The organism is Streptomyces sp. NPDC055189 (assembly GCF_053606765.1).
The window spans coordinates 57,672-114,454 of record NZ_JBSGSG010000020.1 but is presented as its reverse complement, the minus strand read 5'-3'; the positions used below and the strand labels follow the sequence as shown (position 1 = coordinate 114,454).

At 70.2% G+C, this 56,783-nt stretch carries 50 protein-coding genes (1 of these 50 only partly in view); 22 read left to right on the top strand and 28 right to left on the bottom strand.

From position 1 onward, the window contains the following. Positions 1–28 precede the first annotated feature (28 nt). Positions 29–895: an MHYT domain-containing protein gene (locus ACWFR3_RS17825; protein ID WP_453735510.1), complete on the bottom strand. Its 867-nt coding sequence runs from the start codon at positions 893–895 to the stop codon at positions 29–31. A 249-nt stretch (positions 896–1,144) separates the two neighbouring features. Here ACWFR3_RS17825 and ACWFR3_RS17820 point away from each other — a divergent pair, with 249 nt between their 5' ends. The 3 genes from ACWFR3_RS17820 to ACWFR3_RS17810 all read left to right on the top strand — a co-directional run bounded on the left by ACWFR3_RS17820 (position 1,145) and on the right by ACWFR3_RS17810 (position 4,079). Continuing rightward, positions 1,145–2,056, top strand: a complete 912-nt coding sequence (locus tag ACWFR3_RS17820; RefSeq protein ID WP_453735509.1) for a glycerophosphodiester phosphodiesterase — start codon at positions 1,145–1,147, stop codon at positions 2,054–2,056. Between the two features lie 128 nt (positions 2,057–2,184). Further along, entirely contained in the window at positions 2,185–2,754 is a 570-nt protein-coding gene (locus ACWFR3_RS17815; RefSeq protein WP_453735519.1) for a methylated-DNA--[protein]-cysteine S-methyltransferase, read from the top strand. Positions 2,755–2,816: 62 nt separating this feature from the next. Then, entirely contained in the window at positions 2,817–4,079 is a 1,263-nt protein-coding gene (locus tag ACWFR3_RS17810; protein ID WP_453735508.1) for an MFS transporter, read from the top strand. Between the two features lie 42 nt (positions 4,080–4,121). On the opposite strand, the gene ACWFR3_RS17805 is transcribed toward ACWFR3_RS17810, so the two are convergent. Then, the gene (locus ACWFR3_RS17805) at positions 4,122–4,490 is read right to left on the bottom strand and encodes a cupin domain-containing protein (protein WP_453735507.1); all 369 of its coding nucleotides are present in this window, start codon (positions 4,488–4,490) and stop codon (positions 4,122–4,124) included. A 107-nt stretch (positions 4,491–4,597) separates the two neighbouring features. Beyond that, entirely contained in the window at positions 4,598–5,032 is a 435-nt protein-coding gene (locus ACWFR3_RS17800) for a VOC family protein (RefSeq protein WP_453735506.1), read from the bottom strand. 108 nt (positions 5,033–5,140) lie between these two features. Here ACWFR3_RS17800 and ACWFR3_RS17795 point away from each other — a divergent pair, with 108 nt between their 5' ends. Together ACWFR3_RS17795 and ACWFR3_RS17790 are read left to right on the top strand one after the other, a co-directional pair. Further along, on the top strand, positions 5,141–6,052 hold the full coding sequence (locus ACWFR3_RS17795) for a pseudouridine-5'-phosphate glycosidase (protein WP_453735518.1): 912 nt from the start codon (positions 5,141–5,143) through the stop codon (positions 6,050–6,052). Continuing rightward, the gene (locus tag ACWFR3_RS17790; protein WP_453735505.1) at positions 6,049–6,987 is read left to right on the top strand and encodes a carbohydrate kinase family protein; all 939 of its coding nucleotides are present in this window, start codon (positions 6,049–6,051) and stop codon (positions 6,985–6,987) included. The genes ACWFR3_RS17795 and ACWFR3_RS17790 overlap by 4 nt, the downstream gene beginning before the upstream one ends. 207 nt (positions 6,988–7,194) lie before the next feature. On the opposite strand, the gene ACWFR3_RS17785 is transcribed toward ACWFR3_RS17790, so the two are convergent. Then, a complete protein-coding gene (locus tag ACWFR3_RS17785; protein WP_453735504.1) occupies positions 7,195–7,995 on the bottom strand; it encodes a methyltransferase domain-containing protein in 801 nt (266 codons plus the stop codon). Positions 7,996–8,142: 147 nt separating this feature from the next. Here ACWFR3_RS17785 and corA point away from each other — a divergent pair, with 147 nt between their 5' ends. Beyond that, positions 8,143–9,279, top strand: coding sequence for a magnesium/cobalt transporter CorA (gene corA, locus ACWFR3_RS17780; protein WP_453735503.1), 1,137 nt, complete (start codon positions 8,143–8,145; stop codon positions 9,277–9,279). A 48-nt stretch (positions 9,280–9,327) separates the two neighbouring features. Continuing rightward, entirely contained in the window at positions 9,328–11,583 is a 2,256-nt protein-coding gene (locus ACWFR3_RS17775) for a serine/threonine-protein kinase (protein ID WP_453735502.1), read from the top strand. Between the two features lie 27 nt (positions 11,584–11,610). Here the strand turns inward: ACWFR3_RS17775 and ACWFR3_RS17770 are convergent, their stop codons facing one another. From ACWFR3_RS17770 to ACWFR3_RS17760, 3 genes are all read right to left on the bottom strand, one after another. Next, positions 11,611–12,030, bottom strand: coding sequence for a CBS domain-containing protein (locus ACWFR3_RS17770; protein ID WP_453735501.1), 420 nt, complete (start codon positions 12,028–12,030; stop codon positions 11,611–11,613). 195 nt (positions 12,031–12,225) lie between these two features. Beyond that, a complete protein-coding gene (locus tag ACWFR3_RS17765; protein ID WP_453735500.1) occupies positions 12,226–12,630 on the bottom strand; it encodes a PPOX class F420-dependent oxidoreductase in 405 nt (134 codons plus the stop codon). Positions 12,631–12,674: 44 nt separating this feature from the next. After that, complete coding sequence (locus tag ACWFR3_RS17760) at positions 12,675–13,316, bottom strand: uridine kinase (RefSeq protein WP_453735499.1); 642 nt, start codon at positions 13,314–13,316, stop codon at positions 12,675–12,677. A 188-nt stretch (positions 13,317–13,504) separates the two neighbouring features. Here ACWFR3_RS17760 and ACWFR3_RS17755 point away from each other — a divergent pair, with 188 nt between their 5' ends. The 6 genes from ACWFR3_RS17755 to ACWFR3_RS17730 all read left to right on the top strand — a co-directional run bounded on the left by ACWFR3_RS17755 (position 13,505) and on the right by ACWFR3_RS17730 (position 20,597). Then, positions 13,505–14,200, top strand: coding sequence for a DUF2293 domain-containing protein (locus ACWFR3_RS17755; RefSeq protein WP_453735498.1), 696 nt, complete (start codon positions 13,505–13,507; stop codon positions 14,198–14,200). Between the two features lie 248 nt (positions 14,201–14,448). After that, on the top strand, positions 14,449–14,928 hold the full coding sequence (locus tag ACWFR3_RS17750) for an anthrone oxygenase family protein (protein ID WP_453735497.1): 480 nt from the start codon (positions 14,449–14,451) through the stop codon (positions 14,926–14,928). 117 nt (positions 14,929–15,045) lie between these two features. Further along, positions 15,046–16,536 (top strand): glutamate synthase subunit beta, encoded by a 1,491-nt coding sequence (locus ACWFR3_RS17745; RefSeq protein ID WP_453735496.1) that lies wholly within the window; start codon positions 15,046–15,048, stop codon positions 16,534–16,536. 88 nt (positions 16,537–16,624) lie between these two features. Further along, positions 16,625–18,751, top strand: a complete 2,127-nt coding sequence (locus tag ACWFR3_RS17740; RefSeq protein ID WP_453735495.1) for a PEP/pyruvate-binding domain-containing protein — start codon at positions 16,625–16,627, stop codon at positions 18,749–18,751. Next, positions 18,748–19,692: a hypothetical protein gene (locus ACWFR3_RS17735; protein ID WP_453735494.1), complete on the top strand. Its 945-nt coding sequence runs from the start codon at positions 18,748–18,750 to the stop codon at positions 19,690–19,692. The genes ACWFR3_RS17740 and ACWFR3_RS17735 overlap by 4 nt, the downstream gene beginning before the upstream one ends. Positions 19,693–19,859: 167 nt before the next feature. After that, positions 19,860–20,597 carry a protein-tyrosine phosphatase family protein gene (locus ACWFR3_RS17730; protein WP_453735493.1) on the top strand — a complete coding sequence of 246 codons (738 nt, stop codon included), beginning with the start codon at positions 19,860–19,862 and terminating at the stop codon, positions 20,595–20,597. A 70-nt stretch (positions 20,598–20,667) separates the two neighbouring features. Here ACWFR3_RS17730 and ACWFR3_RS17725 read toward each other — a convergent pair whose 3' ends face one another. Beyond that, a complete protein-coding gene (locus ACWFR3_RS17725) occupies positions 20,668–20,883 on the bottom strand; it encodes a DUF397 domain-containing protein (RefSeq protein ID WP_190083403.1) in 216 nt (71 codons plus the stop codon). Between the two features lie 93 nt (positions 20,884–20,976). Next, positions 20,977–21,837: a helix-turn-helix domain-containing protein gene (locus ACWFR3_RS17720; protein ID WP_453735492.1), complete on the bottom strand. Its 861-nt coding sequence runs from the start codon at positions 21,835–21,837 to the stop codon at positions 20,977–20,979. A 218-nt stretch (positions 21,838–22,055) separates the two neighbouring features. On the opposite strand from ACWFR3_RS17720, the gene ACWFR3_RS17715 reads away from it, so the two are divergent. Together ACWFR3_RS17715 and ACWFR3_RS17710 are read left to right on the top strand one after the other, a co-directional pair. Further along, entirely contained in the window at positions 22,056–22,469 is a 414-nt protein-coding gene (locus tag ACWFR3_RS17715) for an ATP-binding protein (protein WP_453735491.1), read from the top strand. An 85-nt stretch (positions 22,470–22,554) separates the two neighbouring features. Next, entirely contained in the window at positions 22,555–23,007 is a 453-nt protein-coding gene (locus tag ACWFR3_RS17710) for a hypothetical protein (RefSeq protein ID WP_453735490.1), read from the top strand. Positions 23,008–23,106: 99 nt separating this feature from the next. On the opposite strand, the gene ACWFR3_RS17705 is transcribed toward ACWFR3_RS17710, so the two are convergent. From ACWFR3_RS17705 to ACWFR3_RS17695, 3 genes are read right to left on the bottom strand one after another with little or no spacing between them, the layout of a single operon-like run. After that, on the bottom strand, positions 23,107–24,234 hold the full coding sequence (locus tag ACWFR3_RS17705) for an acetoin dehydrogenase dihydrolipoyllysine-residue acetyltransferase subunit (protein ID WP_453735489.1): 1,128 nt from the start codon (positions 24,232–24,234) through the stop codon (positions 23,107–23,109). Positions 24,235–24,241: 7 nt separating this feature from the next. After that, positions 24,242–25,255: an alpha-ketoacid dehydrogenase subunit beta gene (locus ACWFR3_RS17700; protein WP_453735488.1), complete on the bottom strand. Its 1,014-nt coding sequence runs from the start codon at positions 25,253–25,255 to the stop codon at positions 24,242–24,244. A gap of 38 nt (positions 25,256–25,293) precedes the next feature. After that, positions 25,294–26,298, bottom strand: coding sequence for a thiamine pyrophosphate-dependent dehydrogenase E1 component subunit alpha (locus ACWFR3_RS17695; RefSeq protein ID WP_453735487.1), 1,005 nt, complete (start codon positions 26,296–26,298; stop codon positions 25,294–25,296). Between the two features lie 228 nt (positions 26,299–26,526). Between ACWFR3_RS17695 and ACWFR3_RS17690 the strand changes: the two genes are divergently transcribed. Beyond that, positions 26,527–28,428 carry an ABC transporter ATP-binding protein gene (locus ACWFR3_RS17690; RefSeq protein WP_453735517.1) on the top strand — a complete coding sequence of 634 codons (1,902 nt, stop codon included), beginning with the start codon at positions 26,527–26,529 and terminating at the stop codon, positions 28,426–28,428. A 19-nt stretch (positions 28,429–28,447) separates the two neighbouring features. On the opposite strand, the gene ACWFR3_RS17685 is transcribed toward ACWFR3_RS17690, so the two are convergent. The 4 genes from ACWFR3_RS17685 to ACWFR3_RS17670 all read right to left on the bottom strand — a co-directional run bounded on the left by ACWFR3_RS17685 (position 28,448) and on the right by ACWFR3_RS17670 (position 32,251). Next, positions 28,448–28,657: a hypothetical protein gene (locus ACWFR3_RS17685; protein WP_453735486.1), complete on the bottom strand. Its 210-nt coding sequence runs from the start codon at positions 28,655–28,657 to the stop codon at positions 28,448–28,450. Between the two features lie 114 nt (positions 28,658–28,771). After that, a complete protein-coding gene (locus tag ACWFR3_RS17680; RefSeq protein WP_453735485.1) occupies positions 28,772–29,461 on the bottom strand; it encodes a DUF899 domain-containing protein in 690 nt (229 codons plus the stop codon). A 140-nt stretch (positions 29,462–29,601) separates the two neighbouring features. Then, positions 29,602–30,852 (bottom strand): cytochrome P450 family protein, encoded by a 1,251-nt coding sequence (locus ACWFR3_RS17675; protein WP_453735484.1) that lies wholly within the window; start codon positions 30,850–30,852, stop codon positions 29,602–29,604. Positions 30,853–30,889: 37 nt separating this feature from the next. Continuing rightward, complete coding sequence (locus ACWFR3_RS17670) at positions 30,890–32,251, bottom strand: amidohydrolase (protein WP_453735483.1); 1,362 nt, start codon at positions 32,249–32,251, stop codon at positions 30,890–30,892. Positions 32,252–32,357: 106 nt separating this feature from the next. Between ACWFR3_RS17670 and ACWFR3_RS17665 the strand changes: the two genes are divergently transcribed. After that, the gene (locus ACWFR3_RS17665; RefSeq protein ID WP_453735516.1) at positions 32,358–33,314 is read left to right on the top strand and encodes an endonuclease/exonuclease/phosphatase family protein; all 957 of its coding nucleotides are present in this window, start codon (positions 32,358–32,360) and stop codon (positions 33,312–33,314) included. Here the strand turns inward: ACWFR3_RS17665 and ACWFR3_RS17660 are convergent. Continuing rightward, a complete protein-coding gene (locus ACWFR3_RS17660) occupies positions 33,311–33,754 on the bottom strand; it encodes a nuclear transport factor 2 family protein (protein ID WP_453735482.1) in 444 nt (147 codons plus the stop codon). The genes ACWFR3_RS17665 and ACWFR3_RS17660 overlap by 4 nt on opposite strands. A gap of 100 nt (positions 33,755–33,854) precedes the next feature. On the opposite strand from ACWFR3_RS17660, the gene ACWFR3_RS17655 reads away from it, so the two are divergent. Further along, positions 33,855–34,352 (top strand): winged helix-turn-helix transcriptional regulator, encoded by a 498-nt coding sequence (locus ACWFR3_RS17655; RefSeq protein ID WP_453735481.1) that lies wholly within the window; start codon positions 33,855–33,857, stop codon positions 34,350–34,352. A gap of 3 nt (positions 34,353–34,355) precedes the next feature. Here the strand turns inward: ACWFR3_RS17655 and ACWFR3_RS17650 are convergent, their stop codons facing one another. Beyond that, positions 34,356–35,426, bottom strand: coding sequence for a phosphatidylinositol-specific phospholipase C domain-containing protein (locus ACWFR3_RS17650; RefSeq protein ID WP_453735480.1), 1,071 nt, complete (start codon positions 35,424–35,426; stop codon positions 34,356–34,358). Positions 35,427–35,671: 245 nt separating this feature from the next. Between ACWFR3_RS17650 and ACWFR3_RS17645 the strand changes: the two genes are divergently transcribed. Then, on the top strand, positions 35,672–36,157 hold the full coding sequence (locus ACWFR3_RS17645) for a DUF3574 domain-containing protein (protein WP_453735479.1): 486 nt from the start codon (positions 35,672–35,674) through the stop codon (positions 36,155–36,157). Between the two features lie 28 nt (positions 36,158–36,185). Here the strand turns inward: ACWFR3_RS17645 and ACWFR3_RS17640 are convergent, their stop codons facing one another. Continuing rightward, positions 36,186–38,042, bottom strand: a complete 1,857-nt coding sequence (locus ACWFR3_RS17640; protein ID WP_453735478.1) for an FUSC family protein — start codon at positions 38,040–38,042, stop codon at positions 36,186–36,188. A gap of 367 nt (positions 38,043–38,409) precedes the next feature. Beyond that, positions 38,410–38,568, bottom strand: a complete 159-nt coding sequence (locus ACWFR3_RS17635) for a hypothetical protein (protein ID WP_453735477.1) — start codon at positions 38,566–38,568, stop codon at positions 38,410–38,412. Between the two features lie 298 nt (positions 38,569–38,866). Here ACWFR3_RS17635 and ACWFR3_RS17630 point away from each other — a divergent pair, with 298 nt between their 5' ends. Next, a complete protein-coding gene (locus tag ACWFR3_RS17630; protein ID WP_453735476.1) occupies positions 38,867–39,595 on the top strand; it encodes a hypothetical protein in 729 nt (242 codons plus the stop codon). 126 nt (positions 39,596–39,721) lie between these two features. Beyond that, the gene (locus ACWFR3_RS17625; RefSeq protein WP_453735475.1) at positions 39,722–40,348 is read left to right on the top strand and encodes a DUF4291 domain-containing protein; all 627 of its coding nucleotides are present in this window, start codon (positions 39,722–39,724) and stop codon (positions 40,346–40,348) included. Positions 40,349–40,445: 97 nt separating this feature from the next. Here ACWFR3_RS17625 and ACWFR3_RS17620 read toward each other — a convergent pair whose 3' ends face one another. The 6 genes from ACWFR3_RS17620 to ACWFR3_RS17595 all read right to left on the bottom strand — a co-directional run bounded on the left by ACWFR3_RS17620 (position 40,446) and on the right by ACWFR3_RS17595 (position 52,739). After that, positions 40,446–42,575, bottom strand: coding sequence for a DEAD/DEAH box helicase (locus ACWFR3_RS17620; protein ID WP_453735474.1), 2,130 nt, complete (start codon positions 42,573–42,575; stop codon positions 40,446–40,448). Next, the gene (gene brxD / locus ACWFR3_RS17615) at positions 42,572–43,903 is read right to left on the bottom strand and encodes a BREX system ATP-binding protein BrxD (RefSeq protein WP_453735473.1); all 1,332 of its coding nucleotides are present in this window, start codon (positions 43,901–43,903) and stop codon (positions 42,572–42,574) included. Before brxD ends, ACWFR3_RS17620 begins: the two co-directional genes overlap by 4 nt. Further along, a complete protein-coding gene (pglZ, locus tag ACWFR3_RS17610) occupies positions 43,900–46,632 on the bottom strand; it encodes a BREX-2 system phosphatase PglZ (RefSeq protein ID WP_453735472.1) in 2,733 nt (910 codons plus the stop codon). Before pglZ ends, brxD begins: the two co-directional genes overlap by 4 nt. Next, complete coding sequence (locus ACWFR3_RS17605) at positions 46,632–50,462, bottom strand: PglY protein (RefSeq protein WP_453735471.1); 3,831 nt, start codon at positions 50,460–50,462, stop codon at positions 46,632–46,634. Before ACWFR3_RS17605 ends, pglZ begins: the two co-directional genes overlap by 1 nt. A gap of 126 nt (positions 50,463–50,588) precedes the next feature. Beyond that, on the bottom strand, positions 50,589–51,011 hold the full coding sequence (locus ACWFR3_RS17600) for a hypothetical protein (protein ID WP_453735470.1): 423 nt from the start codon (positions 51,009–51,011) through the stop codon (positions 50,589–50,591). A gap of 303 nt (positions 51,012–51,314) precedes the next feature. Next, on the bottom strand, positions 51,315–52,739 hold the full coding sequence (locus ACWFR3_RS17595) for a PIN-like domain-containing protein (RefSeq protein ID WP_453735469.1): 1,425 nt from the start codon (positions 52,737–52,739) through the stop codon (positions 51,315–51,317). A 313-nt stretch (positions 52,740–53,052) separates the two neighbouring features. Between ACWFR3_RS17595 and ACWFR3_RS17590 the strand changes: the two genes are divergently transcribed. Beyond that, positions 53,053–54,549, top strand: a complete 1,497-nt coding sequence (locus tag ACWFR3_RS17590; protein WP_453735468.1) for a hypothetical protein — start codon at positions 53,053–53,055, stop codon at positions 54,547–54,549. Positions 54,550–54,570: 21 nt separating this feature from the next. Here the strand turns inward: ACWFR3_RS17590 and ACWFR3_RS17585 are convergent, their stop codons facing one another. Further along, positions 54,571–56,487 carry an ATP-dependent nuclease gene (locus ACWFR3_RS17585; RefSeq protein ID WP_453735467.1) on the bottom strand — a complete coding sequence of 639 codons (1,917 nt, stop codon included), beginning with the start codon at positions 56,485–56,487 and terminating at the stop codon, positions 54,571–54,573. 149 nt (positions 56,488–56,636) lie between these two features. Further along, positions 56,637–56,783: the 3' portion of an ATP-binding protein gene (locus ACWFR3_RS17580; RefSeq protein ID WP_453735466.1), read on the bottom strand. It continues 273 nt past the right edge of the window; the window shows 147 of its 420 coding nt (coding positions 274–420); the start codon falls outside the window, past its right edge; its stop codon occupies positions 56,637–56,639.

Genomic DNA, 56,783 nt, shown 5'->3' with positions numbered 1-56,783 from the left:
ACGACCCCGCACTGACAACGGGGTCGGATCACCAGCTCTGCGGGGTCCTGGAGCCGGGGTGCTGCGGGGGCCTGCGGCCCGCCCGGGGGTCGTGCCGGTCGCCGGAGCGCGGGACGGGGTAGGGGGCGCGCTGTCCCTGTGCGGCGCTCTGGAGGTCCGCCTTGCCCATCACCATCAGCGGGTCGAACATCACGATGACACCCGCGAGGAGCAGGAAGGCGAGCGGGCCGATCATCATGGGCGCGAGCAGCTCGGCGGGCGAGTCCCCGCCGACCGGCGCGGCGGACGAGCCGTGCAGATGGACCCGGAGGGCGGCCATTCCTGTGTAGTGCATGCCGCTGACGGCGAGGCCCATGACGAGGCTCGCGCCCAGGCTCCACAGGAAACCTCTGACCTGCGCGGCCGCCCACAGGGCGGCACAGGCGGCGACGACAGCGATCACCACGGACGCCGAGACGGTGAAGGTGTTGTACTCCAGCGTCCCGCGAAGACGCATACCGGCCATTCCCAGATAGTGCATCGACGCGACGCCGAGGCCGGTGATCGTTCCCCCGGTGAACAGCGCCGTCCCGGTGGCGCCGCGGTATCCCACGATGAAGATCCCGATGCCGACCATGACGATGGCCACGGCGAGACTCGCGAAGGTCAGCGCCTTGTCGTAGTGGATCGGGGCCTCCTCCACGGAGAAGCCCATCATCGCGATGAAGTGCATCGTCCAGATGCCGGAGCCGATCGCCGCCGACCCCAGAGCGAGCCAGCCGGGCCGCCAGGAGTGCGCGACCAGGAGCGACCTGGTGGTGCAGCGCAGGCCGAGCGCTCCGCCGAGACACGCCATGAGGTACGCCGCCACCGGCGTGACAAGTCCATAGCTGAAACCGTCGACCGTGCCCTGCATCCGCGGTAGCCCTTCCGCCTATTGAGTCTAAATGTCCGGGATTGCACCCAAGTGGCCCCGGCCGGCTATCCGCTGACAGGCCGTGGGCTGACGCAGAGAGTAAAGCTCACTCCGGAACTTGCGAACTATTTTCCGCGAAATCAACCCGGCTGTCTCCGTTCAACCTGTGGCCATCCTGCACCTGTCTCGCGTTGGCCGTGAACTGTCACTCTCAACCGGTCCGTGCCCGCACATCGCGAGGAGTCACCGTTGTACGCACGCGTTGCCGCTGCCACCACTGCCGCTCTTCTGGGAGCCGGTGCACTCACCCTCCCCTCCGCCACCGCTCACGCCGCCGACCGGCCGTCGGCGCAGACGTCCGCCTCGCACGAGCGGCCCCTGGTCGTCGCGCACCGGGGTGCTTCGGCCTACGCCCCCGAGAACACCTTCGCAGCCATCGACAAGGCGGCTGACATGGGGTTCCGCTGGGTGGAGAACGACGTCCAGCGCACCAAGGACGGCGAGCTCGTGATCATGCACGACGACACCCTGAAGCGGACGACGAACGTCGAGGAGCGCTTCCCCGACCGCGCGCCGTGGAAGGTCGCGGACTTCACCGCGAAGGAGATCGCCACGCTGGACGCGGGCAGCTGGTTCAGCGCGAAGTACGCGGGGCAGCGGGTGCCGACGCTGAAGCAGTACATGAACCGGGTCTCGCGCAACCACCAGAGCCTCGTGTTCGAGTTCAAGAAGCCCGAGCTGTACCCGGGCATCGAGAAGCAGGGCCTCGCCGTCCTGCGCAAGACGGGCTGGCTGGACCGGCACCACGTCAAGAGCAAGCTCGTCATCCAGAGCTTCAGCGCGGACAGCGTCAAGACGGTGCACAAGCTGCGGCCCGACATCAAGACCGGCTTCCTCGGCACGCCCGCGGTCGCCGATCTGCCCGAGTACGCCAAGTTCTCCGACCAGATCAACTCGACGCACACCTCGATCTCCCGTGAGTACGTCGCCGCGATACACGCGCTCAAGGGGCCGCACCGCAAGCGCCTGGAGATCTTCACCTGGACCGTGAACGACGCGGCCGCCGCGCAGCGGGTGGCGGGCTTCGGGGTGAACGGCATCATCACGAACACGCCTGACGTCGTGCGCAAGGCTGTCTCCGGCAAGGCTGTCTCCGGCTGACGGAGCACTGCCGCGGGGCCTGCTCCGGAACTCCTCGGGGCGGGCCCCGGGCTTGCTCGGAGCAGGCTGCGGGCTTGCTCGGGGCGGCGTTGTCAGTGGCCGGTCGTACGGTGGTCCACATGAACGCCATGGGGCAGCACGGGCAGGGCGGGCCGGAGCAGGACGGCCCGCGGCAGGTGGTGTGGGCCGTCGTCGCCAGCGACATCGGCCCGTTGATGCTCGCCGCGACGGACGACGGTCTGGTCACCGTCGTCTTCCACGCCACGGAAGCGGTGCGCGACGCCGCGGTCGAGCGGCTCGGCTCCCGCCTCGGCGCCGAGCCGGTCGAGGCGGCCGACTCCCCTCTCCTCGCCGAACCCATACGCCAGCTCGCCGCCTATTTCGCGGGCGAGCGGCACGACTTCGCGCTGCCGCTCGACTGGTCGCTGATCTCCGGGTTCAACCGCCAGGTCCTGCGCGAACTGACGACCGTTCCGTACGGCGCCGTGGTGGGCTACGGCGATCTGGCCCGCCGCGTCGGGCAGCCCGGTGCGGCCCAGGCCGTCGGCATGGCGATGGGCGCCAATCCGCTGCCGGTCGTGGTGCCGTGCCACCGGGTCGTCGAGAGCGACGGCGGCATCGGCGGCTTCGGGGGCGGCGTGGAGACCAAGCGACAGCTCCTCGCCCTGGAAGGGGTGCTGCCGCAGCCGCTGTTCTGACGGCCCGAGCACACCCTGAAAACTGTGTTTCCCGCTTACGGAAGCGCTGGCACACTGCGTCAGTGACCTCGACCCTCGACGCTCCTGACATACCCGCGCCCGAGGCACTGCCCGCCCTGCGCCGCCGCACCACCGCGGTGCTGGTCTCCAGTCAGATACTGGGCGGGCTCGGGGTACCGATCGGCATCGCCCTGGCCCCGATGCTGGCGACCGAGGTGAGCGGCACGGAGGCGCTGTCCGGCCTCGCGCCCACCGCGTCCGTGGCCGGTACGGCCCTGCTCTCGCTGCCGCTCGCCGCCCTGATCACCTCACGCGGAAGGCGGCCCGGCCTCGTCCTCGCGTATCTGATCGGCGCGCTGGGAGCCGGGCTCGTGGTGCTCGCCGCCGTCATCGAGAGCTTTCCCCTGCTGCTGGTCGGCATGGCGGGGTTCGGGGCGGGCTCATCGGCCAACCTCCAGGCCCGCTTCGCCGCGGCCGACCTCGCCGAGCCCGAACGGCGCGGCCGTGCCATCTCGCTCGTCATCTGGGCCACCACCATCGGCTCGGTACTCGGCCCCAACATCGCCGCGCCCACGAGTCGCGCCTTCTCCGGCACCTCCATACCCGTGGCCGCAGGGCCCTTCCTCTTCGCCGCCGGGATCTTCGCCGTCGCCGGTCTCGTGGTGGCGGTGCTGCTCCGGCCCGACCCGCTGCTCACCGCCCGCGCGCTCGCCCCGCAGGAGAACCACTCCGCGCAGAGCCGCTCGCTGCGGGCCGGTGTCGCCGCGGTGGCCGCCTCACCGATGGCCCGGCTCGCCCTGGTGACGGTGGCCGCGTCGCACACCGTGATGGTCTCGATCATGGTCATGACCCCGGTGGACCTGGGACACCACGGCGCGGACCTGCAGCTGGTCGGCCTGGTCATCAGCGGTCACATCGCGGGCATGTACGCGCTCTCGCCGCTGATGGGCTGGCTCGCCGACCGCTTCGGGCGGCTCTCGGTGATCGGTCTCGCGGTCGGACTGCTGTGCTGCGCCGCGCTGCTCGCCGGCACGGCGGGGCCCGCGCACGGCAGGACCGCCGCCGGTCTCTTCGTCCTGGGCCTCGGCTGGTCCGCGGGCCTGGTCTCCGGATCCGCGCTGCTCACGGACTCGGTGCCGCAGCCCGCCAGAGCCGCCGTACAGGGTCTGTCGGACCTGACCATGAACACGGCGGCGGGCATCGGGGGTGCGGCGGCCGGCCTCGTCGTCGCGCGGGCGAGCTACGGCTGGCTGAACCTCATCGGCGTCTGCGTGCTGCTGCCGTTGGCGGCGCTCGCGTTGCGGCGGGCGCTCAAGAAGGCCTGATTCCGGGGCGCGTGGCTGCTCCCCGGGACCGTCCGCCCCTCGTCACGGGAGCGTGATGTGGTACGCCTTGCGCAGCGTCTCGTGCACGGTCCACGTCGTACGGTCGCCCTCGCGCAGGACGGCCGCGTCGCCGGGGCCGACCTCGATCACGTCGCCGCCGTCGACCGCGATGGTGGCGCGCCCGCTGACGACCACGAAGAGTTCGTTGGCCTCGGTGTCGGTGACCACGCCGGGCGTGATCTGCCAGATGCCGCGCAGCTGCTTGCCGTCGGCCGACTCCCACAGGACCTTGCCGGTGACCTCCGGGGTGCCGGAGACGATCTGCCCGGGGTCGAGCGGCTCGGCCTCCAGGTCGGCATCCGGAATGTGCACGGCGAAGGAGGGCGTGGCGGCTTGATCATTCGTGGTCATGGCGGGTCACCCTAGCCGGGGGTCGCGCGGGGCCACGGAACGGGTCGGCCTCTTCTGCTCCCTCGCACTCCTTCTCCGTAGTGCTCACTCTTCTCCGTAGTGCCGCGTCACTCTTCTCCGTAGTGCCGCGCCTCGAAGATGTTTCCGTCCGGGTCGCGGAAGTAGAAACTGCGGCGGGCCGCGCCCCGGGCGCCGAACGCGTTCTCCGAGATGTCCGACACCGGCGTACCGCGCTCCTCCAGGCGGGCACGCAGCGCCTCGAAGTCGGTCTCCGCCAGGGCGAGGCAGACGTGGTTGACCGGGTGGCCCGCGCTCTTGTCCGCGTCCGGCACCATGCGCATGCGCTCGGCGAGCGTCAGCGGGGCGAGGTCGAAGATGGTCTCCTCGTTGAGCCGTACGGAGGGGAACGAGACCTTGCCCGCGGTGAACTCGGCGACGCGCAGGGGTTCGAGGCCCAGCACCTTCTCGTAGAAGTCGGCTGCCGCGGCGGGATCGCGCACCCACAGGACGACGTGGTCGAGACGTGTCGTGTTGTCCGTCATGCCCTCAGGCTGCTGTCCCGTCCCCGGCGTCGCAAGGGTTTGGCGGGGCGCGCCGCTCGCCAGGGATGAGGGAAGACCCGACTGGCAGGAGGCAGGCCCGTGTTGGTGGTGTCCGACTTGGTGGTGTCCGACGAGGTACAGGCGGCTGTGCGGGACCGGCGGCCCGTCGTCGCCCTGGAGTCCACGATCATCGCGCACGGGCTTCCGCGCCCGCGCAATCTCCAGGTGGCGGGTGAGCTCGAAGAGATCGTACGGGATGAGGGTGCCGTCCCGGCGACGATCGCCGTCCTGGACGGGCGGCCCCATGTCGGCCTGGACAAGGAGCAGTTGGAGCGGGTCGCGAACGAGGACGGCATACGCAAGCTGGGCCACCGTGACCTGGCGCTCGCGGTCGCGGCGGGCGCGAGCGGGGCGACGACCGTGTCGGCGACGGCGCTGCTGGCCGCGCGGGCGGGCGTGCGGGTATTCGCCACGGGCGGGCTCGGTGGGGTGCACCGGGAGTGGACGGTGACGCAGGACGAGTCCGCCGACCTGGGGCTGCTCGCCCGCACGCGCATCACTGTCGTCTGCGCGGGCGTGAAGTCGATCCTGGACGTGGCGGCGACGTTGCAGCGCCTGGAGACGCTGGGCATCGCGGTTGCGGGGTACGGGACGGACCGCTTCCCCGGCTTCTACCTCACCGACTCCGGGCATCCGGTGGACTGGACGCTGCGTACGCCCGCGGAGGTCGCGGCGGTGATGCGGGCCCAGGACGCCGTCGGCGGTCCGGAGTCCGCGTTGCTCGTGGCGAACCCCGTACCCCCGTCCGAGCAGCTCGATCCCGCGCTGCACGCGCGCGTGCTCGCCGAGGCGTTGGAGGCGTGCGCCGAGCGGGGCATCACCGGGCAGGCGGTCACTCCCTTCCTCCTGGACCAGTTGGTGCGGCGCACCGACGGAGCTTCGCTCAGCGCGAATCTCGCGGCGGTACGGGGCAATGTCCGGCTCGCGGGGCGGATCGCGGCGGCCCGGGCCGGGCGGTGACGTCGCGGCGGGGCGGGGCGCTGCTGGTCGTCGGTGACGTCGTCACCGACATCGTCGCGCGGCACGGTTCGCCGCTCGCTCCGGGTACGGACACGGCTGCGGCGATCCGTACGGTGCCGGGCGGTGCGGGCGCCAATGTGGCGTGCTGGGCGGCTTCCCGGGGCTGCGACGAGGTGCGGCTGCTCGGGCGGGTGGGCGCGGATTCGGCCGCCTGGCACGAGGAGGCGCTCACGCGGGCGGGCGTACGTTCGCGGCTCGTCGTCGACTCCGAAGCGCCTACGGGGACGGTGATATGCCTGGTGGACGGGGGTGCCGGCGGCAAGGCCGAGCGGACGTTCCTGACGGACGGCGGCGCGTCACGGCGCCTGTCGCCCACGGACTGGTCACCGGACCTCCTTGACGGGGTCGGGTGGCTGCACCTGTCGGGCTACTTGTTCTTCGCGGGCCCGAGCCGGGCGGCAGCGTGTGCGGCGATGGCGTCGGCACGCGCGCGTGGAGTGCCGGTGAGCGTGGATCCGGCGTCGGCGGGGTTCCTGGCGGGGATGGGTGCGGAGCGGTTTCTGGCGGGGGTGGAGGGGGCGGAGGTTCTGTTGCCCAGTGAGGGGGAGGCAAGGCTGCTGGCAGGGGCGCCTGGGGCGGGGAGATCTGCTGGGTCTGCCGGGTTGGCGGAGGTGGCCGGGGAGTTGAGTCGGCGGTTTCCCGTGGTGGTGGTCAAGCGGGGGTCGGCGGGGGCGTTGGTCGCCCAGGGGGGTGAGGTACGGGCCGAGGTTCCCGCGCTGCCTGCCGCTGCGCGGGACTCGACGGGGGCGGGCGACGCGTTCACGGGGGCGTTCCTCGCTTCGCGACTGAGCGGCGCGGGGCTCTGCGAGGCTTTGGCGGAGGGGTGCCGGGCGGGGGCGCGGGCCGTTGAACTGGTGGGAGGCAGGCCGGGGTAGGAATACCGCTCCGCCGCGGGTCGGGCCACGCGGACATGCCCGTCCTCGCCGTCCGTCCAGCCCGGGCTGCGCCTTCCCCGACCCGCCCCCTTGCGCCGCAGGGCAATCGGGCGGGTGGGTGGGAAAGGCTTGTTCGTTCAGGTGCGGGGTGATCGGGTCGGGTGGGTGGAAGGGAGAGGGTTGGCGGGGCTCTCCGTATGGGGTTCGTTAAGGCTTTCTGCCCCAGGCCGAGATCAAGGGGGCCGTGGCCAGGTCCAGGGGCTCTGCGGTGATGTTTGCCAGGTGGTCGGTGATGTCCGACTCCGTGGCCAGGCCCGCGGCCGTCAGGGACGTACGGGAGTGTTGGATCGTGGCCGTTTCCAGGGCTGCGCAGGCAGGCGAGGCCAGCGGGAAGTACGCGTCGGCCTCCACCTGCCGCAGGCCCGCCGCGCGCAGCAGGCGGGGCAGCCCGCGGCCATACGCGAGGCCGGCGCCGCGCTCCGCGATGAGCGCGTGCCGCAGGCGGTTCGCCAACTGCTCCGCAGGCCCGTGCTCGTCCGGGCAGGCCAGGGGCTGAAGGGCCGGATCGGCCTCCTCGACGAGCAGGCGTCCGCCCGGCCGCAGGGCCCGGATCATCGACCGCAGCGCCGACTCCCGGTCCGGCACCCGGTCGAGCACCAGCCGCGCATGGACGAGATCGAAGCCCCCGGCGGGCGGCACGTCCGCCCCCACATCATGCGTGCGCACCTCCACCGGCGGCCGGGCGGCCGACGTCTGCCAGGAGATGTCCGTGTCGGTCGCGAGGACCCGCCCCGTGGGGCCGACCCGCTTGGCGAGCCAGGAGACGACGGAGAAGCCGCCCGCGCCGACCTCCCAGCAGCGCCACCCCGGCCCGATGCCGAGCCGCTCGATGTGCCGGAAGGTCGTGGGGTCGAAGAGCGCGGAGAATGCCTCGGAGCACTGCCCCGCGCCCGCCCCCACGGGAAGCCGATTGCGATTGCCGGTCAGATAGCCGTCGATGAGCGTCATGACGCAATTATCACGATTGTCCGGCTTACTCCCGGGAGGCAGCCCCGAGCACCCGGAGCGGAGTCTTCCGTTCCCACAGGGTCCCGCCACACTGTCGCAACGTACTGGCAGACTGGCACGCCAAGTAACGAGAACGAGGAGCCACGCATGTCGATGGCAGGCAACCTGCGAAAGGTAGGGAACCTCCGCAAGGTAGGCGGCCTGCGGAAAGTCGCGCGGGTCGCCCAGTTCGTGCGCAAGCACAACCGTGTCGACCTGAGCCACCCCGCCCGCTCCCCCCTGGGCTCGGCGGTGGTGAAGTGCGTGACATACCGGAAGGGCGTGCGCCAGGAGGGCGGCCGCGATCTCGTCGAGGAGGTCGAGCGCGTCCGCAAGAGCGGCGACGGCTTCGTCTGGCTCGGCCTCCACGAGCCGACGGAGGAGGAGTTCGCCGGCATCGCCGAACTCTTCGACCTGCACCCGCTGGCCGTGGAGGACGCGGTCCACGCCCACCAGCGGCCGAAGGTCGAGCGGTACGACGAGACGCTGTTCGCCGTCTTCAAGACCGTTTGCTACGTGGAGCATGCCGAACTCACCGCGACCAGCGAGGTGGTGGACACCGGCGAGATCATGGTCTTCGTCGGCAAGGAGTTCGTGATCACCGTGCGGCACGGCCGCCACGGCTCGCTCGGCCCGCTGCGCGAGGAGCTCGAATCCGCGCCCGAGCAGCTCGCCCAGGGCCCCGGCGCGGTGCTGCACGCGCTCGCCGACCACGTCGTGGACGACTACCTCGTGGTGACGGACGCGGTGCAGGCCGACATCGACCAGGTGGAGATGGACGTGTTCTCCAAGGAAGGGGAGCGCGCCGACCCCGGCCGCATCTACCAGCTCAAGCGCGAACTCCTCGAGCTGAAGCGGGCCGTGGTGCCGCTCGGCCGCCCGCTGCAGATACTCTCCACCCAGCCGATGCGGCCGATCGCCCCGGAGATACAGGCCTACTTCCGGGACGTCGACGACCACCTCAAGCGGGTCACGGAGCAGATCGCCGCCTTCGACGAGCTCCTGAACTCCATCCTCCAGGCCCACCTCGCACAGGTGACGGTCGCGCAGAACGAGGACATGCGGAAGATCACCGCCTGGGCCGCCGTGATCGCCGTGCCGACGATGATCTGCGGTCTGTACGGCATGAACTTCGACCACATGCCCGAACTGCACTGGAAGTACGGCTACGGACTGGTGGTCGGCGTCATCGCCACCATCTGCTTCACGCTCTATCGCGGCTTCCGCCGCAGCGGCTGGCTCTAGGCTGTACGGGCCATGCCAACTACGGGGGAAAACGGGGGAAGGTGACCGATGCCTCTGCGCGAGGGTGACCCGGAGTCGATCGGCGGCTATCGGATCGAGTCGCGGATCGGCACCGGCGGCATGGGCGTCGTCTATCTGGGACGCTCGGCGTCGGGCCGCGCGGTCGCGGTCAAGGTCGTCCACACCCAGTACGCGGACGACCCGGAGTTCCGTGCCCGCTTCCGCCAGGAGGTCAAGGCCGCACGCCGGGTCAGCGGCGCCTTCACCGCGCCGGTCGTGGACGCCGACCCGGAGGCCGCGCTGCCCTGGATGGCCACGGCGTACGTTCCCGGCGACACACTCGCCCAGCGCATCGCCGACCAGGGACCGCTGGACTGGCCGCAGCTGAAACGGCTCGGCGGCGAACTGGCCGAGGCGCTGCGGGAGATCCACCGCGCCGAGGTGGTGCACCGCGACCTGAAGCCGAGCAATGTGCTGCTGCTGGACTCCGCGGGCGGCGCGGACGGCGGCGACGGGCGTGGTGACGGCGGCATGACGCGCGTCATCGACTTCGGCATCTCCCGTGCCGCGCAGAGCGATGTGCGGACGCAGACCGGCCTCGTGATGGGGTCACCGCCGTTCATGGCACCGGAGCAGTTCAGCAACCCGCGCGACGTCGGGCCGCCGGTCGACGTCTTCGCCCTCGGCGCCCTGCTGGTGTACGCGGCCACGGGACGCAGCCCGTTCGAGGCGGAGAACGCATATCTGGCCGCCTACCAGACGGTGCACAACGACCCCGAACTGGGCGCGCTGCCCCAGACGTTGCGCCCCCTGGTGATGTCCTGCCTCGCCAAGTCACCGCAGGACAGGCCCACTCCCGTACAGGTGCTTGACGCACTGGCCGCACTGCCGGACGAGGGACCGCAGAGCGAGCCACTAGGCGAACCCAGAGGCGAGCCACGAGAACGTACGCACCGGGTAGAGGGAGAGCCCGCGGCCGGTGACGTGACCTTCGCCCTGTCGGCGACGGCCACTGCCGCCACCACTCGGCGCCCGCCCCGCGGGCGCCGGTTCAAGATCGCTCTCGCCGGCGTCGTCGCGGCGCTGATCGCCACAGGAGTCTCCGCGGCGTTCATGGGCGGCAAGGATTCCGGCGGGGGCGGCGCGCACGCCGCGGCGAGCGTCCCCGAGGGCTGGAAGCCGTGGCACGTCGCCGCCGCGAAGGACTCCGACGACATGATGCCCTCGTCCGAGTCCTGTACGCCGCACGCGCAAGGCATCTTCTGCGCCTCGTCGACCACGGCGCTGACCCGGCGCGACCCCCTGACGGGCAAGGTCAGCTGGACGAAGCCGATGCACCGCCCCAAGTCGGTCTCCGGCTATTCGATCACCGAGCCGGTGGTGGGCGCCGGCACGGTGTTCACGTACAGCGCGGAGGGCTCCCAGGGAGTCGACGCGTACGACGCGAAGAGCGGCAAGCGGTTGTGGCGGCTGCCTGGCCCGCACGCGGAGTTCCGGTATCTGAGTGGCGTAGTCGTCGTGCACAAGGGCGAGTTGAGCGCTTCGACCACGTCGACGTACACGGCGTACGACCCGCGGTCGGGCCGGGAACTGTGGCATCACGAGGTGACGAGCGACTCGGCGGGCGCGTTCTACGCGGGTCCGGACGGCTCGCTCTTCGCCGATCTGCGGATCGCCGGGCGCAAGGGCGACCCCGGCTCGTCCGAGATCGCCCGCTATGACGCGCGGACCGGCCGGAAGCTGGGCGGGATCAAGGCGCCGAAGGGCGACCTGTGGCTGGCCACGGTGCACGACGGCAAGGGGTACTTCGCGCGCTGGGAGGACGATTCGGGCGTCTCCTCGCGGTTCTTCATCCAGGACCTGACGTCGGGGAAGGTGCGCGGCATCGACTTCCCCTGGGCGGTCGAGCCGGAGGCGCCGCCGCTGGTGCGCGGCGACGCCATGTACCTCTTCGACTACGCCAACGAGACCGTGCTCGCGCTCGACCTCAAGCGGGGCAAGCCGCTGTGGACGACCTCGCGCGAACTGCGGATCTTCAGCGAGCCGTCGGTGCGGGGCGACACCCTGTACGCCACGATGCCCGACAGCAGTGTCATCGCCGTCGACATACGGACGGGCAGGGAGCGTTGGCGTTCGGCGCCTTCCTTCGTCAAGGACGCCGAGGACGCCAAGGCGGGTTCGGTCGACGACCGGTCTCCGAGCGGGACGGCCCCGGTGGCGTTGGGGGGCGTCCTTTACGGGGTGACGGACGAGGGCACGTTCTCGGTGGCAGCCGTGGCAGCCAAGGGCGACGCCAAGGGATAGGGCCGGCGGCGGGGCGGCGAGCGGTGGTCAGCTCTTCGCGTACACGCTCTCGACCCAGCCCGCGAGCTGGTCGTCGGTGAGGTGTGTGGCGAGGTCGGCCTCGCTGATCATGCCCACCAGGCGTTTGTTGTCGATGACCGGGAGCCTGCGGATCTGGCTGTTCTTCATCTCCTGGAGGACCTCGTCGACGCCCGCGCCGGAGTCGATCCAGCGTGGCGTGCCCTTGGCCATGTCGCCCGCGGTCGTCCGGGACGGGTCGTGTCCCATCGCCACGCAGCCGACCACGATGTCGCGGTCGGTGAGGATGCCGCAGAGCCGCTCGTTCTCGTCACTGATGGGCAGCGCGCCGACGTCGAGCTGCCGCATCAGTTGTGCGGCGCGGTCCAGGGTCTCGTGTGCGGGGATCCACTGGGCGCCGCGGTGCATGATGTCTCCGGCGGTGGTCATGAGGTACCTCCCGTTGCCGGACGGCCGGCGCGGCGCGGAGGCACCGCTAGTCCCGGCGCCCTTCATTCTCGCCGGGCGCCCGGAGGTCCGCACTCCGGGGAGCCGGCCGCGGGCATGGACGGGGAGCCGGCCGCAGGCATGAACGGAGAGTCGGCCGCAGGCAGAGACGGGGAGCCGGGGTCTGGCGGTGAATCCTCAGGCGGAGAAGCCGACGATCTTCTCCGGGATCACCCTGACGATCACCCGGATCTCCTCGTCCTTCTCCCCCGGCGGGTCGATGCCGAGATACTTGTGCGAGAGCTCGTGAGGGAGCCGCTTGTGCGGGTCGGGAAGGATTTCCGCGACGCCCCGGATCTCTGTGGACGTATACGGGTTGGCCAGGTCGAACACCGAGAGGCTGATGCGCGGGTCGCGTTCGAGATTGCGGACCTTCTGCCGCCGCGCGGTGGAGGAGAACAGGACGGTGTCGCCCTCCCGTTTGATCCACACCACCGAGTTCTGGGGTGCGCCGCCGGGGCCGAGGGTCGCGACGCTGGCGAAGTTCTTGCCGTCGAGGAGGGTGCGGACCGAATCGCTGAAGTGGAGCGCTGCCGTTGCCATGCCCTGACCCTAACTACATGCACGTGCATATAGAAGGGGTTTGTTCAACCACTCCACGCCGGATGCCGTGGATCGTCCGCGCGCACGACCACGTCGGCGACCGCACCGGGGTCCGTCTCGGCCTCGTAGCGCTCGTAGGCGGGCAGCGTCCACCGCTCGCCCTCCGCCGTACGCCGCCGCAGGGCGCCCGGCGAGAGGCTCGTGTGGACGGTCAGATCGAAGGGGAACCAGTGGCCGAGCAGCAGCGGCCCGTGCAGCAACAGCAGTGCGCCGGGCCGGAGTTGCACGTACGGGCTGCGTGTCGCGCGGTCGGCGACCGGGTCCCACAGGTCCGGAAGGACCCGTCCCGTGCCGCCGGGGTCCAGCGGCCCGAAGACCTCACGCCAGAGCGCGCCGGTGTCGAACCAGCCGCTGTAGTACGCCTCCACGTCCTCGCGCCCGTATTCGAGGCGCAGGGAGGCGGGGCGCAGGAAGCCTTCCGTGCCGACGACGAGCGCGGAACGTCCGCGCACTCGCAGCGCCTCGGCGACGCTCCGGGCCAGCTCGCCGGGGCTGCCCGCCGGCGCCCCGTCGAAGGCGACACGGGGCCAGGAACCGGCGTCGGCCGTCTTCAGGCCGAGCAGCCGGTCGGCAAGGGTGTCCGCGAGCCGGTCCCAGGTGATCGCTTGGAGTCGCACCCGTCCCATGATGCATGGCCTTACCGGCGGGGTGGCGGGGCCTCCCGGCACCGGGCCGGGAGGGGGCCTCCCATCACAGGAGCCGGGGTCAGGGGCCTCCCCGCGCAGGGGTGGATGGCCGAAGCCTCCCGTCACCCCCGCACGGCCGCCCCTCGTCCACAGCGGTACGCGTCCGTCAGCCGGGGAATGAACTCTCTATGGCACCAATTCCCCTCCCCCGAAGCGGACTTCTCGCCATTCAGCCCCTCAAGCGCCGCCACTGCGCGGAGTGCCGTGGCGGGCCGCTCTCCCTGCTGGTCATGGAGGATGCCGAGCCGCGCTGCCTGGACTGCGCCGACCTGGGGCATCTCGTCTTTCTGCCGCGCGGCGACACTGCGCTGACCCGACGGGCCCGCGAGGGGAGCGGGCTCTCGGCGGTGGTCGTCCGCTTCAACCGGCGTCAGGGCCGGTACGAGCGCCAGGGCGTTCTCGTGGAAGAGGCGGCGCTCGCGCAGGCCGAGGCGCGGTGTCTCGCGGACGCGGAGGCGCGGGCGCGCCGCCGGGCGCGGGACGCGGTGCGCCGGGCCGCCGAGGACGTGCGCTTCACCACGGCCTTCGCGCACGAGATACGCCGCCTCTTCCCCGCGTGCCCCGAGGAGCGGTCCCGTGCGATCGCCGCGCACGCGTCGGTGCGGGGCAGCGGGCGGGTGGGCCGGAGCGCGGCGGGCCGGGCCCTGTCCGCCTCCGCGGTGACGGCGGCGGTGGTGGCCGCCGTCCGGCACACGGATACGCCGTACGACCGTCTCCTCATGAGCGGCGTCCCGCGAGGGGAGGCCCGCCGCCGGATCGCTCCGGCGGTGGAGGCCGTACTCCGGTCCTGGCAGGGCCCCGGGCGCAAGGGCGTGGCCGTCTGAGGGACGAACACCCCGAGGCCGAGCGCCGGGCACCCCGAGCCCGAGCCCGAGGACAAGGCCGCCGGCAACCGCGAGTCCCGCAGCCCGCAGCCCGCAGCCCGCACCCAGACTCCCGCGCATGCCTCCGCGCGCCCCACGCATGGCCTTGCGCCCGGTGAAGGCAATTCACTTGTGGTACGAGGCCGCGCCATGGAGGATCATCGCGGCTCACTCACCTGACGGCTGCCTTACTCAACGCGGGAGTTGCCATGATCGAGGGACCATACTTCGTGCTCGTCGTGCTGGGCGCGCTCGCCAGCGGCCTGGTCGCCGGAGCGTTCGTCGCGTTCTCGACGTTCGTGATGCCCGCCCTGGCCGCGCTGCCCCCGGCGCAAGGCATCGCGGCGATGCAGTCGATCAACGTCAAGGCGCTCACCGCCGGGTTCATGACCGTGTTCATGGGCGCCGCGGGCCTCAGCGCGGTCGTCGCCGTCGTCACCTTCGTGCTCTGGCCCGACGACGCCACCGTCGAACTCCTCCTCGGCAGCGCGCTGTACCTCTTCGGCTCGTTCGGGGTGACCATCGTCGCGAACGTCCCGCGCAACGACGCCCTCGCCAAGGTCGACGCGCAGGCACCGCAGAGCGCGGACCACTGGCGTAGGTACGTCAGCGAATGGACCCTGTGGAACCACATCCGGGTCGGAGCCTCGCTGGCGGCGTCGGCGTCCTTCATCCTCGCCCTGACCTGACCTGCCCCACTCCGACCAGCCCCACTCCGTCCAGCCCCCGGGCCCGCGGACGTGCCGCGCCCGCCCTCCCGTCGTACAGTGGCCGAAAGCCTGCGAGAGCACCCGAGGGAGACGGCCATGGCCGACCCCAAAGGCTTCCTCACCACCGCCCGCCGGGAATGGCCGCGCCGGTCCGTCGGCGAACGGGTCAAGGACTGGGACGAGGTGTACGTCCCCGGCGCACTGCTGCCCCTCGTCGAGCAGCAGGCCGACCGCTGCATGGACTGCGGCATCCCCTTCTGCCACGACGCCTGCCCGCTGGGCAACTTGATCCCCGACTGGAACGAACTCGTCTCGCGCGCCGACTGGCGAGCGGCGGCGGACCGGCTGCACGCCACGAACAACTTCCCCGAGTTCACCGGCCGCCTCTGCCCCGCCCCCTGCGAGTCGGGCTGCGTCCTCGCGATCAACCAGCCCGCGGTGACCATCAAGAACGTCGAGGCGGCCATCGCCGACCGCTCCTGGCAGGACGGCCTCAACCCGCCACGCCCCCCGGACCGGCACTCGGGCAGGACCGTCGCCGTCGTCGGCTCGGGACCGGCCGGACTCGCCGCCGCCCAGCAGCTGACGCGAGCCGGTCACACCGTCGCCGTGTACGAGCGCGACGACCGCGCGGGCGGGCTCATGCGCTACGGAATCCCCGCGTTCAAGATGGAGAAGCACCACCTGGAGCGGCGCCTCGCGCAGATGCGGGACGAGGGCACGGTCTTCCGTACGTCCATCACGGTCGGGCGGGACATCAGCGCCGCGGAGCTGCGGAACCGGCACGACGCGGTGGTGCTCGCCGTCGGCGCCACCGCCTGGCGTGAACTGGACGTACGGGGGAGGGAGTTGCGCGGTATCCACCAGGCGATGGAGTACCTCCCGTTCGCCAACCGCGTGTGCGAGGGAGACCTCGACACCTCCCCGCTGTCCGCCGCCGGCAAGCACGTCGTGATCGTCGGCGGCGGGGACACCGGAGCGGACTGCCTGGGTACGGCGGTCCGCGAAGGCGCCGAATCCGTCACGCAGCTGGACATCTACGAGCGGCCCGGTGACCTGCGCGACGAACTGGCCGAGCCCTGGCCGACGTACCCGAAGATCTACCGGCTCTCCCCCGCGCACGAGGAGGCGGACGAGCTGCGCATCGCTCCCGCGGCGGACGCCGACGCACGCCTCTTCGCCGCGTCCACGCTCCGCTTCGACGGCGACGCGGCGGGGAGGGTACGCGCCCTGCACGTGACCGAGGTCGACGCGGAGCGCCGCCCCCGGCCCGGCACCGCCCGTACCCTCCCCGCCGATCTCGTGCTGCTCGCGCTCGGCTTCTCCGGGCCCGACCGTACGCCCGGCGGCCTGGTCGACCAGCTCGGCCTCGACGTCGACGACCGCGGCACCCTCACCCGCGACGCGGACTTCACGACGAACGTGCCCGGCGTCTTCGCGACGGGCGACGCGGGCCGCGGCCAGTCCCTGATCGTGTGGGCCATCGCCGAGGGCCGTGCGACCGCCGCCGCGGTGGACCGGTGGCTGACGGGCGAGACCCGGCTCGCGGCACCGATCGGGCCGTACGACCGCCCGATGACCGCGTAACGCCGCTGCTGATCCTTCGTTCCGCCGTCAGGCGCAGGGCCGTCTCCGCGCGTCCCCCCTGTTGGCGGCCGGTCCTGGAGGGTGCCCTATGACGACGCTCAACGAACGCCCCGCATTCGACGACACGTACGGCGACGGTCGCGGCGAGGGAACGCCCCTCCCGCTCGTCCCGCTGGACGACCCGCACGCCGCACTCCCCCACCTCACCGGCTCCAAGGCCGCGCATCTCGCGCGCGCCGCCCGCGCCGGGCTCCCCGTATTGCCCGGCTTCGTCGTCCCGCACGGCGCCGGCGACTCCCCCGACGGTCTGCACGGCGCCTGGCGCGAGCTGTCGGCCGACGGCGCGCTGCCGCTCGTCGTCCGTTCTTCGTCACCGCAGGAGGACACGCAGGAGTCCTCGCTGGCAGGCCAGTTCGCGTCCGTGCTTGACGTGCGCGGGTGGGACGACTTCCGTACGGCGGTCGCGGCTGTCCTGCACTCCGCGCATCGGACGGCCGACGACAGCGCCGCCGAGGTGAGCACTCCCGCCGCGATGGCCGTCCTGGTCCAGCCGATGCTCGCCTCCCGCGTCGGCGGAGTGCTGTTCGGCGCCGATCCCGTCGAAGGACGCCTCGACCGCATGCTCGTGAGCGCGGTGCGCGGCGGCCCCGACACGCTCGTCAGCGGCGCCCAGGCCGGGACGAATTACGTCCTGAGCCCGCACGGACGGCTATTGCGCACCGAACAACCTTCTGCACAGCGGCTGTTGGGGACGACCGAGCTGCTGCGTCTCGCGCGCCTGGCCCGGCGCGCCCGGAAGGTGTTCGGCGGGCCGCAGGACATCGAGTTCGGCTTCGACGGCGACGGACGCCTGTGGCTCTTCCAGAGCCGCCCCGTCACGGCGATGGCCGCACGGCCGCGGCGCGGCGCCCGGCTCCTCGGCCCGGGCCCGGTCGCCGAGACCCTGCCGCATCAACTCCAGCCGCTCGAAGAGGACTTGTGGGTCGCCCCGATGGCGCGGGGCCTCGCGGCGGCCCTCGACATCGGCGCGGGCGCGGCACGCCGCACGCTGCGGAAGAACCCCGTGGTCACAGCGGTCGGCGGGCGTGCCGCGGCCGACCTGCGGCTCCTCGGCGCCGTCCCGCCCCGCCATCCCTGGCTCGCGCTGCTCAACCCGGCGCCCGGCGAGCGCCGCCTCGCCGCTGCCTGGCGGCTCGGCCGGCTGACCGCCGCCCTGCCCGGCCTCGCCCTCGACCTCGCCGCGGACATCGACCGCAGCCTGGCGGGCACCGCGTCGCCCGCCGGACTCCCGTCGTCCGACCTCGCCGCCACACTCCGCTGGACCCGCGCCGCCCTCGTCTCCCTGCACGCCCAGGAGGCGCTGTGCGGCGCCCTGCTCCCCGGGTCGCGTACGGCGACGGCGGCGGGCGCGGCGCTGAACGCGCTGGCCGAGGGGCGGGCACTCGGCATTCCGGATCACCGCGTGGTGGCGGCACATCCGGCGGTGCTCGCGCTGGTTCCGCCGCGTCTGGAGGGGGATGTACGGCTGCCCGAGCTCTCCGCGGCCCCTGCGACCGGGCCCTCGGACGCGGCGAGCCTCCCGCCCCGCGAAGCCCTGCGGCTGCGTATCCGCTGGGTGCAGGAGTTACAGGTGCGCCTGGTGAGGGACGCGGCGCGGCGGCTCCGGGTGCGGGGCGAGCTCGGCGCGGCAGGGCGGGTGGGACTGCTGCGGTGGCCGGAGCTGATGGACGCGCTCGCGGGCGGACCGCCCCCCGGAGATGTCGGGGAGCGGCTGCCACGTGCGGTGTCGGCACCGCTGCCCGACGCGTTCCGGATCGCGGAGGGCGGCACGGTCGTCGCGGAACGGTCCGCCCGGCGTGGCACCGGCGGCGGGCTGGGGGTGTCCGGCGGGCGGGCCGCCGGGATGGCGTGGGACGGCACGGGGACGCCGCCGCCCGAAGCGGTGCTCGTGGTGCGCACGCTCGACCCGGCACTCGCGCCTCTGCTGCCCGGGCTCGCCGGTCTCATCGCCCAGACCGGCAGCCCGCTCTCCCATCTGGCATTGCTGGCAAGGGAGTTCGGGCTGCCCACGGTGGTCGGCGTACCGGACGCGGTACGGCGCTTCCAGCCGGGCTCCCGCCTGGCTCTCGACGGCACGACCGGCGACGTACAGCCGGAAGAAGACACGCGCCCTGACCGCACGGGCGACGACGTCATGCCCGAGGTGCCGCGATGAAGCGTCTCGCGTACGTCTTCGGCGGTTCGGCAGCCGCGGGCGCCGCCGCCTATCTGGTCGTCTACCTCTACCGGTGGCAGTGGCAACGGGCCATCCTCTGCGGGGTGTTGCTCCTGGTCGTCGAGATCCTGCTGCTCGGCGCCACGCTCGTCGGCCGCATCGCCCGCGTCGAGGATCGGTTGCGGGACGCCGACCGGCGTCAGGAGGACGTCCTCGCGCGGCTGCGTCAGGACGCGGCGCCCGGGCAGCCGGGGTCCGGGGGTCCGGGGCTCGGGAAGCCGGGGCTCGGCGCGGGGGCGCCCCGCTTCCGCTGGCTGGACGACGACCCCGCCGGGCACACATACGTCTTCGTGCCCGTGCTCATGGCGACCGGAGCACTCCTCTCCGGTCTCGCCTGGCTGGTCCAGCGCATCGCGTCGGCGACCGCGCGCCCCGCCGCCGAGCACCGGCTCGCCGGGCGCCTCGCCGTTCTCGCCGCCCCGCCGCCGGACACCGGCCTCGAGGATCTCCCCCCGGTGGCCGCCCGGCTCGACCGGCGCAGGGCGGGGCGGGCCCTGGCCGCTGGCGCGGTCGGCGCCGTGCTGCTCGGCGCCGCGGTCGCGGGCCTGGCCGAGCTCACCCAGACCCGCGAGGGCGACAGGAGCGAGGCGGCGGCGACCTCCGTGCTCCTGCACATCGACATGCGCGGCCGGGACGCCACCCCGGAGCGCCGCTCCCTCGCGGCCCGCCAGCTCTGGGAACGCTGCCGCGACTCCACCTCCGTGGCGCTGCGGCACGCCACGCTGGGTCCGCTGGGCGACGACATGTTCGCGGGGGTGGTACGCCCCGCCCTCACCGAGCACGACCGCATGCGCCTGCGCGGCTGCCTGGAGGACACGGGCCTGGACAAGGCCCGGCTGACGGTGACGGGCATCGGCGACACGGGGTCCGGGGACGACTGAAACCGTTGGCCGATGCCGGCCCGGGGCAACGGCTCGGCGGTACGGGCACCGCCGCGCGGGGTAAACCCGAGTAGACCCGACCGCACAGCCCCGGTCGGCCTCAACTCGCCCTTACCCCAGGCGCGTTACCCTTCCCGGCACGCCCCGTCCCCGACCCTTGGTCCCCCATGACGGCTCCCCGGACCACCCCGTCACCGACCGTGTCCCCCACCGGGCCCCCCACTGAGGCCACCGCCGGTCCCACCCGCCGCCTGCGCCGCATCTGTCTGCGTGTCCTCGTGTGCTGCGGGCTCGGCTATCTCGCGCTCTGGGCGACCGGCACCCTCGGCATCCTCGTGCTCTGCGACTGGGCGCGGAGCACCTCCCGCGCCCCGGCCAACACCGTCGACGCCCCCGGCATCCACCATTTCCGCCCCGTGGACACCGCGGGCCACGTGTGGCGGGGCGCCGCGCCCTCGGCCGAGGGGTACCGGCGCCTGGCGGAGCTGGACTTCGCGACCGTGGTCGATCTGCGCGCCGAGCGCCTGAGCGCGGCCCGGCTAGACCGGCCGCGCCGCGCCGGGCTCGACGTCGTACGGCTGCCGATCCGCGACGGCCAGACGCCTCGGCCCGCCCAGGTACGGCGCTTCCTGGACGTGGTGCGCGACGCGCGGGGCCCGGTGTTCGTGCACTGCGGGGCGGGCGTGGGACGTACGGGGACGATGGCGGCCGCGTATCTCGTGCGGACCGGGCAGAGCTCGCCGCAGTCGGCGGTCCGGCGCAATCTCGCGGTCGGGCCGCCCTCGGTCGAGCAGATCTACTACGCGCTGCGCCTCGGGCGCGACCGGGCGCAGCAGCCGCCGCTGCCCGTCGTCGCGGTCAGCCGTCTGGTGGACGCCCCGCGCAGGATGTGGTCATGGCTGTGAACCACCACCTCATGGCCGTGAGCCGCCGCCCCGGCGGGCGACGGCTCACGACAGACTCATGACAGGCGGTTCACGAAAGCAGGAAGTCGGCCTCCCCGGCCTTCGCCCCCTGGATGAACGCGGTGATCTCACCGTGCGTGTAGATCAGCGCCGGGCCGTCCGGATCGGCGGACTGGCGGACCGCGACGCGGCCGTCGGCCAGCTTCATGGCCTCCAGGCAGTTGCCGCCGTTGCCGCCGCTCCACGGCTTGTGCCAGCCCTCGCTGCCGAGGTCACGTGCGGGCATGCCGTTGTAAATCCGGGAGTCGTCCCGTGACTCGGGGCGGGACCCGGCTCCGGGCTTTGACCCCGGTCGCGTACCGGCTCGGTGTCGATCCATTCACAGCTCCTTGCGGAGGTCCCGGAGGAGCTCCTTTGTGCGTTGTGCCGTCGCGGCTTGCGCCGCCATGCGGTCCATGACCTCGAGGTGGGTCGCCACCTCGGTGCGCGCGTCCAGATAGACGGCGCCGGTCAGGTACTCGCTGTAGACCATGTCCGGCAGCTCCGCCATGGCGAAGCGGAAGAGCACGAACGGTCCGAACGTGCCCGGGTGCGGACCCGCCGCGAACGGCGCGATCTGCAGCGTCACATGAGGAAGTTCGACGGCTTCGAGCAGCTTGTCGATCTGCTCTCGCATCACCTCGGGGCCGCCCACCGGTCTGCGCAGGGCGGTCTCGTCCATCACGACCCAGAGCCGTGGCGCGTCCTCGCGGCTGAGCAGGGACTGGCGCTCCATCCGCAGCGCCACGTACCGCTCGATGTCCTCGGGACGGGTCTGGCCGATCGCTCCGGAGCGCATCACACCACGTGCGTACTCCTCGGTCTGCAGCAGGCCGGGCACGAAGTGCGGTTCGTAGGACCTGATGAGGCTGGCCGCCCCCTCCAGGCTGACGTACATGCTGAACCAGCCCGGCAGGATGTCGTGGAACCGCTGCCACCAGCCCGGCTTGTTCGCCTCCTCGGCGAGGGTCACGAAGGCGTCGGCCTCGTCGTCGGCGACTCCGTAGGACTTCAGGAGCAGCTGGAGATACGGGATCTTCAGCGCGACCTCGGCCATTTCCATGCGGCGGACCGTGGCGGGGGCCACGCGGAGAATCCGCGCGGCCTCCTCCCGCTTGAGGCCCGCGCTCTCGCGCAGGTCCTGCAAGCGACGGCCTAGGACGACCTGGCCGACGGTCGGCGCGGACCGCGGTTCGCTCACGTCCTACCTCCACGTACTCCATGTAATGCCAATTCACTCCGCACCTGGAGCCGTTGCGAGCAGTGTGCCACGTGCCGTCTCGAAGGAACACGCCACTGTGCACTTTTCAGAGTGGGTCTTGCCAAGGTGTTCCCGGCGGGGCGATAGTGGATGGCGTGACTCCGCCCGCGCCGTTACACACAGCTGCCGCCGAAGCCCCCGTTGGCGTTAATGCCGACGTGTGGGCCGATGGCGGCTCCGAGCTCTGCGTCAGCTTCGCGCTCGTGCCACGGCCGGGCTCCGCCGCAGAGGCCAGACGGCTGGCAAAAGCCCAGCTCCTGGGCTGGGAAATCGGCGAGGACTGCCGCGACGCCGCCGCTCTCGTGGTGTCCGAGCTGGTCACGAACGCGATCGTGCACACCGCGAGCCACCGGATCGTCTGCGAGCTCTGCACCCGGCCCGGCACCCTGCGCATAGCTGTGCGTGACGACGGATACGGATCAGGTGTCCCGCGGCCCGCGCAGGAGGGGCCCGACGCAGACGATGAGCACGGGAGGGGACTGCTTCTCGTCGAGGCGGTGAGCAACGCGTGGGGCGTGCGTGACGAGGGCCCCGGCGCCGGCCTCACCGTATGGGCGGAGCTGCGGGCATGACGTATCGCATGACGTAGTACGGCATGACGTGACTGCTTGGCGTGACTGAGGGTGCGGGCATGAGAACGACGTGGGCAGGAGGCGTGTGAGCACGGTGACGGTGCGGCGGCTGTTGGATCTGGACACGCTGGTCCGCCTCGAACGGAGGCGGACCGCCGCCGCCTCCGAGCCGCCCCTGACGCGACTGGCCGTCCCGGAGGGGATGTCGCAGCCCCTGGGGTGTGACGCGGTCTCGGTGCCTTCGCGGTTCGGTCCCCGGCTGATGGCGCGGCTGCCCCGCGTGGGCTGCGTGTACGAGGACGTGGACGCGGCGCGCTGGTGGTGGATCGTCCCGGCTGACTCCGACGTCGCTCTGGAGTGGCCGTCCCCCGCGTACTACGCCGCGGGAGCCGTGGTCCCCGGCGCCCGCCGCGCCCCTTCCCTGATCCACAGCCCCTCCGGGGGCGAGGTCCCCTACACCCCGCCGATCCCCCTGTACCTGGCCTGGTGCGGCGCCACGGGCGCCACGCCGGCGTGGTCGCGGTCCGTACGCGCGTAGATCCGGGTCGTACGAAGGGCAGCAGTAGATCCGGGTCGTACGAAGGGCAGCACGAGAGTCCGGGGCGGCACCCTCCCGCAGGCGCCGCCCCGTCCCCCTTCACCCCGTCACCGCAGCCTCCACTGCCGTGACGATCTCCCCCGGCGCCTCCAGCTGCGCCATATGGCCCACCCCGTCGAGCACGAGCACGCGCACGGCGCCCCTCCCCGCCAGGGAAGCGGCGTTGGACGCCGGGATCACCTGATCCTGCGCGCCCCACACGGCAACCGTCCGCACGCTCCCGGGCAGAAGGGAGGCCAGGTCGAGGGCCGATCCGCCGCCCGGCGCCACCAGCGTCGGCAGGAGCGTGCGCAGCGCCGCGTCGACGCCGTCCAGGCGCTTGTACCTCAGCAGGTCCTCCACCAGCTGCCGCGTCACGAGACCATCGTCGGCGAACAGCTTGCTCAGGTGCGGACGGAGCTCGCGCCGCGTCCCCGCCTTCGCGAAGCCCCGCAGATAGGAGGCGTCCACCTCGGGGCCGTAGCCCGCGGGCGCGATCAGCGTCAGGGAGCGGACCCGCTCCGGGACCCCCGCCGCCACCGCCGTGGCCACCGCGCCACCCAGCGAATGCCCCACCAGATGTGCCCGCTCGATGCCGAGCGCGTCGAGAAAGCCCGTGACGACCGCGGCAAGGGAGGCCAGGCTGCCGTCCCCCACGTCCTTGCTGGACTCTCCGTGACCGGGCAGGTCCAGGGCGTACACCGTGTGCCGCACCGCGAGCGGCTCCTGCACGAAGAGCCAGGAGTTCTTGTCGCCGCCGTACCCGTGCACCAGGACGATCTCTTCCGCGCCACCCCCCGACGTCGTATACGCGAGGGCCCTGCCGCCCACCTCCGCGAGACCGCTGACCGGGCTGCCCTCGTCCTCGGCGGGCACCCCGCGCGCCAGCTGTTCGCGTGCCTCGGCGGCCGCCCGCTCGATCTCGTCCTCCGGGACGTCCGGCCCGGCGATGACCGCGATGACGCAGCCGACGGGGGCCTCACCGCCCGCCTCCGCGACGATCCGCCGCAGCACACCGCCCCGCGGCGCCTCAAGGGTGCCCGCGATCTTGTCGGTGTCGATCTCGGCAAGATCGTCGCCCTCCGCCACCTCGTCGCCCTCCTGCGCGATCCACTCGGTGATCTTTCCGGTCTCCATGGACAGGCCCCATTTGGGCATGGTGACCCGCTCGACGAACGACGTGCTCACAGGCACCTCACGGCTTCCAGTCGACGACCGACTTCACCGCGGCGGCGACCCGCGCGGCGTCCGGTATGTAGAGGTCTTCGAGCGCCGGGCTGAACGGCACCGGCGTATGCGGCGCGGTGACCGTCTCGATCGGCGCCCGCAGCGCCCCGAACGCCTCGCGCGCGACGAGCGCCGAGATGTCGGCCGCCATCCCGCAGCGCGGCCCCGCCTCGTCGACCACGACCAGGCGCCCGGTCGCCGCGACGCTCTCCAGGATCGTGTCGGCGTCCAGCGGACTGGTCGTACGGGGGTCGATGATCTCGCAGCTCAGGCCGGCCGATGCCAGGTCGGCCGCCGCTTCGGACGCGACGGTCACCATGCGGCCGATGGCCACGATCGTCACGTCCCGGCCCTCGCGCACGATGGCCGCCTCGCCGAAGGGGATCGTGTAGCTCTCGGCGGGGACCTCGCCCACCACGTCGTACATCGCCTTGTGCTCGCAGAAGATCACCGGGTCGTCGTCCCTGATTGCCTGGATCAGCAGTCCCTTCGCGTCGTACGGGGACGACGGCAGGACGACCTTCAGTCCGGGCACGGCCGTGAACGCCGGATACATGGCCTGCGAGTGCTGGGCCGCCGCCCGCAGTCCGGCCCCGTACATGGTGCGGATGACGACGGGGGTGACGGCCTTGCCGCCGAACATGTACCGGAATTTCGCGGCCTGGTTGAAGATCTGGTCGAAGCACACGCCCATGAAGTCGATGAACATGAGCTCGGCAACCGGCCGCAGTCCGCGCGTAGCGGCGCCGATCGCCGCGCCGATGAACGCCGACTCCGAGATGGGCGTGTCCAGGACCCGGCCGGGGAAGCGCGGATAGAGCCCCTTCGTCACGCCGAGCACCCCGCCCCATGCGTCGGATTCGCCGGGTGCTCCCGCGCCGCCCGCGTTGTCCTCGCCCATGACGACGACCGAGGGGTCGCGCTCCATCTCCTGCGCCAGTGCTTCACCGAGCGCCTCGCGATAGCTGATGCTGCGTGCCACGATCGGCTCCTCTCAGACGTACGAGTCAGGCGTACGAGTCAGGCGTACGAGATGTAGACGTCGGTCTCCAGGTCCGCCCGGGTCGGCAGGGGCGCGGCCTGCGCCTCGGACACGGCCTCGTCGATCAGCCGGGCCACCTCGGCGTCGACCGCGTCGAGCTGCGCCACCGTGAGTTCGCCGGCGACCCGCTCCCGGAAGCGCTTGAGGCAGTCGAGTTCGTCGCGGGCGCGGCGCACCTCGTCCGCCCGGTATTTCTGCTGGTCGCCCTCGAAATGCCCGTAGTAGCGGGTGAGCCGCACCTCGATCAGGGTGGGACCGCCCCCGGCACGCGCCCGCTCGACCGCTTCGCCCGCCGCCTCGTGCACCGCGAAGAAGTCGAAGCCGTCGACGGTGACGCCGGGCATCCCGAAGGCCGCGGCGCGGGCCGCGATGGAGCCGCCGCCCACGGACCACTCGGCCGAAGTGGCCTCCGCGTAACCGTTGTTCTCGGCGACGAAGACGGCGGGCAGGTGCCAGACGGAGGCGAGGTTCAGGGATTCCAGGGTGGTGCCCTGATTGCTGCCGCCGTCGCCGAAGAAGGCCACACCGACGCCGCCGTCCCCGCGCACCTTCGCGGCGAGCGCGGCGCCGCAGATCAGGGGTGGCCCGCCGCCGACGATGCCGTTGGCGCCGAGCATGCCCCTGGAGAGGTCGGCGAGGTGCATGGAGCCGCCCTTGCCGTGGCACGCCCCGGTCGTGCGCCCGTAGATCTCGGCCGTCATCGACTTCACGTCGACGTGCTTGGCGATGCAGTGGCCGTGGCCCCGGTGCGTGGAGGCGATGACGTCCCGGTCGTCGTCGAGATGGGCGCACACACCGGTGGCCGACGCCTCTTCGCCTGCGTAGAGGTGGACGAAGCCGGGGATGTCGCCGGTCGCGAACTCCTCGTGGAGCCGCTCCTCGAAGTCACGGATCGTGCGCATCGTGCGGTACGCGTCAAGCAGCGCGGGGCCGTCGAGGCCGTGCTCGTACGGGACTTGAGGTGTCCGGAGAGTGCCGCTCACGGAATAACTCCTTTGCCTGCACGGGTGCGGAGTTGCCTGCATGGGGTATGGCACTGCGGCCCGGGCGAACCGGCAACAGTTGCCCGGGGTTGCAAGCCCGCACCGGACGTACGCCAAACGCAGAAGGAGAAGCAGACGGACGACAAGCAGAACTACAGCGAAAAGCAGAGCGACAACGGGGATCAGGGCAACACCCGCGCACAGGACGGGACTTCGGATTCCGAGGCGCTGCTCTTCGGCGGGCCCCTGCGCTACGACACCGGATGGGCCCAGTACGAGGAGGCCTTCCTCCAGCTGGGGTTCCGGTCCATGCTGAAGCGGCTGCCCGCGCTGCTCGCCGCCAGCTTCCGGCTCGCCCGGCAGGCCGACCTGCGGGCGGCGCGCATCGTCATCAGCGCCGAGGTGGGCCGCGGGCTCGCCAGAGCGGTGAGCCTCCTCGCGGTGAACGGCGTGCTGGGACATCTGATGACCGAGGCGCCGGTGGCCGACCGGCTGCGCGGAGCGGCGCCCGCCCTGGTGACGGTGGCGTGCGTACTGTTCCTGGCCACGCTGCTGCGCGCCGTGTCGACGTACGCGACGGGCCGGCTCGAACCGAAGGTGGAACGCGTCGCCACCGAGCAGTATCTGGAGAAGGCCGCGGCGGTGGAGCTCGCGGCCATCGAGGACGACGCGTTCCACAAGCTGCTCGACACCGCGCAGTACGGAGCCGCGTCCGCCCGCCGCATGATCGGCATCGCCACGCGTGTGGTGAACGCGCTGATCTCGCTGATCGCGGCGGCGAGCGTGCTGACCGTCCTGCATCCGCTGCTGCTTCCGCTCCTGGCGACGATGACCCTGCCGAGCGCGTGGGGCGCCCTGACGATCGCCCGGCGCCGCTACGTCTCCTTCCACGCATGGGTGCAGCACGCCCGCGCGGGGCGGCTCATCGGCAGCCTGCTCACCGACACGGGCGCGGCCCCCGAGATCCGGGTGCACGGCGTGGGTCCCTTCCTGCTGCGGCACTTCCGGTCCATGTCGGAGGCGGCGGAGGAGGAGCAGGCGCGCCTTGCGCGGCTCGCCGCCCGTACGGGCCTGATCGCGGCGGCCTGGACGGGCGTCGCCACCGTGGTGACGTACGCGACGCTCGGCGGGCTGCTGCTCGCCGGGGCGATGGCGCTGTCCGTGGCGGGTACCGCCGTCATCGCGATCCGCACCGGCTCCGCCAGCCTCGACACCCTCGTCGTGGAGATCAACTCCCTGCACGAGGACGCCATGTTCGTCGGCGACCTGGAGCGGCTCTTCGTGGAGGCGGCACAGCGCGCGATTCCGGTCGGCGGGGCCGAACTCCCGGCGCAGCCGCGGGAGATACGGTTCGAGAACGTCACCTTCCGCTATCCGGGCACCTCGGGCAGGGACGCGCTCAGCGACATCTCGCTCTCCCTGCCCACCGGGAAGATCGTCGCCCTCGTGGGCGAGAACGGCTCCGGCAAGACCACGCTGGTGAAGCTGCTCGCGGGCCTGTACGCGCCGAAGGACGGCCGGATCCTGTGGGACGACGTCGACGCGGCGACCGCGGACCGGCATCAACTGGCGGAGCGCATCGCGATGGTGGCGCAGGACTTCAAGCGCTGGCCGTTCACGGCGCGCGTGAACATCGCGATCGGCCGGTCGTCGGTGCCGCTCACGGACGACCGGATCGGCACCTCGGTCGGCGAGGCGGGTGCCGGGGACGTCGTGGCGGATCTGCCGCGCGGGCTCGACACGCTCCTTGCCCGCGCGTTCACCGGCGGGCACGAGCTGTCGGGCGGTCAGTGGCAGCGCCTGGGCATCGCGCGTGCCGCCTACCGGCGCGGCAGCATCCTCATCGTGGACGAGCCGACGGCGGCGCTCGACGCCCGCGCCGAACTGGAGGTCTTCGAGAAGATCCGGGCCCTGGCCGGGACGGGCCAGACCGTCATCCTCATCACGCACCGCCTGGCGTCGGTGCGCCACGCGGACCTCGTCCACGTCCTGGAGGGAGGTCGCCTGGTGGAATCGGGCACGCCGGACGACCTCCTGCGCACAGGTGGTGTCTATGCGGAGCTCTACGCCCTGCAGGCCGACCAGTTCACGGCCAAGGTCCCCTCACCGAACGGACACGCCGAGCGCTGAGGGAAGGGGCTGCCCGGGTCTACGCGGCGGCGGCTATCTCGGCCAGGTCCGGCACGGCGGTCGCCGCGGGCCCGCGCACGATCACCAGGAAGGCGTCGGAGGCGAGGTCCATCACGACCTCCGCCTGCTGCCCCTCCATACGGCGGGCCTCCGCGAACTGCTCCGCGGGCCACGATCCTCGCGGCCCGCCTGCCGGAAAGCGTTCAAGTACCACTCGGCTGTTCATCATCGTCCTTACTGCTCCCCCGTGGAAAGTCCTCATGGACTCTTTCGCAGTAGAACGCACCGAGGGATGGAAAGGACTCGCAACGTGACGCACCTGACACCGAGTTGTGGCGGTTCCTCACATCTCGTACTCGTCGTGATACCGCAGCCGGGGGCTGCCCGCCGGAGCCCCGAGCCCCGTAGAGCGGCCCTTGGGCTCCTCCCACTCCTCCTGCCTGCCGAGGGCGGTGAGATCGAAGAGGCTGGAGTACGAGCCCACCCAGTCGAGGCCGCGGTCGTACGTCGAGTACGTGTGGAAGACGCGGTCGCCGTCGCGCAGGAAGCAGCTGAGGCCGGGCTGTTCGCGGGCCTCGTCGCCCTCGCCGACGGTGGCGTCGAAGTCGTGGTTGAAGTCGCTGTCGTGCGAGGAGTACCACGGCACCGTCCAGCCCATCCGCGCCTTGAAGGGCAGGATCTTGGTGAACGGGGCGCGGGAGACGGCGATGAAGTTCGTGCTGCGGGACCGCAGGTGGGCCAGATGCCCGATCTGGTCGAGGAAGGCCGAGCAGCTGCGGCATCCCGCGTCCCACTCCGGGGCGAACATGAAGTGATAGACGATCAGTTGGGCGTCTCCGTCGAAGAGGTCGAAGAGCGTCGCCTTGCCGTCGGAACCATCGAACAGATACTCCTTGTCGATCTCGACCATCGGAAGCTGGCGCCGCTCGGCGTTGAGCGCGTCACGCGCCCTGGTCTGTGCCTTCTCCTTGGCGAGCAGTTCCTCGCGCGCGGCGGCCCACTGCGCACGTGTGACGATGCCGGGAAGTCCCATGGTCCGTCAGTCCCTCCTGCGGACCCGCCCCTCGGATCCGTACTTCTACGAGGGGTGACCTGCGGGATCGCCGGAACTCATCGGTCCCGGCGAAGAATCTTGGAAGAAACTTCGGAGAATCCCGATGATGCCGCGGCGAGCTAGAACGTCACCGGGAGCGCGAGCAGTCCGCGCGCCCGCATCGAGGGGCGCCACCGCAGCTCGTCCGGCGATGCGTCGAGCGCGAGGCGGGGGAAGCGCTCGATGAGCGCGGCGAGCGCTGTCGCCGTCTCCAGGCGGGCGAGGGGAGCGCCGACGCAGTGGTGGATGCCGTGGCCGAGGGCGAGCTGGCCCGTGGTGTCGCGGGTGATGTCCAGGCGGTCGGGCTCGGGGAAGCGGCGCGGGTCGCGGTTGGCGGCCGACGGGGAGAGCAGCACGGTCTCGCCGGCGGGGACGGTGACGCCGCCGATGGTGACGTCTTCGAGGGGGAAGCGGCGGATGGCGAGCAGGACGGGACCCTCGTGGCGGCTGAACTCCTCTACTGCCCCTGGGATTTGGGCCGGGTTGGCGCGCAGGGCCGCGAGCTGTTCGGGGTGGCGCAGGAGCGCGAGGGTGGCGTTGCCGATGAGCTGGACGGTGTTCTCGTATCCGGCGAAGAGGATCAGGAAGGCGAGCGACATCAGCTCGTCCTCGGTGAGCCGGTCCTGGCCGCCCTCGCCCTCGTCCCGTACGGCGATGAGGTCGGAGAGCAGGTCGTCGGCGGGCTCCTTCCGCTTCTCTGCGAGGAGCCGCGTGAAGAAGCCCAGCATCGCGACGACGGCCTCCTTCGCGCTCTGCGGCCGTGCGGGGTCGGGTGCGATCAGGGCGTCGGTCCAGGCACGGAAGTCCGGGCGGTGTCCGGCGGGCACGCCGAGGAGGTCGCAGATGACGGTGATCGGGAGCGGGGCGGCGTAAGCGGCGACGAGGTCGGCGCCGCCCAACGGCGCGATGGCATCGAGGAGTTCGTCGGCGGTGCGGCGGATCGGCGCGCGCAGGCTCTCCACCCGGCGCGCCGTGAATGCCTTGACCACCAGGCGCCGGACGCGGGTGTGGTCCGGCGGGTCCATGTTGAGCAGGTTCGCGTCCAGGGCGGGCGGCAGCGCGAAGCCCCGGTAGCCGCCCGGCAGCGCATGGCTCTTGTCGAGCGAGAGCCGCGGGTCGGCGAGCGCGGCGCGTACGTCGTCGTACCGCGTGACCAGCCAGGCCGGGCTGCCGTCGGGCCCCGCGACCCGGTGCACGGGGGCGGTGTCGCGCAGGCGCGCGTAAGTGCCGTACGGGTCTTCGACCAGACCGTCGGCGGGGTCGTGGACCAGACCGTCGGCGGGGTCGTCGATGCGGCCGTTTGCGGGGTCCGGGTGCGGGGCGTGTGACATGGCTCCACCCTAGGCAGCCCTCTCTCCCCGCCTGCTTTCAGCCCTCGTACTCCTGGATCCGCTTCCCGTGGCTGCGGTCGATCAGGGCGGGCAGTTCGGCGCCCAACTCGCGGACGATGTGCGGTACATCGAGAGTCAGCAGCCGCCGGTCGCGCATCAGGACCCGCCCGTCGACGATCGTCGTGGTGACGTCCGACGAGCGCGCGCTGTGCACGAGCGTGGCCGCGAGGTCGTGCACGGGCTGGGTGTGCGGTCCGTCGAGATCGACGAGGATGATGTCGGCGCGGCGGCCCGGCGCGAGGCTGCCGATTTCGTCGCCGAGGCCCACGGCTCGTGCGCTCTGCAGCGTGGCGTGGTCGAGTGCCTGGCGCGCGGTCAGCCAGGCCGGGTCGCGCTGGGCGGACTTCTGTACGAGCGCGGTGAGCGTCATGGACTCCCACACGTCCAGGGTGTTGTTCGACGCGGCCCCGTCCGTGGCGAGGCCGACGGGGATGCCGATCTCGCGCAGGGCGCGCACGGGCGTGGTGTCCCAGCCGAACTTGAGATAGCCGCGCGGCGCGGTCGCCACGGCGATGCGTCCAGTGCCCTGCCGCAGGACGGGCAGGTCGCGGTCGAGGATGCCGGTGCCGTGCGCGATGAGGACGTCGACGTCGAGCAGGCCGGTGCGGTGCAGGACCTCGATGGGGGTGCGGCCGTGGCGCTCCAGGCTGATGTCGGTCTGGGCGCGGTCCTCGGCGGCGTGCAGGTGGACCAGAAGGCCGTGCTCGCGGGCGAGTTCGGCGGTCGCGGCGAGGCCCGCGTCGTCGACGGTGTACGGGGCGTGCGGGGCCAGCGAGGTGGTGATGCGGCCGTCCGCGGCGCCGCGCTGCCGCAGCGCGAACTCCAGGGAGGCGGCGCGGCCGTCGGGCCCCTGCGAGGAGAAGAAGGCCGCGCCGAGGTTGGCGCGGAGGCCGCTCTCCGCCACGGCGTCGGCGACGCTGTCCATCGCGAAATAGTGGTCGGCGAAGGTCGTCACGCCGCCCCGGATCATCTCGGCGCAGGCGAGCCGAGCGCCGAGCCCGACGACGCGCTCGGTCAGATTGGTCTCGATGGGCCAGATCCAGTCGTTGAACCATTCGTGCGCCGGCAGATCCTCGGCGATGCCGCGCAGGGCCACCATCGGCGTGTGCGTATGGCAGTTGATCAGGCCCGGCAGGGCCGCCTGGCCGTGTGCGTCGATGCGCTCGGCGGCCGGGAGGTCCGCGACCTCGGCAGTGGTGGTGACGGCGTCGATACGGCCGGCGCGTACGACGACGGCCGAGTCTTCGAGGAAACCGGCCTGCCCACCGGCGTCGTGGACGAGGGCCGTGCAGCCCGTGATGACGAGATCGGCGGGGCCGTGCGCGGGAGGCGGCGTCATCTCTTCACGGTACGGGGAGTGCGCATCCCGTGCCCTGTCGCGTCGCGGGTTTCGCGAGCACGCTGACGTCAACCGACCGCCCGTGCGACGACAGTTGGAGCCCGCCATGCTCCTCGGCACCTGGAACCTGGAGAACCTCTACCGGCCCGGCGGCAAGTTCGGGCCCAAGGACAAGGCCGCGTACGAGGCGAAGCTCGCCTCGCTCGCGGCGACGATCAAGGCGCTGAACCCGAGCGTGCTCGGCGTGCAGGAGGTCGGCGATCCGGAGGCGCTCGCGGATCTGGCCGGGATGCTGGAGGGCACCTGGCACACCACGCTCTCGGAGCACGCGGACGAGCGCGGTATCCGCGTCGGCTTCCTCAGTTCACTCCCGGTGTTCGTCGTGGCCGACGAGAACGCCTTCCCCGCGCCGCTGCGCCCGGTGCAGGCCGGTGACTCGGGCAAGCCGGTGGACCGGGCGGGGCGCGGAGTGCTCGCGGTGACGGTGACGACGCGCGCCTTCTTCTTCGACGTGGCCGTCTGCCATCTGAAGTCGAAGCTCCTCTCGTACCCCGGCGGCCGGTTCCAGCCCCGGGACGAGGGCGAGCGGGCCCGCTTCGGGGCGTACGCGCTGTACCGGCGTTCGGCCGAGGCCACGCTGATGCGCTCCGTGGCCGACCGGCTCCTGAAGGGCGACGGCCGCCACCACGACGTCGTGGTGCTCGGCGACCTGAACGACGAGGTGTCGGCGGCCACGACGCAGATCCTGCTCGGCCCGCCGGGCTCCGAGATCGGCACGCCCGGCTTCGAACATCCGGACAAGGGCGACGCGCACCGGCTGTGGAACACGGCCCCGCTCATCCCGGCCGAGCAGCGCTACTCCCGTATCCACGCGGGGCGCCGTGAGCTGATCGACCACGTCCTGGTGAGCCGCAGCTTCCTGAGCCTGGTGACCGAGGCGGGCACGGGAGTCCCCGGCACGACGGCGACCGCGCTGCCGTCGGTCGGCGACGAGGATCCGGCGGAGCGCAGGAACGCGCCGGGCTCGGACCATGCGCCAGTGTGGATACGGGTCGAGCGCTAACCCCGGCCTTTCGAAGACGCGGCCGACTGCTGGCGCTGCCAGGCCTGTTCGAGGCGCAGGGTGTCTTCGATGACGGTGTCCTCCACCATCCGTCCCCAGCGGATCCTGGCCCACTGGATGCCCTCGTTCTCATACGGGCTGCCGTCGGCGAGGGTCGCCTGGATACGCAGCCGGACGACGACGGCGGTGTTCCAGGGCCAGCCCTTGACGACCACGTCGGTGAGGCTGAGCCGCATGCCGGGGATGCACCGGCCCGCCCGCTCGAACCAGTCGGCGAAGGCTTCGGGGCCGCGCAGGTCGGCGCCGAGTACCCCGTCGCCGATGAAGCGGAACCGCAGGTCGGGGGCGGCCATGGCGACGGCGGGGCGGTAGTTTCCGCTGCCGTCGCCCGCGGTGCGCCAGAGGGCTCGGACCTTCCTGCGGACGATGGCGTGGTACATCGGGGCGCCTCCCTGACCTAGTGGCTTGCAATTCGCAAGGGACCGTCTCCGACAACCGTAGGCCGGTCCCTTGCAAACAGCAAGCGAGTACTCTTTAGCCATGAGAGGCGAACGCTTTGCCCGGATGCACTGCTCGGTGGCGCGCGCGGCGGCCGTGATCGCCGACCAGTGGACGGTGCTGATCCTGCGCGACCTGTTCCTGGGCCTGAACCGCTACGAGGATCTCCGCGCCGACCTGGGCATCGCGACGAACATCCTGGCGGACCGCCTGGACCACCTGACCGCCGAGGGCATCGTCGAGCGCCGGGTGTACCAGGACCGGCCGATCCGTCACGAGTACGTCCTCACACCGCCGGGCAAGGAGCTCTACGGCACCGTCCTGACCCTCATGACCTGGGGCGACCGCCACCGCTCCGACGGCGGCGGCCCGCCCCTGCTGCCCGTCCACGACACCTGCGGCCACCCGGCCGAGCCCCGCGTGACGTGCGCGCACTGCGGCGGGGAGCTGACGGCGGGGGCGGTGACGCACACACCGGGTCCCGGCGGCCGGACGGCGCCGGGGACCGCCCTGGTGCACACGGTGCTCGCCACGGACTGAGCCTCAGCCGCGCGGGACCACCGTCGAGAGGACGCCCGGCAGCGGATACCAGTCCGACGAGACGATGCTGGCGTTGCCGCGGGCGAGCAGGGCGACGCGGTCGCGGGCCTGCGCCTCGGTCGGGTTCACCGAGTCGATGGCCGGGGCGACGTTGTGGGCGTCGGACATGACGACCAGATAGCGCCGGTCGGCGTACCACTTGGTGTCGATGGTGCCGCCCGCGTACTTGGACGCGTCGCCGTCGAACAGCACGAACCAGGGCCGGATCGCCGCGTCCGCGTACCGCCCGCGCGGGTCACCCGCCTCCGCGCCGAGCACGGCGGGGAAGGCGGCGGCGTCGCCCAGGCGCCCGGCGGCCTTGAGGTCGCGCAGGTGCGTGGCGTACTCACGGTCCGTCCACAGGGTGTCGGCCGGGTTGCCCTGCTCGACGGTGCCGGGTATGAGCTCGACGATGAACTTCCCCGCCAGGGCGCTGCGCTGGGGCCAGCCGTCGCTGCGTACGGCCTCGTCGAGGGTGGCGTGCTCGCCGGTGAGCTGGCCCGGGCGGTAGACGGCGTCGCCGAGCTTGCTCTTCAGGAGGGCGTCGAGGTCGGCGGGCCCGCGTCCGTTCCTCCCCTGGAAACCGTCCTTCAGCTCCACCTTCAGGAGGATGGGCCGGTGGCCGGGGTGGGCGTCGTGCCAGCTCTCCATGTCCGCGAGGCAGCCCGCGAAGCTCTGGTTGCGCGATTTGGTGCGCAATTCGGCCGGAGTCGCGGCGTTCTCGCAGTTGTTGTCGTTCCCGACCGGGTTGCTGTGCGAGACCCGCCAGCCGCTGCCGAACACATTGGTCCACACGTCGAGTTCGAGCATCCCGGCGCCGGAGTCGAGCGCGTCGGCGAAGTACGGGTACTTCGACTTCTCGTAGGCGTTGTGGACGCCGACGCCGGTGGTGGAGGCGTACGGCGACTGCGGAGCCGGATCGGCGGCGGCGGGGGCGGTGCCGTTCGCGGACCCGGCGGTGCCGAGCGCCAGCGCGACCGTCGCCGCGACCGCTGTGACCGTCGTGGCAAGACCTGTCCCTGTACGTGCCCTCATACCGGCCGTCCCTCCACCGCTGCGGTCAAGTCCCCGGAAACGTATGGGATTTGTGTGTCGGAAGGGAAGACGGCGGCTTACGGGCAGGGAGAGATATCCAGCCGTGCGGCCATGCGGGAGAGGGCGGGGGGTGCGGCGTGTCCGCTACTGTCTGCGCCCGTTATGGATCAACGTACGCAGAGATCCACCCGCTCGTAGAACCCGTGGAAACTGATCTGCCCCCCCGCAGAAAGGGATCAGCCCTCATGGCCCTCACACTCTCCCGCATCTCCCGCACGCGTCTCGCCGTGACCGCGGCCGCCACCGCGGTCCTCGCGGTCGGCGCCCCGGCCGCGTACGCCTCGCTCGACACGGACACGCGCGCGTCCGGCACGACCACCACGACACAGGTGTCGCGCGGTGACGCCTATACGGAGACCCGCCTCCTCTTCGGTACCGAACGCCCGGACGGCGGACCCGACGTGACGGACAAGCAGTTCATGAAGTTCATCGACGTCGAGGTGACACCGTCGTTCCCCGACGGGCTCACGGTGCAGGACGGCCGCGGCCAGTGGCGGGACTCGAACGGCAAGATCGAGCGCGAGCGTTCGTACGAGCTGATCCTGCTGTATCCGACGTCGCAGGCACACAAGCGCGACGCGCTGATCGAGGACATCCGCAAGGACTACGTGAAGGAGTACGCGCAGGATTCGGTGGCGCGGCTCGACGACAGGGTGCGGGTGGACTTCTGAGCCGCGCCCGGTCCGGCCGGGCGGGCGGTCAGGCCACCGTGGTGAGCTCCGCGAGCAGTGCGTCGATGCGCTCGGCGTGGCGCCGCGGCAGGCGTCCCGTGTCGTCGACGTGCACGGCGCAGGCGGTCGTGGTGTCGACGAGGCTTTCGAGGGTGGCCGCCACCTTCTCCGAGCCCGCGGAGTGCCGCGCGAGGGTCGGGAGTTCGGCTGCCGCCACGTCGATCGCGGCGCGGGCCTCGGCCAGCGTCCGGTAGGCGTCGCGGCGCAGGGCCCAGCGGGCGGCGCGGTGCTCGGCGCCCGCTCGGCCGCCCTCGTGGGCGCCGTCGTGGGCGCCGTCGTGGGCGCCGCTCAGGACGTGGCGCAGGTAGGCGTGCGCGGAGTCGCGGGCGGCGGAGAGCCGGTCCTGTACGCGGCCGCCGCGCTGCACCGGCCACGGCAGGTGCCCGACGAGCAGGACGATCCCGCAGGCCAGCAGGGTCTCGCCGATCCGCCCCACAGAGGCCTGCGGCTCCCCGCCCACCATGACGAGGGCGAGGACAAGGACCGTGACGACGGCGGTCTGGGCGGCGAAGTGCCGGGTGGCGACGGGGATCAGCGCACCGCACACGGCGACGACGGCGACGAGCCCGGCGGGCCGCGGCAGCAGGGCGGCGAGCCCCGCGAAGAGGACCGCGCCCAGGACGGTGCCGAGGGCGCGGCACAGGACGCGGGATACCAGCGGCCCGAGGTCGGGCTTGACCAGGAAGACAGTGGTGGCGGGCAGCCAGTACCAGTGCGGGTGGTGCAGGGCCTGTGCGACGGCGGCGCTCACCCCGAAGCAGAGCGCGACCCGCACGCCGTACTCGCGTCCGCCGGGCCCGGCCGCCGTGCGCAGTACGCCGACGGGTCCGCGGCGGCGGCCGTGCGGGGGCCTCGCGGTGCCGCTGTCGGAGGCCTCGGCGGCGTGCAGCAGCGCGTCGTCGAGGGCGCGGAGCCCGGCGCCGGAGCGGGCGGGCGCGGGCAGCGGGCCGCAGGGAACGCCGTCGCGGATGGCGGCGGCGAGACGGCGGGGGCCCTCCCCCGCGCGCTCGGGCAGCGGCACACCGGCCCAGGCGAGCGCGGTCGCCGCCTCGCCGAGCGGCAGTGCGGCGAGGTACTGCGCGTGCAGGCGCCGCTCGGCGGCCGAGCTGGCGTGCCGGCGCAGGCGCGGCCCGGATAGGGCGTCCTGCGCCTGGTCGAGCGCGGCGGTGAGGGCGGCGCGGCGGTCGGTCGCCCGGGAGGTGCCGACGGCATCGAGCAGCGCGGCGACGGCTTCGTACACGGCGGAGACGGCAGCGCGCTCTCCGTCAAGGCGATAGGGCCGAGCGGCACCGCCGAGACAACCCGTGCGCGGCGAGGGCAGCAGCAGCCTCAGCAGGATGAGCCACGCGGCCCCGGCGAGGAAGAAGAGCGCCCGCTGCCAGCCGGGCTCCGGCAAGGGCATCCCGGCCCCGATGGCGGCGACGACGAGCAGCTGCGTACCGCCGGCGGAGGCAACGGGCCCGACAGCACTGAAGGCACCGGCGACCAGCCCGAGCACCGCGAACAGAAGAGGCAGCAGCCACGCGCCTCCGACGGCTTCGGCGACGTACGCCCCGAAGACCATGCCGCCCGCCCCCGCGAGCGCGGGCACCCCGAGCCGCCGCACGGCGACGCGCCGCCCGCCGGGCCGGTCGTTGAACCCGGCAAGCATGGCCCCGAGCGCGGCCACCACCCCGAGCGACACCCGCCCGGCAACCACGCCCGCGCACAACAGCGGCCCCGCGGCCAGGGCACCCCGCACCACGGAGTGCCACGGAACAGGCCCACGCTGCGTACGCAGGGCATGGCCGAGCCAGGGCGGAAGGGAAGCTGCGCGCGGGATCACCGGACTCACTTGCTCCTGTCGTCATCGGAACGGGTACGTACCGCCGGACGACATCGGCCTGGGCTTGTGATCAAGCGTAAACGGTGGTTCGGGAGGGGAAGGGACGGGCGTATTTCGGGGATGTGACGTTTGGTGGGCGTTTCGTGAATGCCACACGAGCGGTCCGAGGGCCGACACCGCGGCCACAGCCCGGATGAGGCGCGCCGAATTTACCCGGCGCCAACCCAACTAATAAGCAACGAGGCCTAGTTGTCCGGCATATACCCCGTCACCATACATACATGAACAGCGGCGCCGGAACGATGCCCTCACCCCCACCGCCTCCGCCATTGCCGCCGGTAAAACGGCGCAACACGGTGCTCAGGCTCTACGACGCGCCCCTCCACCGGGACTGGGCAGCCTGGACGACGGCGTTCATGGCGGGGATGACGGCTTTCGCCATCGGCACGAGCGAGGATCCACGCGGTATGCCCGCGTGGCTCGACACCTTGCTGGCGACCATCACGTTCACGGTTCTGTTCGGCATGGTGCCGGCGTGGTTCCGTCTCCTGATCAGGCGGCGAAGATGGCGTACGCACAAGAGCAGCCCTCCCCCGGCGCCGCTGCGCCCCGTCCCGCCTCCCGTGACTCAGGAGAACCGCTCCCCGTCTCCCCCGGTCGAAGGAACGCGGCCCCCGCCACCGCGCAGAGCGGACCGGGACACCCTGAACCGCGTCCAGGGATCCCTGGTTCTGACACACGCACGGCAGACGCTGCCGCACCCCGTCGCCCGCGCCATCCGCGCGCTCCAGCAGGCGGACACCTCCAGAGACCGGTACGAAGCGATGCTTGACGCCGCCGAGGGTCTCGCCCTCACCGTATGCGTCACGGCGGCCGCACTCGTTCACGAGCCGGGAACGGACTCGGGTCTCCGCCTGCTGTCGGGGCTGCGCAGCGCCTACCTCGCGACGGGCACCACGTTCGGTACCTGGACGGCGGGGCTCGACCAGGTCTGCGCTCTTGCTGCGGAGCATGAACAATTGCCCGTGGGATTCTCCACAGGTGTGGTCGGCATGGTCGACGATCTCAAGGCACTGAAGAGCGAACGCAATCGCACCGCTCACGGCGACAAACCGCTCAGTCAGCCCGAGGCCTCTCTGCGCGTGGCAGAGTGCGGAGCATTCCTCGAACACGCTCTCGCCTCAGCTCGGTTCCTGGAGGAATTGCCCTGGCTGTGCATCGCGACGTGCGACTACCGGCAGAGAACTCGGTCCTTCCACGTCGTGGCGCGGAATGCCACGGGCGACCACCCGGTTTTCGAACGCCAGACGTATGAATGGAGCGAGCCGGTCACCGCGGACGCGTTCTACCTGCTCACGACGGAAGGCTGCGTGCCGCTGTCCCCGTTCGTCACGTACACGTTCTGTCCGCAATGCAGGCAGACCGAGACCTGCTACACCTCACGCGTCCCGAAGCGCGAAAGCCACGCGACGGTCAAGAGCTTCAGCCGAGGCCACGAAATCCCCGTATCTGATCTTGGCGACGAAATCCGAGCCCTGCCGAGCCGACGCTGACCACTGCCCCGCTGATCAACTCACTCGGCATGACGACGAACGTAGGCTCCAACCCTACGTTCGTGATACCGACAGCGCCGACAATTCGCTGGCGAGCAAGCACACACGGACCGCAGGCTGACAGGCATGAACCGCACCGACACCGCCGTCGCCGTCAGTACCGCACCGCCCACCCACCAGATCCGCGCCCTGCACACGGAGTCGACCGTCACTGTCTACCAGGCGTACGCCCCCGGGATCGCGGGCCCCGCGGCCCGTACCGGTCGCTTCCCGGACGCCTGGAAGCGGGATCGCATGACGTGGATCAAGCCGTCCTTCCTCTGGATGATGTACCGCTGCGGCTGGGCCACCAAGGAAGGGCAGGAGAACGTTCTCGCGGTGGAGATAGACCGCGAAGGCTTCGAGTGGGCGCTCCGCCACGCGTGCCTGTCGCACTATGCGCGCGGCGTGCACCCCGATCAGGCTTCCTGGAAGCGGGGCTTGAGGCGTGCGCCGACCCGGGTCCAGTGGGACCCAGAACGCGATCTGCACCTGAACCCGCTCCCCTACCGCTCCCTCCAGCTGGGCCTGGCGGGCGACGCCGCGCGGCGTTACGCGGACGAGTGGACGGTCGCGATCACCAACGTCACCGAGCAGGCCAAGGCGATCCACAGCCTCGTACGCGAGAACGACCTCGCGATCGCCGAAACCTTGCTCCCCGAGGAGCGCCCCTACCCGGCGGGGGACGACCTGCTCACTCACCTGAGTGCATGACACACGGCCACCAGACCGCAACACTCTCCCATCGGAGAGCGTCATGTCTCAATGCCGACAGCGGCGCGGGTTACCCCTCAGGCATAGGCACCAAACCTCAACCGACGCCGGCGCCAAACCTCACAGGCTCCCCGAGGACAGTCCGTGCGCCCTCCAAGTCCGCAAACCGGGCCGCCAGAGTGGCTTGGGCCAAGCGCGGTGGCAGCGCTTCGGCGAACTTGAGTCCCTTTACAGCGCGTTCATCGATATCTGGGAGGCAGAGCTGCGGCAGCGCATCTGTAGCGGCCTGCTTCCGAGTCCGCGGGTTGGTGTCTTCCCTCAACCGAATCCAACAGTCGTTGGCCCGTTGTGAAGGAGAGGCAATGGCTCCGAGGGACGCCGCGAGCGTGGCATTTGCTCGGTGTCCCGCCCAGGTCCACCACTGCAGGTAGCCCCCAGAACCGCGGATTACCACCGTGCCACCAGGATGAACGTGTTCCAAGAAATGCTCTCTTGCCTCTGCCAGGGCCTTATCGGCGCGCCTGGTGAGGGTCACATCCGGGTCAGCCCCGAGCAGGACCTCACGCACGGCTCGGGTCAGCTCGAATGACGTCACCCGCTCGAATCCGAACCCACTCCACTTGGCCTTTCCTCCCCCCTCGACTGGTTCCACAAAACAGCGCTTCCGCTGCCAGTCGATATAAGTGACCAGCCAACTCCGACCGGCCAGAAGCAGCTTGCGCGGTCCTTCGACGCTCTCCGTGAGCAGGTCCGGGTCAGTCTTTCCGATCTCGGTGCGCCCCTGCATCACGGTGAACTGAGGTGGTGCAGTGAACACTGCGGTGAGACCCATGAAATGCCGGTGCCCGAATCGGCGCTCAGCTTCGGGGCCGACGAACAGCATGCCGGCGTCCTGGTCCAGATACCCCTCGCTGACAAGGTGTCGCACGATCGGCTCGGCGGCTGCCCCTGCGAAAGGCCCGAAACCGTTCCACCACTCTGCCCAGAGCTGGTCACCAACCTGATGCTCCTGCAGACAGAGAGCGATGATCTGCTGGGCCACGATGTGCCGTGGTTCGGGCGGAGCCGTGACCGGTTCCACCCAGCCCTTCGACCACTGCACCAAGAGCGCAGCCGCAGCTAAAAGCCCGTCCCGGCTCAAGGCCAGAAACAGGCAGTTGCGCATGGTGTCCGTCCTGCGCCCAGTACGTCCCAGACGCTGCAGGAAGGAGGCAACCGTGGCCGGCGCGTCGAGCTGAATCACTCGATCCAAGTCGCCTACGTCGATGCCCAGTTCCAGCGTGCTCGTCGAGACGATGACACAGTCCCGGGCCTCAGCGAACGCTTCTTCTGCACGCCGCCGCTCGTCCACCGACAGTGAGGCATGCGAGAGATACGTCGCAACACCCCTCAGACGCAGCTTCTCGCCCAGCTCCTCGACCAACCTCCTTGACTCACAAAATACGAGGCGCTTCTCGCCACGGTGAAGGGAAGCAATGACGGTGGCGGCGTTCTCGACCGAACCGACGTAATCGAGTTGGATATCTGCGGCGGGCGGCGCCACACTCCGGTTCACAGGAGTCTCGTCAAGATGCGGTGCAACGACCCGGGAAGGCCGTTGTCCGGCTGCGGCGCCCTGCAGCCAGTTCAGAAGTTCGGCCGGATTGCCCACCGTCGCGGAAAGGCCGATCCGCTGCACCGGACGCCCGACGGTCTTCTGCAGTCGTTCAAGCACTGCGAGCAGATGCCAGCCCCGGTCATCGCCTGCGAAAGCATGGACCTCGTCAATGACAACAGTGCGCAGTCCCGCGAAGAACGCCTTGTGGTCTGTGTGCGTGCTGACCAGCATGGCCTCCAGGGACTCCGGCGTGGTCAGCAGGATGTCCGGCCGCTCGGCCAGGATCCGTTTTCTCCTTGAGGCCGCAACATCACCGTGCCACAGCGCCGCCGAACGCCCAAGCCACCCGCTGTACGTCTCGAGCCGTGGCAGCAGGTTATTGAGTAGCGCTTTTAGCGGGCACACGTACACCACCGAAGTGCCGGTCCAGCGCTCAGCCGTCATTCTCGACAGCAGCGGAAAGCTGGCTGCTTCTGTCTTGCCACCTGCAGTCGGTGCCAGCAACACGGCATCCTCACCTGCCATGACGGGCCCGATCGCCGATTCCTGCAGGGGGCGCAATCCGCGCCAGCCCAGGGAGTTGACGATGTGATGGGCCAGGACTGGATCGAGGTCGGCGAAACCGCTCACGGCAGTTCCAGTTCGATGTCGTCGGCATTCGACGCGGCTGCATTGCGCTCTACTTCGTTCAGCTCCGTGCTGGAGATGGTCAGCGCGTAGTGCTGACGCGGGTCAAAGTCTGCGAACTCAACGACCCGATCCAGTACGTCCGCGATGAGCTTGCGCAGGAAGAGGCGCGGCGCCACACCGACTTTGCCCCCCAGTCCGCCGGTCACAGCAGTGGCCAGCTCGTCGATGTACGCATCGTCGACGTGCGCCGCGATCCTCTCGGGATGACGGGCTCCGCCTACGTACAAGTCTCTTACGTTCCGGCCGAGTTCGCCCAATCTGGCCAGGTCGAATCCCGTGAGCCGCAGCTGCACCGCCCGAGGGGAATCGAAGCGTGGTTCGGTGGTGAAGTCGGTCGCGAGACGCTGGGCGAGCGGGGCCAGTCGCTGGGCTCCCTGTTGACCGTCGTAGAAGGCGGGCGTGCCCGTGATGACGAGGAACAGGCCGGGAAAGCGGCCGGCGTCGATCTCATCGAGCAGCTGCCGCAGTGCGTTGAGGCCCTTCTCTCGTACGTCCCCACGTACCCGCTGGAGTGTCTCAATCTCGTCCAGGACCACCAGCAGGCCGGGATGACCGCAGTCCCGCAGAACCGTCAGCAGACCCTGCAGGAACCCCAGGGCGGCGAAGTGGTCGAGGTCGCCGCGGACGCCGGCTGACCGCCGCGCGGAGGCTGCGACTGATTTTTGGCCGCCCAGCCAGGCAATGAGTGCCTCCGCAGTGGCAGCGTCACCCTCCGTGCGCGCCTTGTGGTATCCGCGCAGTGCCGCAGCAAACGCGGGCGTGGTGCGCGCGACTTCAGCCAGGCGCTGCTCCATGAGGGCGTCAACGGCCTCCGCCAATGCCTTCTCGTCGTCGTCCGCCACCTCGCCCGCGTCGAGGATCTCCTCCTCCAGCGTGTAGAACCACGAGTCCACGACGGCTCGCAGCGCGCTCGGCTGGTGCGTGGCGGTGGCCAGCCGCTCGGTAAGCCGCCGGTAGACAGTCTCAAGCCGATGCAGTGGTGTCTCCGTCTCGGAGATCTGCACCTCCGCCGTCGCAAGCCCGGCACGCTTGGCACGCTCGGCCAACCACCGGGCGAAGAACGTCTTGCCGGATCCATACTCTCCGCGGATGGCATGGAACGCGGAGCCGCTGCCCGCAACCGTGGCAATGTCGTCGTCGAGGGCTCCGGTGAACCGGCCCAGCCCCACAGCGAACAGGTCGAGCCCTGCCTGGGGAACAGTGCCGCGCCTCAGTGCATCGATCACCTCACGGCGGCGTGCCGCACTTACCTCAGTGACGCCACTCACTGCTCCTCCGTTCCGAACTGCTCTTTCAGGAGGAGCACGTTCAGCTCGACGGTCCGGCCGGCCTCCACCAGATTGATCACGCCATAGCCTTCGACATTCAGCAACCGCTGCACCACGGTGACGAAGATTTCTGCGTTCCGCTGCGACCGCCCTGTCGCTGCGGCAGCCGCTGCCGCGACAGCATCTGGGGTGAGTTTGCCGCCGATCTCCGCGAGCGCGTCGATGACGGCCGCGACCGCCTTGACGTCCGGCGGGCGCCGTACGAAGGCCTTCTGCGCTTTGTACCGTTCGGAGCGGACCACCCGGTCGCCGAGCGTCGAAGGCTCTTGCGCCACCTCTGCAGCCGCGAACAGCCCTTCGCCGTCCTGCGCCGACGATCGCCGACGGCTCGTCTTGCGCACGGGTTCGCCCGGCGGCTCCTCAACTGCTCGGGCTTCTACACGCGTGTGCCACCACGCCGGCACTACCTGCTCGCTGGGCAGTACGGTCCAGCTCGCCGGTTTGAGGTCCTGCGAAGGCACCAGCACGATGACAGGCACAGTCACCTCCGCAGGCGATGCCCCGCCGTGGTAACCGGCCTTCCGCGGCGTATAACGGATCTCCTCACGCCACGGCGCGACGATGGTTCCGTCGCCTTCCAGTACACGCGGACCGCTCAACTCGACTTCACCGTCAGATGCCTCCCCGGTACGCCATCTGGCGCGCTTCGCTCCGGGAGCATCTGTCGGGCCTTGGCCTGGCTCGGAGCGGTCGAGCACGTGCCCGTGATCGGAGACAAGAACCAATGGTCTGCCGTAGCCACGAGCCGCGTTGAACAGATCCAGGAGGTGACTGATGTCCCGTAGCCGCCATGTGGTCTGCTCCCCTTCCTGCCCGTGATCGAGTGCATCGTCGATGGTGTTGAGCACCACACCGACCGCGCTGTCGCCGGCGAGTGCTTCCAGTAGCTCGGGAGCAAGCCGGTGCCCCTCCGCTCCACCGATCTGCCCCTTGTGGAAGAGAACCCCGGTGCGACGGTGCCTCTGCCAGAACGCCGCGAAGCCGCTTGCCTCGACCGCTTGTCCTCCCGCGGTCGACTGCCCGCTCAGCAATGAGGCCCGGCTGATGGTGGTGACCGACGGCACCATGGACACTGCTGCCAGCCTCCGAGCCGTGGAATCGGACTGCTTGGGCACCACTTCCGTCCACACCCGCCGGTCGATCTCGTCGCTCAGTTGCGCCGCGACCGCCGCGCTCATCCCGTCCAGCACCAGCACCAGCGGCGGCGCCTGCGCCGCGAGCGGTACGACGAGCTTTGCCAGTACGTCCTCAATGAGCAGTGCACCGCCGGGCGACGCAGTCGCCGCCGTCCTTGTCCACGCAGCGAACCGATTTCCGAACTGCTCGTCCAGGGCGCCGCGCCTCTCACGCGCCAGAGCGATCAGCCGGTGGTATGCCTGCCCCACCACCGGATCCCCTATGGGGTCACCGGCAGACAGAACAGCCAATGCCCGGTCGGCCCAGCCCCATTGGGCGACGTTCTCGCTGACTGCTTGTGCGACCGACTCCACAGCGGAAGTCTGCTCGCTCAGCCACCGCACGAGCCTTACGGCCATGCGTGCCGCATCGCAGCTCGCCGGGTGCAGGCATGCCAGCTGGTGAGCGAGTACCTGTCCAAGTTTGGCTTCCGCGTCAGGCACGGACCCGTCCAGGGCGGCGGCGAGGTCGCGAAGCCGGGTCCTCATCCCTGATGGCAGGAGGGGGTCGGCTCGCAGCGCCTGATGGAGCCCTGCGGTGACGGCCAGCTCGTCGGCACGGTCCAATACCGCGTAAACACGCTCGCGCGCTTCTGCCCCGAGGGCGCTGTTGCCCTCGGCCTGGGCGATCCAGCGGGCGAGGGTCCCCGTGACGGCGTCGGTGAAAGGCGGAAGGTCGTCGGACGATCGGAGTGTGGCCCCGAAAAGGCCGCCCAGTGCAAAGGTCGCCCCTGTAGGTGCGTGGGGGGAACTGAGTACGGAGCCCAGCACACCGAGCGCCATGGCGTCCTGTCCACGACCATCGGCGACGAGAGCCAGCAGCGTGGGAGCGGCAGCGCCGACGATCTCGGTGAGCCACACCGTGAGTCCCGCGCGCTCCGCCTCCGGCAGTTCGGCGAACCGCGCGGGGCCCGCCGTCGTACGGGACCAGGCAAGGAGCGCGTCGGCGTCCAAGTCCAATGGGCCTTCGCCCTCGGAGACGGAGAGATGCAACCGCTCGGCGACGAGAGCCCGGACAGCGGCGTCCCGTGTGAGTACCGCTCCACCACGCGGCCACCCTTGTGCGGGCTCGGCTTCCAGCAACGCGTCGAGCAGCCAAGTCTCGCGGTACATACGTGGATCGAGGTCAGTGGCGCCGAACAGCTGCTTGACGATCTCCACCCGGTCGACGCCCAGGGTTCGCCGTCCGACCGCATGAGCCCGGATGTCCCATCCCAGCTGTGTCACGGACACACCGCTCGCGATCACCAACAACCGGTCCCCGTCCTCTGCCGCCAGGTGCCGCTGCCAAGCCTCGACGATGCCGAGAACCGAGTCCTCGGCGCTGACGTGCACTCGGCGCTGGACGCCGTCCACACGCGCCGTGAAATCAGTCGGCGCCGAGTCGTCATAACGGGCGTTGACCAGGACCAGCCGGCGGTCGCGTGCCCGCCGCAGCTCTGTGTCGAGTAGTGCTTCGATGATCCGCCGGTTGACGAGCGGCCGCTCTGCCATCAGTGCTGTGCCTCAGTGTCCGAAGCTTCGGCATCCCCGTCCTTGGGCACGGCATGCCAGGTGACCTGCACCGTCATCCCCGGGTGGGCTGCGGAGTAGGCGAGGATGTCGTCCCACAGGCTGTTCAGCTCGTTCTCGAGGTGAGTCGGCTCCAAGTGTACGGAGCGGGAATGGGCCGCATGAGAGGCGCCGCCTCCTTTCTGTTCCTGCTGCCTGGGTGTGACTGCGGGATCCACCAAGGTGACGTCGTCCGCCGTACGCTGACGAGTCTCCGGCGGAGTGATCGGTTCCGCCACCTGCGCAAGCGTGGCCGCGTCCCGTACAAGAGCCACAGCCTTGCCGCGAATGCCGTCCAGGATCGGCACGAGTGACCGCTCGAATTCGCTCTCCGCCGCAGCCCGGGCAACCTCCTCGAGGAGCCGATCAGCGCGTTCTCCGATGCTGTCCTGACGCCCGGCGAATCCCTGCACGCTCTCCAGCAGCGCCCAGTCGGCGCCGTCCAGCGCTGCCAGTACCTCGGGAGCGGAACTGATCGCGACTGCGAGTACTTCGTCACTGACGTCGTACGACACCGCGGCCAGCTCCCGCACGAGAGCGGTCGCATCCCGGTGGCGGCCCAGGCGGGCCAGCAGGTCCGCGGCATGCCGCCCGGACCGGACCCGCGCGCTTGCGGCCGGGTCGATTCCCAGGGCTGCGGCGTGCCTGCCGAGGGAGGTGCGAACAGCGTTGACCGGTTGCTCAAGCGCTTCGGTCTTGTCGCGCGTACGGGCATAGAGCTTGCTGACGTTGCCCACCGAGAGGTGGTGCTGGACAGGCAGCCCGAAGATCTTCGCCGCCCGCTCACGGGCCGTTGCGTACTCCTCTTCGCTCGGCAGCTCCTGTGCCCGCAGCCCGATGCCCGATCCGATGCGCTCCAGCTCGGGCGGCTGGGGCAGGGGGCTGCCGTGGTACAGCCAAGCCCTGCCGTCAAGAAGCGCGTAAGTCGCAATGATCAGGCTGCTGATGTTCTTGTCGAGCCCGCTCCAGCCGAGGTCCTTGACGATCCACTGACGGATCTCATCGGCAGCAAGATCCTCTTCCCCCGGACGATGCTGACTCGCGCACTGGTTGATCCGGCCACGCCAGTCGTTACGCAGCACGAGGGGGCCGTCGTGGACCTGACCGAGTTCCAGCGGTTCGACGATCTTCTTCACGATCTTGAGGTGGTGGCTGTCGACCTCTACGCGCTTCCCGCCGTCGTCCATGGCCCGGGTGATCCAAGTGAGTGCGGTCTTCAGCTCCGACAGGGCCACCGCCTTGCGCTCCCGGGCCCGATCGAAGTCCGGGTGCTTCGGGTACAACGCACCGAAGACGCCGTCGGCCAGGTGAAGCATGTTGTCCTGGAACGACTTGGCACCCTGCAGCTGGGGCCTGCCGTATTCCGGCAGCAGAGACAGGACGTGCACCCCTCCGTCGACCTCGACGGAGAAACTACTCTCCTCTGCCTTGGCGATGCCGTACAGCTGGCCGAGCGTCGCCGAGAGCTGGGTGGTAAGCGTGTCCCGCTGCGCTGCGAGCTGGTGTCGGACGCGAACCCGGTCGTCCGACGCGAGATGCCCGGCATAGTCGTCGAGCCGGTCTCGCTCGAGGAGATAGTTGATCTTGATGAGCCGGCCGAGCTGGGCGTTCTTCTGTTCCGAGAAGAAGGAAGGCAGCCAGACAAGCGTCGGGGCCATGAGCCCCTCGGCACGCAGCTCGTCGATGCGCCGCGCGTCATCGCTGGGCCAGTGCTGACCGTCATCGAAGGGGTAGTCAAGGATGAACCGGACTCGCCCGTCAACACCTGGCCTGAACTGCTCGCTGGGCAGCTGCACGCTGTCTCGTACGTTCTCGAAGACGAACTCGGCGGTACGCCGCGTCCCCTTCCAGACGACCTCGTGCTCGCAGACGAACGCACCGGTGTCCTTCAGCCCCAGCGCCTTCCACAACTGGTCCCTGACCCAGATCCGCCGGGCTCCGGTGCGGTCCTCGTCGGCGACCATGTCGAGGAGCGGCTCGATGTCGAGGTCGGACAGGTGGAGAGTGAAGACCGGGTCCTGCTCGCCATCGGCCCGGATCTCGCCGAACTCGGCCTGTAGTTCGCGCAGTCGGCCCACCACCATCGATCCCGGCGCGACGGTGCGTGAGCGGATCGATCCGTGGTTGAGGGCCGCGAGACGGGTACCGGTCAGCCGGGTGAGCGCGGGCACATCAGGGGCGAGAGCGGCGAGCAGCAGCGTCTTGACGAAGCGCTCGTCGGCGATGAACTTCTCATGGGTCTCGGATCCGTACTTCTCGAGCAGGTAAGCCCGCACCTTCGCGTGGAAGTTCTGCGCAGCTTCCGCCTCGTTGCGCAGCCGGTCCGTGAATGCTTCGCCGGTTCCGTCCGACAGCACGTCCCACAGGTCACCGAGCGGGATCAGCTGGCCGAGCTGGAAGTCGGACCGGCGTCGGCGCAGCATCTCCTGCAGCAACTTCAGACCGGTCCGCTCACGCTGCAAGGCACCCGAAAGCGCGACGAGCACGTTCAGGAGCGCGGGAGAGAGCGGATACACGGCACGGAAGTCGGCCCAGTCCGCGCGCGTGGCGCCGTTGGCGTCCAGCAGCACATCCTTGACCTGAGCGTTCGTGGACTCGATCGCACTGAACGCGCCGTCGAGCGCGGCACGCGCCTCGTTGTTCTTCGGCTTGAGGATCCGCTCCTTGATGATCTCCGGAAGGTTGCGGTCCTCGAGACTGATCACGTCGAAGCGTCCGGCGAGGTACTCGACCTGCTGCTCCAGGTTCTTCACGTCGGCGCCCACGACGTCCGCGCCGACAAGCTGGGAGAGGTCTCGCTGCCGGGAGATGAAGGACACGATCGGCAGCGGCCGCGCGCTGTCACCGGACTCGATCAGCTTGACGAGCTTGCTGACTTCCGAGTTGACCTTCTCGCGGTTCGACATGTGAGCCTGCAGCCACAGGATCAGTTCGTCGAGGAACAGCACGATGCCGTCGTATCCGAGCGACTTCGCATGCCGGCTGATGACGGCGAGCCCGTTCTCCAGCGGCAGGAATGCCTGTGCGTCGCCACGGGCACCCTGCGCATAAGAGGACATGGGCCCCGTGAGGAGCGCGGAGACCAGCCGGTCGCGCAGCGCGTCCCCGGCGGGCGCGGCGAAGGCCCGGTCCAGCTCACCCGCGGTCCAGCCCGTTCCCGCCCCGTCGATCACGTCGAGATCGTCAAGGTCGCCGCCCGCGCCCCCGGCCCCTTCCGCCGTGCCAGGCAGCAACCTGACGAACGCCTCGTCCCCGATACTTGCCCGCAGGTTCGAGGCATCGGCGAGCATCGCGTCGGCACGGTACACGGGCGGCGTCGGCGCCCCCGGATGCAGCCTGCGCACCGCGGCGACGTATCCGCCGAGCAACGCCGAGTCCAGGTCGGTGGAGCCGACGAGGTGGTACGGCACCATGAGGAATTTCTTGCCGCGCAGCCAGTCGTCGTGCTCGGCGATCACTTCCTGCAGGCGCGGCTTCGCACGCGCGGACGGCTCGTTGTTCAGGACGGCGTGCAGGACGGTGAGGAAGTGGCTCTTACCGGACCCGAACGACCCGTGCAGATACGCGGCGTGCGAGTTCCCGCTGCGCACCGCCGCCCGAACCATTCCGAGCGCCCGGCCGAAGGCCTGATTGAGCTGGTCCGTGACCACATACTCGGCGACTCGCGCATCAGTCTCGGTGAAGCCGCCTGTCAGCTCCACCTTGAAATCGCCGGCGTGGACGTCTTCCTTGATGTCGATGACATCTCGCAGGAAGAGATCGGTCGTGGACATCAGCAGCTCTCGTTCCCTCGGTCAGCGGTTCACACGATCCGCACAGCGCGTACGTCTCCCCAATCTTGCCAGCCGCGAGCGGGTGCCGACCTGCGCATTCGAACATCGCTGCCGTGAGAACCGATGTCACGCCCCGACGACGGGAAGCTCTTCCCGGTGGTCCCAGGAAAAGGTCCCGTCAGGTTCGAGCCGGGCTTCTCCCCAGTGGATGGCATGAACGCCGTTCTCCGGATCGCACGTGAAGAAGACGGAGACGAGTTTCGCCGTACGGCCGAGTTCTTCGAATGCCTCGTGAAGCCGGTCGTATTCCTCAGTGGTGTACTCGTCTGCAGGGAAGATGGCGTCCTGTTCCTCGGGCCCGTGCGCGCCGAACAGCCTGCGCCGCACCTCCGACGCGTCCTTCATCCGGGCCTGCTCCACGGGGACTGGGCGGCTGTCGTACTTGAAGGGGAAGAGCACGTGGTCGTTGATGACCGCGTAGTCCTTGCCTCGGAGCGACCTGACAATACTGTTCAGCGTCTCGGCCTCCTGCGCGAGTTCCTCGCGCACCGCATCGCCGAGAGTGTGGCCGTACGACGACCCTGGACGCTTCAGGATGCCTTGTATCCCGCTTGAGCCCGTAGGTGTGCACGGTTCAGCCGCTCAGGTACGGCAGCGGTCAGCCGTGCCGCGTCCTTGCCGAACTTTTTCCTCGCCCAGCCGGAAGGGGCCACACTCCCCCTGCTCCCGTGCCTGTCCCTGTCTCCCGACTCCATCATATCGCCCTCCCCGTCTCACACCCCGCCGCTCTCTGTGTGACAGGCAGGTGAAGTGGACACAAGAATGCGAACCGGCCACTGGGCCGCTGCACGGCTACTCTTCGCCGCGCTCCGAGCCTTTCGCGTCGGCGGCGCCGTCGTCAGGATCGGCATCGTCTTTCTGCGAAACGGGCCACAGCGGTCCGCCTTCGAAGCTCTCTCGCAACAGCGGAACGGTCTCTTCAGGGATTCGGAACCCCGTCGCCCATGAGGGCTCCGTCGGCGAACCGTAGATGGTGTGGAGAAGGAAAGGCTCTTCCCCGCTCAGTACTCCTTCGTCCTCCAGCTCCCGGGCAACGGTGCTGACAGGGCGAGTGAACCCCTTGAGCTGCCGGTCCCCCGGGTACTCGGCAAGCTCATAGACCGTCGCCCGATCCACGAATCCGCCGTTGGCCGCAGCCGCGATGATCACCTTGGCCTGGGCTTGGTAACGGATCCGCAGTTCTGAGATGAAGAGGTCGAGCGTGTGCTTCACCCAGCCGCCCTCGGGCGTGTCTTCCTCGCGGTCGGCGCTGCGCAACTGCTCGAGATCGTTGACAGAGTCCTTGTCGACGTGCAGCCCCTCAAGCAAGTCCTCCGCAGTGGTGAGCAGTTCGGCGGGCGTCAGCATATAGAGACGCGCACCAGTGGCATCGCGCATCTCGTTCACGAGTTCCTGCCTGGGCCGCGCCGGGATGTCCCCGTCGCGCTGGGTCCACCAGTCCTTCTTCACATCCCCCGTGACGAGAAGAACATCGCACGCCCGCCGCTCTGCTTCCTGCAGGAGCTGCAGCCAGAGCAGATAGTCACCGGCAGCCTGCTCGGGCGGCTTGGTCCTGAAGTCCTCGTAACCGGGCGGGACTTCGTCGCCGGCCCGCTTCTGGGCCTCCTGCACGGCCTTGTCATGGTCGGCCTGTGGAAAGGGCTCACCGATCCGCCCCTTCAGGAGCGGCTCCAGCTCAGCGAGAACCGGATCGGTGTGCGTAGCTGCGGTACCGGACAGCGCGTCGCGCTGCGCTTGCCCGTCGATGATCTCCCGGAGCCCGTCCATCGTCTCGCCCAGGACCTTCAGTCCCTCTTGAATCCGCTGTGTCACGTCTTCGTCGGGCTTCAGGCGAACGTCTTTGACCCAGCGGTCAACCGCGTCCCCGACTGACCTCCGCACCCGGTCAAGGGCAACACTGGCTTCCTTCGCCTTGGTGCTGTGGTGGTGGCGCACGGACTTGGACTCGCGATTGCGCCAGAACTCGGTGAGCACCTGGTGCGGCACCCATAGCCGGTCGCGCAGCTTGTCCAGGACAGCGAGAGTGTCGAGGCGCGTCCGCTCGTTGGAGCGGTAGAGGTTCAGGAGCACGTTCGTGTCGAGGACGACCATGCCCGTCTGAAACACCCGTTCGTAGTCCCTGGGCAGTGGACTGCGGTGGGCTTCCACACAGTCGAAGATGCCTCGTTCTGGGGCATCTTGCTCCGGCTGACCGTCGGTCGGTCCTGCGTACGACATGGTGTGTACTGCTCCCCCTGCGCGACCCCGTAGCTTCTCTGGGCGTGCAGGAATTCTTGCAGCTCGGAGGCCACTCTGGCGAGGGTCGAGTATCAGCCAACTCCCATTCGCCATCGGCCTCGTTAGTCACTGCCTACCCCGCTCCGCCTTCACCGGAACAGACTCAAGGATCGCTGAAATGCCGCGTACGCTACGCCAGCCACGAAGGAGTTCTCCCGGGCTGATCCCGCCGCCCCGGAACGGCTCCGCTCCATCGCCGGCGACAGATGAGACAGCAGCGGCAGCACTACCCGCCGAGCCGTTCAATCGGCGAGTGGAGGTACTGGTCGCGATCATCGACGCACCGGACGAGACCGGCCTGGCCGCCCAACTGCTCGAGGGACGCGGCTGGACCGTCCGGCCGTGGGAGGCACCGAATCCCGAATCGATCGGTACCGGTAGACGTGGCCTGCTCGTGGAAGTCCGGCTGTACGGCGCACGATTCGGTGCGGTGCAAGCTGCTGTCGGCGAGATCGAAAACCTTGCCCGTCGGCACCAGGCGGGCATGTGGGTCGTGGACGCGGCGCTCATCGAGCACGATCTCGAGCACGACTACCGGACGGTGTTTCACGCGCGCGAGAGGGACACGGACGCACCGACGCGACTGTTCAGTCTGCGGGCCGTCCTCAAGTCCATGACCGCCCTCCGTATCGTCAAACAGCCTGGACGGCCAGACGTTCAGGCTGTCGCCGACCGGCTGCAACATGGAGCGCTCACAGGACGCCCGTATGACCCGGAGAGGCTCCGACTCCACATTCCGACAGGCATGGAGGGGCGAGACACCGATGCCTCACCGCCCGACCAGAACCCGTCCAAGTGGCGCATCGTTCTACCATTTATGTCAGGCATGATCCTCGCCCTGGCCTGCGGATACGCTCTCACCGCGTTTGATGGTTTGCGCCTCCTCCTTCCGCTCCTCATGGCCATGGCGCTCACGTGGCCCGTAGGCCGCGCGATCCTCGGCACTCGCGTGCACCGGCCTGTTCGGGTCCAACTTGCCTGGGGCGCGTCGGCAGTCGGGATGATGACGGCCTTCGGCTTCATGCTGGCCGTCACTGCGCCCGGACCGCCTGCAGAGGTGGCGCGTGTCGTGACGTACGCCGCGATGGGAGGCGCGACTCTCGCCTTCGTTCTCTACGGGCTGGCATACGCGTTGGTCCACTCCTGGTTCAGCCGGAACGCAAATTGGGCCATCCCTGTACTGGTCCCCGCACTCGCTCTGACCTTGCCGTGGTTCGGCGGCCTGATCCACACCGTGTACCTGAGGACCGGGTTCGATCTCCCCACAGATGCAGCGCCTACGTCGCTCTACTGGCAATATGCCGCTGCTCTCAAACCTATGGGTGTTTCCCTGGCCTTCGCTCTGCTCGTTGTCGCATTCGCCGGTTGGATGCGCCACTACCACCAGTGGGTGCATTCACGGGGCATGGTGAAGGTCGGAGTCCCACTGTTGGCGCTCTTCATCGTCAGCATGTCCATGCTCGCCGGAATGGCCGGTGCGGAGAATGCCGCGGGACGCGCCTGGACGGCCGCCCGAGCCGGGACGACACCGGCGACGTACTTTGGGCTTGAGGGGAGTCTCGTGTGCGTCGAGCCTTTGCAGAAGAAGCCCTCCGTCTTCAACGGCCCACTCGACAGCAAGAAGCCTCTGCTCACCTTCGGGCCCTCCGGAGACCGGGTGTGGCTCTGGGACCCCCGGCGGACGGAGTCACTCTCCGTCCGCCTGGAGGACGTAGTGATCACAGAGTCGACAGGACGCAACTGCCCTTGACTCGCTGCACGCCGCCGCCCGTCACCGAGCCATCGCCGTCACGTTCTCGAGCATCGCGATGAGCTCGAACGGGGGACCGGAGTCGGCCTTCAGAGCCGCCTCCCGGTAGGTCGCGGAGTTCTTCGCGCCGAAACCGTGCCCCGAGTCGATCAGCTCCTGCCGACGGCTGTCCCAAGACGGCCACCTGTCCTTGAGGAAGACTTCCAGAGTGTCCGCGAACACCGCATGCGTGGCAGCGGAGGTGGTCACGGGCCAGGGCGTCCGCGGCGCCCCCAAGTACCCGAGGAGGTTGGCGTTCTCCTCCGCGTCCTTGCGCGCCTGCTCCTCGATCTTGGCCTCCTTGGCAAGCCGCTCCAGCTCCGGCAGCAGCTGCACCCCTGAACGGCTGCGCTCTGTCTTGCCGGCGTCACCGTCGAAGACGACGTAGGTGGGCACTCCCAGGGCAGTGAGGATCGCGTGGCAAAGGAAGATGTTGCTCTTGCCCCCGACGTTGATCACGCTCACACCCTGCGCGCCGAGGCTCAGCCCCATGCGCTCCGCGCAGCCGGTCAGAACGGCCCCGTCGGTGTCGCCCTCGACGAGCACCACCGCTCGCGCGAAGAACCCGTCGGCCAAGGCACCGGCGCACATGATGCCCGCCTTGCGCCGGATGGACGCCTCGCTCACCAGCTCCGAGAGATCCCGGCACAGCTCGGCCTCGGACACCTGCGACACCCGCGTGACCGGATGCCCCGCGGTACCGTCGCGGCTGAGCCGGCGGACCTCGTGGTAGCTGCGCGGGTCGATGAAGACGGGGTGATGCGTCGCGTACATCACCTGGGTCCGACCGTCCGGGGACGCCGCCACGAGACCGCGCAGCACCTCGGCGAAGACCCTCGCCTGCGGCGGGTGCTGGAAGAGTTCCGGCTCCTCGATGGCGAGGCACAGCGTCCGCGTCGCCCCGCCGGGGCGCCTGCGCTCGGCGAGCAGCTTGAGCGCGGCGATGATCAGCGCACGCTGGAACCCGTGTCCCTGCCGGTGGACGGAGGTCTGAGCCGCCCCGTCCTGGACGCTGATCTGGAACGTCGTCCTGGCCAGCTTCGGCGCCTGCACGACAGGCGACACGACGATCTCGCGGCCGATGGTGAACTGCGCGACCTCCCGCGACAGCGCGGCGGAGATGTCCTCCAGCACGGGCCCGTACACCTTGGAGTGCACGTCGAGACGCTCCTGGTGCGCGGCCTCCTCGATGGCCTCGAGCTGCTCGTTCGCCTCCGTGCGGTCCACGGTGTGGTCAAGGATCCGGGCGAGCGCCGACTTCTTGCGGTCGTCGGCCTCCTCGTAGGCGCGCAGGTCGGCGGAGATAAAGACAAAGTCGATCAGCTCGGCGAGCTTGCTCTGCCCCGCGAATCCGAAGAAGTGGGTGCCCTCGATCTCCGTCTCGGTGAGCCGGTCGCGGTGCGCCAACTCCCATACACGCATGGCCTCTTCGGCGGCTGCCATACTGCCGACCGGCCGGAGGCCGAGAGTCGGGTCACTCTCCATGAGCTCCTTGTAGGCCCGGCGCAGGTCCAGAGCCTTCTCGTGCTGACGGACCTCCTCGAAAGGAGCGTAGGCAAGAGCCTTGCCGGTGATCTTGTCCTCGCCGTCCTGCCAGGTCCGCCAGATGCTCATGCTCTCGGCGCCCTGGGGCGCATACCGCTGCAAGGCCTCACGGTCCTGGTCGGTGAGTCCGTCGAACTCCACCTCCACGGAGATGCGCTCGCTCTCCGCTGCCGAGTGAAGGTCGTCGGTACTGAGTGCGAGGGACCTTTCGCCGTTGAAGAACCAATCGAGTGCGCGCAGCACGGTGGACTTGCCGACACCGGTGGGACCGATGAAGCAGGATATTTCCTCGAAGACGATGTCCACTTTGTGCAGACAGCAGAAATTCTCGATGCGTACGCGTTTGATCTTCACGGTCGTCCGTCGTCCTGAGAATGCGATGCGGAAGGGCTGGTGGCGCCCCCTGTGACGACTGTGATGTTAGTGGCGGAGGTGATGGCTTATCAGGCGAATATTGCCGTAAGGGATTTGTGACAGGCATAGGCCCGTCCAGAAATCGATCACTACCTCGACGCCCACTCGGCCCATACGGTCTTGCCGGGGGCTGCGGGGCGGGGTTCGACGCCCCAGCGGGTGGCGAGGTGGGCGACGAGGAGAAGGCCTCGGCCCGACTCTGCCTCCGCGTCGGGTGGGGTGTCGGGAGCTTCGAA

Coding starts and splice junctions, on each gene's coding strand:
- ACWFR3_RS17825 (WP_453735510.1), bottom strand. CDS start 895: ATGCAGGGCACGGTCGACGGTTTCAGCTATGGACTTGTCACGCCGGTG.
- ACWFR3_RS17815 (WP_453735519.1), top strand. CDS start 2,185: ATGGGGCAGCACGGGCAGGGCGGGCCGGAGCAGGACGGCCCGCGGCAG.
- ACWFR3_RS17805 (WP_453735507.1), bottom strand. CDS start 4,490: ATGACCACGAATGATCAAGCCGCCACGCCCTCCTTCGCCGTGCACATT.
- ACWFR3_RS17800 (WP_453735506.1), bottom strand. CDS start 5,032: ATGACGGACAACACGACACGTCTCGACCACGTCGTCCTGTGGGTGCGC.
- ACWFR3_RS17785 (WP_453735504.1), bottom strand. CDS start 7,995: ATGACGCTCATCGACGGCTATCTGACCGGCAATCGCAATCGGCTTCCC.
- corA (WP_453735503.1), top strand. CDS start 8,143: ATGTCGATGGCAGGCAACCTGCGAAAGGTAGGGAACCTCCGCAAGGTA.
- ACWFR3_RS17775 (WP_453735502.1), top strand. CDS start 9,328: ATGCCTCTGCGCGAGGGTGACCCGGAGTCGATCGGCGGCTATCGGATC.
- ACWFR3_RS17770 (WP_453735501.1), bottom strand. CDS start 12,030: ATGACCACCGCCGGAGACATCATGCACCGCGGCGCCCAGTGGATCCCC.
- ACWFR3_RS17765 (WP_453735500.1), bottom strand. CDS start 12,630: ATGGCAACGGCAGCGCTCCACTTCAGCGATTCGGTCCGCACCCTCCTC.
- ACWFR3_RS17760 (WP_453735499.1), bottom strand. CDS start 13,316: ATGGGACGGGTGCGACTCCAAGCGATCACCTGGGACCGGCTCGCGGAC.
- ACWFR3_RS17755 (WP_453735498.1), top strand. CDS start 13,505: ATGGCACCAATTCCCCTCCCCCGAAGCGGACTTCTCGCCATTCAGCCC.
- ACWFR3_RS17750 (WP_453735497.1), top strand. CDS start 14,449: ATGATCGAGGGACCATACTTCGTGCTCGTCGTGCTGGGCGCGCTCGCC.
- ACWFR3_RS17745 (WP_453735496.1), top strand. CDS start 15,046: ATGGCCGACCCCAAAGGCTTCCTCACCACCGCCCGCCGGGAATGGCCG.
- ACWFR3_RS17740 (WP_453735495.1), top strand. CDS start 16,625: ATGACGACGCTCAACGAACGCCCCGCATTCGACGACACGTACGGCGAC.
- ACWFR3_RS17735 (WP_453735494.1), top strand. CDS start 18,748: ATGAAGCGTCTCGCGTACGTCTTCGGCGGTTCGGCAGCCGCGGGCGCC.
- ACWFR3_RS17730 (WP_453735493.1), top strand. CDS start 19,860: ATGACGGCTCCCCGGACCACCCCGTCACCGACCGTGTCCCCCACCGGG.
- ACWFR3_RS17725 (WP_190083403.1), bottom strand. CDS start 20,883: ATGCCCGCACGTGACCTCGGCAGCGAGGGCTGGCACAAGCCGTGGAGC.
- ACWFR3_RS17685 (WP_453735486.1), bottom strand. CDS start 28,657: ATGATGAACAGCCGAGTGGTACTTGAACGCTTTCCGGCAGGCGGGCCG.
- ACWFR3_RS17680 (WP_453735485.1), bottom strand. CDS start 29,461: ATGGGACTTCCCGGCATCGTCACACGTGCGCAGTGGGCCGCCGCGCGC.
- ACWFR3_RS17675 (WP_453735484.1), bottom strand. CDS start 30,852: ATGTCACACGCCCCGCACCCGGACCCCGCAAACGGCCGCATCGACGAC.
- ACWFR3_RS17670 (WP_453735483.1), bottom strand. CDS start 32,251: ATGACGCCGCCTCCCGCGCACGGCCCCGCCGATCTCGTCATCACGGGC.
- ACWFR3_RS17665 (WP_453735516.1), top strand. CDS start 32,358: ATGCTCCTCGGCACCTGGAACCTGGAGAACCTCTACCGGCCCGGCGGC.
- ACWFR3_RS17660 (WP_453735482.1), bottom strand. CDS start 33,754: ATGTACCACGCCATCGTCCGCAGGAAGGTCCGAGCCCTCTGGCGCACC.
- ACWFR3_RS17655 (WP_453735481.1), top strand. CDS start 33,855: ATGAGAGGCGAACGCTTTGCCCGGATGCACTGCTCGGTGGCGCGCGCG.
- ACWFR3_RS17650 (WP_453735480.1), bottom strand. CDS start 35,426: ATGAGGGCACGTACAGGGACAGGTCTTGCCACGACGGTCACAGCGGTC.
- ACWFR3_RS17645 (WP_453735479.1), top strand. CDS start 35,672: ATGGCCCTCACACTCTCCCGCATCTCCCGCACGCGTCTCGCCGTGACC.
- ACWFR3_RS17635 (WP_453735477.1), bottom strand. CDS start 38,568: ATGCCGAACAGAACCGTGAACGTGATGGTCGCCAGCAAGGTGTCGAGC.
- ACWFR3_RS17630 (WP_453735476.1), top strand. CDS start 38,867: ATGCTTGACGCCGCCGAGGGTCTCGCCCTCACCGTATGCGTCACGGCG.
- ACWFR3_RS17625 (WP_453735475.1), top strand. CDS start 39,722: ATGAACCGCACCGACACCGCCGTCGCCGTCAGTACCGCACCGCCCACC.
- pglZ (WP_453735472.1), bottom strand. CDS start 46,632: ATGGCAGAGCGGCCGCTCGTCAACCGGCGGATCATCGAAGCACTACTC.
- ACWFR3_RS17605 (WP_453735471.1), bottom strand. CDS start 50,462: ATGTCCACGACCGATCTCTTCCTGCGAGATGTCATCGACATCAAGGAA.
- ACWFR3_RS17595 (WP_453735469.1), bottom strand. CDS start 52,739: ATGTCGTACGCAGGACCGACCGACGGTCAGCCGGAGCAAGATGCCCCA.